At 48.3% G+C, this 57671-nt stretch carries 51 protein-coding genes and 1 other RNA gene (1 of these 52 only partly in view); 33 read left to right on the forward strand and 19 right to left on the reverse strand.

The window, feature by feature from the left end; translation table 11 throughout:
- Positions 1-162: 162 nt before the first annotated feature.
- Genes IC229_RS12865 through IC229_RS12875 form a run of 3 tightly spaced genes read left to right on the forward strand, consistent with a single transcriptional unit; the run spans position 163 to position 3964 of the window.
- The gene (locus IC229_RS12865; RefSeq protein WP_190887390.1) at positions 163-717 is read left to right on the forward strand and encodes a (2Fe-2S)-binding protein; all 555 of its coding nucleotides are present in this window, start codon (positions 163-165) and stop codon (positions 715-717) included.
- Positions 714-1721, forward strand: a complete 1008-nt coding sequence (locus IC229_RS12870) for an FAD binding domain-containing protein (RefSeq protein WP_190887391.1) — start codon at positions 714-716, stop codon at positions 1719-1721. The genes IC229_RS12865 and IC229_RS12870 overlap by 4 nt, the downstream gene beginning before the upstream one ends.
- Positions 1718-3964 carry a xanthine dehydrogenase family protein molybdopterin-binding subunit gene (locus IC229_RS12875; RefSeq protein WP_190887392.1) on the forward strand — a complete coding sequence of 749 codons (2247 nt, stop codon included), beginning with the start codon at positions 1718-1720 and terminating at the stop codon, positions 3962-3964. The genes IC229_RS12870 and IC229_RS12875 overlap by 4 nt, the downstream gene beginning before the upstream one ends.
- A gap of 52 nt (positions 3965-4016) precedes the next feature.
- On the opposite strand, the gene IC229_RS12880 is transcribed toward IC229_RS12875, so the two are convergent.
- The 11 genes from IC229_RS12880 to IC229_RS12930 all read right to left on the reverse strand — a co-directional run bounded on the left by IC229_RS12880 (position 4017) and on the right by IC229_RS12930 (position 15888).
- Positions 4017-4580, reverse strand: a complete 564-nt coding sequence (locus tag IC229_RS12880; RefSeq protein WP_190887393.1) for a DUF4256 domain-containing protein — start codon at positions 4578-4580, stop codon at positions 4017-4019.
- A gap of 12 nt (positions 4581-4592) precedes the next feature.
- Entirely contained in the window at positions 4593-4982 is a 390-nt protein-coding gene (locus IC229_RS12885; protein WP_190887394.1) for a DoxX family protein, read from the reverse strand.
- On the reverse strand, positions 4966-5448 hold the full coding sequence (locus IC229_RS12890; RefSeq protein WP_190887395.1) for an SRPBCC domain-containing protein: 483 nt from the start codon (positions 5446-5448) through the stop codon (positions 4966-4968). Before IC229_RS12890 ends, IC229_RS12885 begins: the two co-directional genes overlap by 17 nt.
- Before the next feature lie 6 nt (positions 5449-5454).
- Positions 5455-5778 (reverse strand): ArsR/SmtB family transcription factor, encoded by a 324-nt coding sequence (locus tag IC229_RS12895; RefSeq protein WP_190887396.1) that lies wholly within the window; start codon positions 5776-5778, stop codon positions 5455-5457.
- Positions 5779-5912: 134 nt separating this feature from the next.
- Positions 5913-7499: a serine hydrolase domain-containing protein gene (locus tag IC229_RS12900; RefSeq protein ID WP_190887397.1), complete on the reverse strand. Its 1587-nt coding sequence runs from the start codon at positions 7497-7499 to the stop codon at positions 5913-5915.
- A gap of 101 nt (positions 7500-7600) precedes the next feature.
- Positions 7601-8608 (reverse strand): phosphotransferase family protein, encoded by a 1008-nt coding sequence (locus tag IC229_RS12905; RefSeq protein WP_190887398.1) that lies wholly within the window; start codon positions 8606-8608, stop codon positions 7601-7603.
- 245 nt (positions 8609-8853) lie between these two features.
- On the reverse strand, positions 8854-9822 hold the full coding sequence (locus IC229_RS12910; protein WP_190887399.1) for a sugar phosphate isomerase/epimerase family protein: 969 nt from the start codon (positions 9820-9822) through the stop codon (positions 8854-8856).
- Positions 9823-9915: 93 nt separating this feature from the next.
- Complete coding sequence (locus IC229_RS12915) at positions 9916-12870, reverse strand: PQQ-dependent sugar dehydrogenase (RefSeq protein ID WP_190887400.1); 2955 nt, start codon at positions 12868-12870, stop codon at positions 9916-9918.
- Positions 12871-13147: 277 nt separating this feature from the next.
- The gene (locus IC229_RS12920; protein ID WP_190887401.1) at positions 13148-14314 is read right to left on the reverse strand and encodes a serine hydrolase domain-containing protein; all 1167 of its coding nucleotides are present in this window, start codon (positions 14312-14314) and stop codon (positions 13148-13150) included.
- Positions 14315-14512: 198 nt separating this feature from the next.
- Complete coding sequence (locus tag IC229_RS12925; RefSeq protein WP_190887402.1) at positions 14513-15055, reverse strand: DUF6580 family putative transport protein; 543 nt, start codon at positions 15053-15055, stop codon at positions 14513-14515.
- A gap of 191 nt (positions 15056-15246) precedes the next feature.
- Positions 15247-15888 carry a hypothetical protein gene (locus tag IC229_RS12930; RefSeq protein WP_190887403.1) on the reverse strand — a complete coding sequence of 214 codons (642 nt, stop codon included), beginning with the start codon at positions 15886-15888 and terminating at the stop codon, positions 15247-15249.
- 164 nt (positions 15889-16052) lie between these two features.
- Between IC229_RS12930 and ssrA the strand changes: the two genes are divergently transcribed.
- Positions 16053-16426: a transfer-messenger RNA gene (gene ssrA / locus IC229_RS12935) on the forward strand.
- Positions 16427-16701: 275 nt separating this feature from the next.
- Here the strand turns inward: ssrA and IC229_RS12940 are convergent.
- Positions 16702-18363, reverse strand: coding sequence for a carboxylesterase/lipase family protein (locus tag IC229_RS12940; protein ID WP_190887404.1), 1662 nt, complete (start codon positions 18361-18363; stop codon positions 16702-16704).
- Between the two features lie 254 nt (positions 18364-18617).
- On the opposite strand from IC229_RS12940, the gene IC229_RS12945 reads away from it, so the two are divergent.
- From IC229_RS12945 to IC229_RS12965, 5 genes are all read left to right on the forward strand, one after another.
- Positions 18618-19751 (forward strand): XdhC family protein, encoded by a 1134-nt coding sequence (locus tag IC229_RS12945; protein ID WP_190887405.1) that lies wholly within the window; start codon positions 18618-18620, stop codon positions 19749-19751.
- A gap of 60 nt (positions 19752-19811) precedes the next feature.
- Positions 19812-20291, forward strand: coding sequence for a (2Fe-2S)-binding protein (locus IC229_RS12950; protein ID WP_317171563.1), 480 nt, complete (start codon positions 19812-19814; stop codon positions 20289-20291).
- 9 nt (positions 20292-20300) lie between these two features.
- Positions 20301-22553 (forward strand): xanthine dehydrogenase family protein molybdopterin-binding subunit, encoded by a 2253-nt coding sequence (locus IC229_RS12955; RefSeq protein ID WP_190887406.1) that lies wholly within the window; start codon positions 20301-20303, stop codon positions 22551-22553.
- A 72-nt stretch (positions 22554-22625) separates the two neighbouring features.
- Positions 22626-24221 carry a carboxylesterase/lipase family protein gene (locus IC229_RS12960; protein WP_317171564.1) on the forward strand — a complete coding sequence of 532 codons (1596 nt, stop codon included), beginning with the start codon at positions 22626-22628 and terminating at the stop codon, positions 24219-24221.
- A 78-nt stretch (positions 24222-24299) separates the two neighbouring features.
- Positions 24300-25568 carry a PQQ-dependent sugar dehydrogenase gene (locus IC229_RS12965; protein WP_190887407.1) on the forward strand — a complete coding sequence of 423 codons (1269 nt, stop codon included), beginning with the start codon at positions 24300-24302 and terminating at the stop codon, positions 25566-25568.
- 77 nt (positions 25569-25645) lie between these two features.
- On the opposite strand, the gene IC229_RS12970 is transcribed toward IC229_RS12965, so the two are convergent.
- Entirely contained in the window at positions 25646-26548 is a 903-nt protein-coding gene (locus tag IC229_RS12970; protein ID WP_190887408.1) for a helix-turn-helix domain-containing protein, read from the reverse strand.
- 155 nt (positions 26549-26703) lie between these two features.
- Here IC229_RS12970 and IC229_RS12975 point away from each other — a divergent pair, with 155 nt between their 5' ends.
- The 19 genes from IC229_RS12975 (at position 26704) to IC229_RS13065 (ending at position 45679) form a co-directional block, all read left to right on the forward strand.
- Entirely contained in the window at positions 26704-27549 is an 846-nt protein-coding gene (locus IC229_RS12975) for an aldo/keto reductase (protein ID WP_190887409.1), read from the forward strand.
- 58 nt (positions 27550-27607) lie between these two features.
- Entirely contained in the window at positions 27608-28075 is a 468-nt protein-coding gene (locus tag IC229_RS12980; protein WP_190887410.1) for a nuclear transport factor 2 family protein, read from the forward strand.
- Between the two features lie 69 nt (positions 28076-28144).
- The gene (locus tag IC229_RS12985; protein WP_190887411.1) at positions 28145-28627 is read left to right on the forward strand and encodes a nuclear transport factor 2 family protein; all 483 of its coding nucleotides are present in this window, start codon (positions 28145-28147) and stop codon (positions 28625-28627) included.
- A 222-nt stretch (positions 28628-28849) separates the two neighbouring features.
- Positions 28850-29473, forward strand: a complete 624-nt coding sequence (locus IC229_RS12990; protein ID WP_190887412.1) for a flavodoxin — start codon at positions 28850-28852, stop codon at positions 29471-29473.
- A 176-nt stretch (positions 29474-29649) separates the two neighbouring features.
- Positions 29650-30129, forward strand: a complete 480-nt coding sequence (locus IC229_RS12995; protein WP_223833975.1) for a (2Fe-2S)-binding protein — start codon at positions 29650-29652, stop codon at positions 30127-30129.
- A gap of 53 nt (positions 30130-30182) precedes the next feature.
- Positions 30183-30827 carry a hypothetical protein gene (locus tag IC229_RS13000; protein ID WP_190887413.1) on the forward strand — a complete coding sequence of 215 codons (645 nt, stop codon included), beginning with the start codon at positions 30183-30185 and terminating at the stop codon, positions 30825-30827.
- A gap of 4 nt (positions 30828-30831) precedes the next feature.
- Positions 30832-32988: a xanthine dehydrogenase family protein molybdopterin-binding subunit gene (locus IC229_RS13005; protein WP_190887414.1), complete on the forward strand. Its 2157-nt coding sequence runs from the start codon at positions 30832-30834 to the stop codon at positions 32986-32988.
- 45 nt (positions 32989-33033) lie between these two features.
- Positions 33034-34122, forward strand: coding sequence for an alpha/beta hydrolase (locus IC229_RS13010; protein ID WP_190887415.1), 1089 nt, complete (start codon positions 33034-33036; stop codon positions 34120-34122).
- A 22-nt stretch (positions 34123-34144) separates the two neighbouring features.
- Positions 34145-34870: a carboxymuconolactone decarboxylase family protein gene (locus IC229_RS13015; protein WP_190887416.1), complete on the forward strand. Its 726-nt coding sequence runs from the start codon at positions 34145-34147 to the stop codon at positions 34868-34870.
- A 42-nt stretch (positions 34871-34912) separates the two neighbouring features.
- On the forward strand, positions 34913-35410 hold the full coding sequence (locus IC229_RS13020; RefSeq protein ID WP_190887417.1) for a cupin domain-containing protein: 498 nt from the start codon (positions 34913-34915) through the stop codon (positions 35408-35410).
- A gap of 334 nt (positions 35411-35744) precedes the next feature.
- Positions 35745-36314, forward strand: a complete 570-nt coding sequence (locus IC229_RS13025) for a cold shock domain-containing protein (RefSeq protein ID WP_317171565.1) — start codon at positions 35745-35747, stop codon at positions 36312-36314.
- A gap of 423 nt (positions 36315-36737) precedes the next feature.
- Positions 36738-36908, forward strand: coding sequence for a hypothetical protein (locus tag IC229_RS13030; RefSeq protein WP_190887418.1), 171 nt, complete (start codon positions 36738-36740; stop codon positions 36906-36908).
- Positions 36909-37058: 150 nt separating this feature from the next.
- Complete coding sequence (locus tag IC229_RS13035) at positions 37059-37433, forward strand: hypothetical protein (RefSeq protein WP_190887419.1); 375 nt, start codon at positions 37059-37061, stop codon at positions 37431-37433.
- A gap of 99 nt (positions 37434-37532) precedes the next feature.
- Positions 37533-38570, forward strand: a complete 1038-nt coding sequence (locus tag IC229_RS13040; protein ID WP_190887420.1) for a fatty acid desaturase — start codon at positions 37533-37535, stop codon at positions 38568-38570.
- A 436-nt stretch (positions 38571-39006) separates the two neighbouring features.
- Positions 39007-42996, forward strand: coding sequence for a hybrid sensor histidine kinase/response regulator transcription factor (locus tag IC229_RS13045; protein ID WP_190887421.1), 3990 nt, complete (start codon positions 39007-39009; stop codon positions 42994-42996).
- A 127-nt stretch (positions 42997-43123) separates the two neighbouring features.
- Entirely contained in the window at positions 43124-43429 is a 306-nt protein-coding gene (locus IC229_RS13050; RefSeq protein WP_190887422.1) for an antibiotic biosynthesis monooxygenase family protein, read from the forward strand.
- Between the two features lie 12 nt (positions 43430-43441).
- On the forward strand, positions 43442-44095 hold the full coding sequence (locus IC229_RS13055; protein ID WP_190887423.1) for a hypothetical protein: 654 nt from the start codon (positions 43442-43444) through the stop codon (positions 44093-44095).
- A gap of 65 nt (positions 44096-44160) precedes the next feature.
- The gene (locus IC229_RS13060; protein ID WP_317171568.1) at positions 44161-45510 is read left to right on the forward strand and encodes a right-handed parallel beta-helix repeat-containing protein; all 1350 of its coding nucleotides are present in this window, start codon (positions 44161-44163) and stop codon (positions 45508-45510) included.
- 7 nt (positions 45511-45517) lie between these two features.
- Entirely contained in the window at positions 45518-45679 is a 162-nt protein-coding gene (locus IC229_RS13065; protein ID WP_190887425.1) for a hypothetical protein, read from the forward strand.
- 130 nt (positions 45680-45809) lie between these two features.
- On the opposite strand, the gene IC229_RS13070 is transcribed toward IC229_RS13065, so the two are convergent.
- Positions 45810-46388, reverse strand: coding sequence for a DUF4142 domain-containing protein (locus IC229_RS13070; protein ID WP_190887426.1), 579 nt, complete (start codon positions 46386-46388; stop codon positions 45810-45812).
- A 127-nt stretch (positions 46389-46515) separates the two neighbouring features.
- Between IC229_RS13070 and parS the strand changes: the two genes are divergently transcribed.
- The 4 genes from parS to IC229_RS13090 all read left to right on the forward strand — a co-directional run bounded on the left by parS (position 46516) and on the right by IC229_RS13090 (position 51804).
- Positions 46516-46899 carry a type II RES/Xre toxin-antitoxin system antitoxin gene (parS, locus tag IC229_RS13075; protein WP_190887427.1) on the forward strand — a complete coding sequence of 128 codons (384 nt, stop codon included), beginning with the start codon at positions 46516-46518 and terminating at the stop codon, positions 46897-46899.
- Between the two features lie 60 nt (positions 46900-46959).
- Positions 46960-47406, forward strand: a complete 447-nt coding sequence (locus IC229_RS13080) for an RES family NAD+ phosphorylase (protein ID WP_190887428.1) — start codon at positions 46960-46962, stop codon at positions 47404-47406.
- 282 nt (positions 47407-47688) lie between these two features.
- Positions 47689-50208 (forward strand): DNA gyrase subunit A, encoded by a 2520-nt coding sequence (gene gyrA / locus IC229_RS13085; RefSeq protein ID WP_190887429.1) that lies wholly within the window; start codon positions 47689-47691, stop codon positions 50206-50208.
- A 153-nt stretch (positions 50209-50361) separates the two neighbouring features.
- A complete protein-coding gene (locus IC229_RS13090) occupies positions 50362-51804 on the forward strand; it encodes a tetratricopeptide repeat protein (RefSeq protein ID WP_190887430.1) in 1443 nt (480 codons plus the stop codon).
- 476 nt (positions 51805-52280) lie between these two features.
- Here IC229_RS13090 and IC229_RS13095 read toward each other — a convergent pair whose 3' ends face one another.
- Positions 52281-52808 carry a helix-turn-helix transcriptional regulator gene (locus tag IC229_RS13095; protein WP_190887431.1) on the reverse strand — a complete coding sequence of 176 codons (528 nt, stop codon included), beginning with the start codon at positions 52806-52808 and terminating at the stop codon, positions 52281-52283.
- A gap of 267 nt (positions 52809-53075) precedes the next feature.
- Positions 53076-53891 carry a 2,3,4,5-tetrahydropyridine-2,6-dicarboxylate N-succinyltransferase gene (locus IC229_RS13100; RefSeq protein WP_190887432.1) on the reverse strand — a complete coding sequence of 272 codons (816 nt, stop codon included), beginning with the start codon at positions 53889-53891 and terminating at the stop codon, positions 53076-53078.
- A 1325-nt stretch (positions 53892-55216) separates the two neighbouring features.
- Here IC229_RS13100 and gap point away from each other — a divergent pair.
- Positions 55217-56209: a type I glyceraldehyde-3-phosphate dehydrogenase gene (gene gap, locus IC229_RS13105; RefSeq protein WP_190887433.1), complete on the forward strand. Its 993-nt coding sequence runs from the start codon at positions 55217-55219 to the stop codon at positions 56207-56209.
- A gap of 81 nt (positions 56210-56290) precedes the next feature.
- Here gap and trmB read toward each other — a convergent pair whose 3' ends face one another.
- The 3 genes from trmB to IC229_RS13120 form a co-directional block, all read right to left on the reverse strand.
- Positions 56291-56953 carry a tRNA (guanosine(46)-N7)-methyltransferase TrmB gene (gene trmB / locus IC229_RS13110; RefSeq protein ID WP_190887434.1) on the reverse strand — a complete coding sequence of 221 codons (663 nt, stop codon included), beginning with the start codon at positions 56951-56953 and terminating at the stop codon, positions 56291-56293.
- 126 nt (positions 56954-57079) lie between these two features.
- Complete coding sequence (locus tag IC229_RS13115; protein ID WP_190887435.1) at positions 57080-57589, reverse strand: DUF4142 domain-containing protein; 510 nt, start codon at positions 57587-57589, stop codon at positions 57080-57082.
- 52 nt (positions 57590-57641) lie between these two features.
- Positions 57642-57671 carry the final stretch of a hypothetical protein gene (locus IC229_RS13120; protein WP_190887436.1) on the reverse strand. It continues 390 nt past the right edge of the window, so 30 of the gene's 420 nt are visible here — the last part of the coding sequence; the start codon falls outside the window, past its right edge — the gene reads right to left on this strand; the stop codon is at positions 57642-57644.

Below are 57671 nucleotides of genomic sequence, written 5' to 3' on the forward strand. Positions count from 1 at the left end.
TGAGATAACTACGTTGAGGAAAACTTGTTACTGCCTGGGGTTGATAGAGCCCATTCTGGTACCTAAAAAGTGAGATAAGTTCCACTGGTTTACTTTTCTGAACAATACGCGTGGGAACCAGTTCGGACAGTATAAAGATGCAATAGACTTATTCCGAACGTTATGAACCTTACTACGGAAGCCCCTCTTATATCCAAAAAAACGCCGTTGTTACCCGCAACCCACTCCGTCAGGTTGACCGTCAACGGGAGCGAACGAGAACTGCAACTGGCCCCCTGGACCTCGCTGCTCGACGCGCTACGTGAATACATGCATCTGACCGGAACCAAAAAAGGTTGCGATCACGGCCAGTGTGGAGCCTGCACAGTTCTGGTCGACGGTAAACGTATCAACTCCTGCCTGACGCTGGCCATTATGCAGGAAGGAAAATCGATTACAACTATCGAAGGAATCGTGCAGTCAGAAGGGGGTGCTACGTCGGAACGTAGTGATCTGCATCCGATGCAGCAGGCCTTTATCGAGCACGATGCTTTTCAGTGCGGGTACTGTACGCCAGGGCAAATTTGTTCGGCTATCGGAATGATGCACGAAGGACACGCGAAAACAGCGGATGATGTTCGTGAACTGATGAGCGGAAATATCTGTCGCTGTGGGGCTTACCCAAATATTGTTACGGCCATTCAGTCTGTTATGCACCCGCAACCTGATACGTTATGAACCCATTTGCTTACACAAGAGCCGAGGGCGTCAGCAATGCCGTACGCGAACGCGCTTCGGAACATACTGCCAAATTCATTGCTGGCGGAACGAACATCATTGACCTGATGAAGGAAAATGTGGAGCGCCCTTCGCGCCTGATCGATATAACGCACTTACCGCTGGCTACCGTCGACGAAATGGAAAATGGTGGTATCCGGTTGGGCGCCCTCATGACCAATGCCGACACGGCTTATCACCCCAAAATAGCCGAACGCTACCCGTTGCTGTCAAAGGCGATTCTGGCAGGGGCGTCGCCCCAACTGCGGAATATGGCGACCGATGGTGGCAATCTGATGCAACGGACTCGCTGCTATTATTTCTACGACGTAGCAACGCCCTGTAACAAGCGGGAACCTGGCTCCGGCTGCTCGGCCATTGAGGGATACAACCGGATTCACGCCATTTTAGGGACTCGGGATACTAATCAGGATATTCACTGCATCGCTACGCATCCGTCGGATATGTGCGTGGCACTGGCTGCGCTTGAAGCCGTTGTGAACGTAACAGGGCCTTACGGGGAACGTAGCATTCCGTTTGCCGAATTTCACCGTTTGCCGGGCAATACACCCCATATTGATAATACCCTTCAGGATGATGAACTCATAACGGCCATTGACTTACCCGCGCGTGGTTTCCCCGACCATTACGCATATATCAAACTGCGCGATCGCACTTCCTACGCGTTTGCGCTGGTGTCGGTTGCGGCAGCGCTGGAACTGGAAAATGGACGTATCGCTGAAGCCCGAATTACCCTGGGTGGTGTGGCACATAAGCCCTGGCGACGGCTAGACGTAGAAGCTATACTGATCGATAAAGTACCTTCTAAGGGAGTTTTTCAGCAGGCAGCCGACGCCATGCTGGAAGGGGCTCAAGGTTTCGGGCACAATACGTTTAAAATAGAACTGGCTAAACGGGCTATCGTGAGAGCACTGACGGAGGCCACAAATCTTAATTCGTTATGACGCAGTACGTTGGAAAACCCCTGAGCCGCGTCGACGGCTACGATAAAGTGACCGGAAAAGCTAAATACGCAGCCGAGTTCGACGTACCGGATCTGCTTTATGGCTACGTAGTGAATAGTGCCATCACGAAAGGGAAAATCAAACGTATCGACACGCAGGCTGCCCTGAACCTGCCCGGCGTTGTAAAAGTATTTACGCACGAGAACCGGCCTAAAATCGCCTGGTTCGACATGAAGTATAAAGACCAGGATGCGCCCCCAGGTTCGCCATTCCGACCGTTACGTGATGCAAATATTGTGTATAACGCACAACCCATTGCACTGGTCGTTGCCGATACGTTCGAAATGGCCCGCTACGCGGCTTCACTGGTAGAAATTGAGTATGAGGAAGATAAACATGAAACCGCAGTAGAGACGAATCGACATAAGGCGCGTAAACCTTCCGTGGGTCTTACTACGTTGTTTAAGCCTGGTCCGCCAAAACCACGTGGTAATTTCGAAGAATCCTTCAGTGCATCTCCGGTGCAGATGACTGGCGAATACATGCATAGTATGGAGCATCATAACCCGATGGAAATGTTCGCCAGTACGGTGGTGTATGAAAAAGGGCGGCATAAATCGGGCGGGCGCTACACGATCTACGACAAAACTCAGGGCGTAACGAACAGTATTCTGTACGTATCGCAGGTGTTCGATATTCCGTTTAAAGACATTCGTGTAATTTCCCCCTATGTTGGTGGTGCCTTTGGGTCTGGATTACGCCCTCAGTATCAGTTGTTTATGGCCGTGATGGCCGCTCGCGAACTGAAACGTTCAGTGCGGGTTACGCTGACACGCCAGCAAATGTTTTCGTTAGGATATCGGCCGGCTAACGTGCAGACGGTGGCGCTGGGCGCATCGGCCGATGGAAAAATGACGGCTCTCTATCACGGTGTCGTTTCTGAAACGTCTCAGTATGAGGATTATACTGAAGTGATCGCCAATTGGGGAGCGATGCTATATCCGGTTGAAAATTACAAACTTGACCACAAATTGGTGCATCTGGACGTAGCAACGCCCATGGACATGCGGGCGCCGGGTGGCGTTACGGGCGTCTCTGTGCTCGAATGTGCCGTTGACGAGCTGGCATTTAATGCAGGTATTGATCCGGTTGAATTCCGACTGATGAACTATACCGAGCGCGATCAGATTGCCGATCTGCCCTACTCCAGTAAAGAATTGCGGGAGTGTTTTCGGCAGGGGGCCGAACGATTTGGTTGGGTAAAGAGGAAGCCGGAACCCCGCTCCATGCGCCGGGGAGGTACGCTCATTGGCTGGGGAATGGCTACCGGAATCTGGGACGCATTTCACATGCCAGCTCGTGCCGAAGCCGTGCTGATGGTGAATGGAAAACTGCGCGTAAGCAGCGCCACCGCCGATATTGGGACCGGTACGTACACCATCATGACGCAGATTGCCGCCGACACGCTCGGAATGCCAATTGAAGACGTACTATTTAAACTCGGTGATAGTGATATGCCAGCCGCGCCCATCGAAGGAGGCTCCTGGACAGCCGCTACGGTTGGAACGGCGGTGAAAACGGTTTGCGATGATTTGGCTAAAAAACTCTTCAAAATCGCCCGTAAAATGCCCAATTCGCCCTTTGCCAAAGCCACGTTTACTGACGTAGTATTTGCTGATAAAGCGATTCAGTTGAAAAACGATACGTCGGTTTCCGTTTCCTTACAGGCTGTTGTCGATGCCAACGGTGGGGCGGCTGTGCGGGAAACGTCGTCGGCATTACCAAATCTGTTCAAGCAGCGAAAATACGCCCGTGCGACTCATTCAGCGGCCTTTGCGGAGGTAGAAGTTGATGAAGATTTTGGTACGGTTCGCGTAACGCGATTGGTAAGTGCCATTGCCGCCGGGAAGATTCTGAATCCAAAAACGGCACGTAGCCAGATCATTGGTGGCATGGTGTGGGGGATCAGCAAGGCGCTGGAAGAAGAAAGCGTAATGGATCACCAATTCGGCCGAATCATGAATCACAACCTGGCCGAATACCACGTAGCAGTCAACGCCGACATTCAGGATCTCGATGTGATTTTCGTGGAAGAGAACGACGACATCGTGAATCCATTGGGCGTGAAAGGAGTAGGGGAGATCGGGCTGGTAGCGGTACCGGCGGCCATTGCCAACGCCGTTTTTCACGCCACCGGCAAACGGATCAGGACGTTGCCTATTACGCTGGATAAACTGCTGTAAATGAAAAGTGTCGGCCCCGACAGGCAGAGTCTGTCGGGGCCGACTAGACAATTTAAACTCTAAGTGAGCCACGGAACCCCCTGACACCGTAGTACGATTCGGCCCCGTTGTGATACAGAAAAATAGTGTCGTAGCGATAATCGCAGTAGAGCGCACCGCCAAGTTTTCGAATTGCCGAAGGCGTTTGTATCCAGCTCGACGTTTTCGCGTCGAACTTTCCAAGTTTCTGTAACTCACGATATTCTTCTTCCGTCAACAGCTCAATACCCATATCGGTTGCCATCCCAACGGCGCTGTTTCCCGGTTTATTTTCTTTCCTCGATTCCAGCGCTTCGCGGTCGTAACAAATGCTCCGGCGGCCTTTAGGTGTTTCCGGTGAACAATCGTAAAAAATGTATTCGCCCGTCCTGGTATCCTGACCTACTACGTCTGGTTCACCACCCGTATTTTCCATTTCGTTAAGCGACCATAGTTTACCTGGATTTGCTTCCAGTTTTGCCTGAACTTCAGCCCAGTCAAGACCGGAATGACGGTTCATGTTTTTGTCAAAACGAGCTTTCAATACGTTGAGAAGTTCTTTCTGTTGTTCGCTCGATAATTGATTTTCAGTATTCATTTTATTTGTTGTTTAATTAAGGAAAACTAGTTTTCTAGTATCGGGGCGGAAATACCAGGATACGATGGTAAGCGCCAGTAGAAGCAAGGCAGGCAGGATTTCAGGGATTGGGTCACCCGATGCGATATGTGAAAATATCGCTCCAGACATCATAAAGAAGAAACCGGCATACGCCCATTCTTTTAGTAAAGGAAATTTAGGAATGAGCACGGCTACCACGCCCAGAATTTTGCAGATGCCCAGCAAGTTTAGCAAATACGCTGGATAACCCGCATGCGTGAGCATATCGAGGCCGCCCTGACCCTCCTTCATGGTCAATAACTGGACTACGCCGGTCGACAGCATCCCCAAAGAAAGCCAAAGGGTAGCTACCCAATAGATGATTTTATTGCGCTTTGTCATGATACGTTAGGATGTTTACTACGTCCTGCAATCGATTGTGGGCCATGTTGATACCTTTCGCAAAGGGCAATTGCATTACCTGGTCTCTGAGCGCGGCTGATTTATAGACGATATGCATGGTAAGTTTGCTGGTATCGTCGGTGAGCGACTCAAACTCCAGAAACTCAAGCTGGACGCCAAAGGGCGTATTTTCCATTTCAAATGTCCGCGTGATTTTCTGATTCGGGACAAACTCATGGATTGTTCCATTGAACCCGTGTTTATTCCCCCTGGGATCGGTTGTTTCAAATTGATAACCGCCGTGCTTTTTATTTTCCAGCTTCAGCACTTTCGTTCCCATCCATTGCTCCACAATGTCAGGTTCAATGTACGCTTTAAAGAGCAGGCCTAAGGGCAAGTCGAACTCCCTGGTTATCAGCAATTCCTGCTTGCCATTTTCAGCATGGACTTTTGTTTTTTGTTCCATGATGTTTTATTGTTTGGATTGATAGTTTTTCATGATGGCTTCCAGTTTATTGAATCGGTCGTCCCACATCTGGCGAAATGGCTCAATGAAATCGGCGACTTCTTTCATTTTTAGGGCATTGATGTGATAGTACATTTCCCTACCGTTTTGCTCCTGTTTCAGCAACTCGCACTCGGTGAGTATTTGTAAATGCTTTGAAACCGTTGGCCGGGCGGTGTCGAAGTTGGCCGCGATGGCACCGGCAGTCATCGCTTGCGTAGCAACCAGCAGCAGGATAGCTCGCCTTGTGGGGTCGGCTATGGCCTGGAATACGTCTCGTCGTAAGTTCATTGTGTAGTCATTTGACTACAAACATACGTGTAGTTATTTGACTACGCAAATTTTTAGTTGCAAAAAATGGCCTGTGAAGTACTTCGGTTAAAAAGTATTTCACAGGCCATTTAAACGACTTGGTAAGGCTTACGCTACGCCATTACTTTCCCAGTCAATACAGGTCGCTGGTCTTTGGCTGTGCTTATTTTGGTCAGGCTTTTCTGGAATTCTACCTGCACACTGTTGCCGTCGAATTTGCACGTAACAGTATCATAATGAGCGGTTTCAATAAATCGCCACATCATCACGAACGTATTGGCGTCCTGCCACGTGCCGCTTCCCGCCACCGTAGTGTTGTTTTCGCCGGGGATCAACGTATTGGTTATGCGGAGGGGGAGGGTGGGGAACGTAGTACTGCCCTCGGTCCAGCGGTTGATGCCGCAGGTCACCTGATGGTCGCCCCGATTGTCACGCAGTTTGAAAATACAGCCGTCTTTGCCAAAAGTTAACGTAACGGATTTGGCCTGTAAGCTGTTGTCAGCGAGGTTAAATGTTTTTCCACTAATCTGGGCGGCCATCGGCGAGGTCGATCCCATGGCAGGAGGAGCGAAGGCCAACGTAGTGAGTTTCTTCGTCAGTGCAGCTTGTGTGCCCTTATCACCCGTACCACGTAGCGCGGGCAGAATATGTTTCCAGACGGCATCCAGAATCGCACCCATATCGGCGGTTTCAGAGGTCATCGCAATAACGGCGTCTTCTTTGGGAAGCACGATACAGTATTGGCCGAAAGCCCCATCACCCCGGTAAGCATCGTTGCGGCACCGCCAGAACTGGTAGCCGTAGCCCTGTTGCCAGTCGTTATTTTCTTTGGGTCGATTTCCGCCACCACCCGACTGTACTTCAAAGCGGGTAGCGTCGTTGATCCAGGCTTCATCAATCAGCCGTTTTCCGTTCCAGACGCCTTTTTGCAGGTAAAGCTGCCCAAATTTGGCGATGTCTTCCGTGCGAACCCGCAGGCCCCAGCCACCCGTATTGATACCTTGTGGCGATACTTCCCAATCTTCGCCTTCGATGCCCAGCGGCCCGAACAGACGCGGTTTTAAGTACGAAAGAATCGGCTGCCCCGTCAGTTTCTGCACAATGGCCGACAACATATACGTAGCACCGCTGTTGTAAATGAAATGTGTACCCGGCTCATGGTCAACAGGTTGCGCCAGGAATGTTTTTACCCAACTGGTATCGGTCGCATCTCGGAGAGCTGGTGTCGTGTCCTTATCATGGCCGGTCGACATGGTTAATAAATCTTTCACGCGCATGGCCGCCAGATTTGCGCTGATGGTAGCCGGTACGTCGTTCGGGAAAAATTTCACCACCTTATCTTCCACCGTCAATCGTTTTTCCGCAACTGCCATCCCGACCGCCGTTGACGTAAAACTTTTGCTGAGCGAGTACAATGTATGTTTGAACTGGGGCGCGTAGGGAGCCCACCAGCCTTCGGCCACCACCTGCCCATGCCGAACGACCATCAGACTGTGGACATTAAGTTTACTCGATTCGACGGTATTCACAAAATCGAGCAGTCCTCCTGGCATAACACCCTGTGTTTCAGGGAGGTTACGGGGCAGTTTTCCAGTTTTGTACGGGAGCATAATGCCCGTAGCTGGCAGTGACGAGGCAACGATAAGACCAGCCGCGCCGAAGCCCAATTGCTGGAGGAAATTTCTACGATTTAGTTGCATAGGGTTCGGGATGGAATCAATTGAGGTTTTGCTGAAAAGCCGGAAATCGAGATGCTCTACTATTCGATGCGGGTAGCCGATACTATTACTTAGGCTAGAATTCAGTTTGCCAGGCTTGACTGAGAAAGGACAGCAAGTGATTCATCAAAACGCTTCGACTGTACGTTACGTAGAAATTGCTGTAGATGCACCCAGGCATATTGACGTTTCGCTTCACTGCTCTCCAGACTGATTTCGCAATTCCACAGTTGATCATGAAAGTCTCTGAAATCAAGCTTTTCCATCTCCTCTACGGTCTTTTCTGAAATTGATTTACCTCCAGTGCTTAAGAGTACACATAGCGCAAAACAGAACACGTGGACGATCTGGCTCATGAACAAGAACCTGGCTCGTTGATAATCAGTGGCCTCTTGGCCAAAATAGCTTCTCAGAAAATCAGTTTCATCCTGTTCGCTACGGACGATAAAATTGCCCATAGCAGCCAGATCAACGTAGCGATCATTCAAAAAGGCCGCTTCCCAATCGACAAGCCAGGGGCGATCACCATCGAAAATAATGTTGTCGGGCTTCAGGTCATTGTGGCACGAGACGAAATTTTCCGAATCGTTACGTGGGTAAACTTTTATGATACGTTCGTAGGAAGCCAGAAGCTCGTTTATCAAGCTTTCCGGAAGAATACCGGTTGCCTGTAATCGTTGCAGAAACGTATCGACGACGTCAACGTAGTTAACCCGATGCGAGAATTTAGGTAATTCATGCACCTGCCGAATTATATCGGCCATCTTGGGAATGGCTTCGGTAAAAGAAAACGGTTTTTCTACGATAAAATCAGTAATGGAAACTCCATCATCACTACTCAAATAGTGGATAGCCGGCGCGATGCCTGCCTCAGCAGCCGCCTGCATTGAACCAAAATAGTGGATTGGCTTATCCCGGGTATCGTCCCGAACGACAACCCGTAGCAGATAAGGATTACTACGTATTACGAGCTTAAAAACCAGTGCTTCGGAAAGCCCTTTCGTCATTTGCTGAATGCTATCCCATTCGGTTACCCCAAAAGCAGTTTGCAGTGCTTTACTTACGGCTGAATGTTTGTTTTCCGGAATCATAAAAGGCGATCATTAGAACGTAACATCGCCAAATGTATCAATGGTTTTTGTACAAAAATCACGTAGGAAAATATATTTTCGCATTGACCTTTTTTGCATACTAACTGAATTTTCGCTACGTTAACCAATTAGATACCAGCTACTTGAGGGGCATTATTCTGAAAGGCTTCTTGCTGAAAAGAAAAAAGGGCTGAATACGGAAGTAGCCCCATATTCAGCCCTTTGCTACGTAGTAAAGTACTACGTTAAACCAGAATTTTGCTCAGGTTCTGGTAGCTCGTCTGCACGCTGTCGATGGATGGAGCCATGTCCTGTTCGACGAAGAAATACTTCATCCCGGCAATGTCGGCAGCTGCGAATGCCTTTTTAAAATCGACCACGCCGTTGCCCACTTCGGTAAGCGTTTTCAGGTCCTGCTTAATGTCTTTCGTATGCCAGAGCGGGAACCGACCAGGGTGTTCCTTGAACAGTGCAACCGGATCTTTACCCGCTTTGGTAGCCCAGGCCAAGTCTAACTCCATCTTCACCAGCTCTTTATCGGTTTGCGATAGTATCAATTCATACGGCGTTTTACCGCCTTCGACAGGATCGAATTCGGTAGCATGATTGTGATAAGCAAACCCGACTTTTGCTTTTTTGCAGGCTTCGCCCGTTTTCTGAAATACCTCGATGGATTTGTTGATTTCGTCTACCGTGGCCACGGGCGTGCTGGCGCAGACCAGATACGTAAGCCCACCTTCGGCGGCATCATCCACCAATTGCTGGTAGTTATCGCGTAGGCTCATCATCGGCGGCATTTTCGAAAAATCCATACTCGGCCGCTGGGCACCGGCTGGTGCTTGCCCCGGATTGGCGCTGCCCGGTTGGGCGGCCGGAGGGGTAGGACGGGGGCGGAAAGGCGCTCCCATCGCATGGTGTGCACGCCAATGCATGCCCAAATCCTCGACCAATTGTTTAAACTCTTTTGGCTTATAGCCATAATAGCCGCCCCGTGTGCTGAACGCCGATTCAATTTCCTTGTAGCCGATAGCAGCCACTTTTTCCAGCCTAGCTTTCGGGTCTTCGTTCATCTGCCGGAAAAGCGTAAATAACTGAAGGCCAATAGGGCGCGTAGCCGTTGGTACCCACAGATTTTCGGCGGAGGCATAGGAAGCAATAGTTAAGCCACCAATTGCTAGCCCTGATTTTTTGAGAAAGTCTCTTCGTGATGTCATGTTCTTGTTTATTGCAGAGGGCGTGGGGGTAAGGGCAAAGGACTATGCGTGAATGACCAGCCCCGTGCCCTTACCCCTTTACCCTCTGCTACTTTATTTCTTCACATCATTGAACGTAATGGTCGACAGCGAGAGCAGGGGCTCGATGTCGCGGGCCTTATTATTTTTGAAGACAAAGTACACATCATGAACGCCATTCACTGCTTTCAGATCGGCCTTGAGCGGAGTTGGGCCACGGAATGTGAAACCACCGCCAGCCGGTGCTGCAGCCGTAGTTTGGCTGGCTGGCGCCGACGTAGTACTGGCCGCTGGTGTAGCTGGTGGCGTTGGGGTAGACGTATTACTTGCTACGGTCGACGTAGAGGTCGGAGACGTAGTTACGCCCCCCGCGTTCTGAATGGCAGTTGCTGTGGCCGGAGCACCACCCATGCGACGTTCAGTAACCGCTACGTTGGTTTCGCCGATCAAGTCACCCGTAGGCGAATCCAGCCGGATTTCGATGGTGCCGCCTACGCTGCCTTCCCGCTTCTGCGCCTGTGCCGCCAGCTCCAATTGCTTGATTCCGGTGAGGTCGATTTGCTTAAAGGCGATGTAATCGTTGGTACGTGGTATTACGTTGATCCCCCGACCCATGCCCTGACCTTTCAATTCGGCACCCTTCACGATGCTTGCCTCAGAAGCGTTCAGTTGAGGACTACGTAGCACAATGGTCTTCTCGGTCGTTTGTGTTGGAATATTTTTCACCGCACTGCCCGAATTACCCCGATCGGTGTAGGCCGCCCGGATGATGACCGAACCGCGACCATTATCGCCCTCCGGAATTTTCGGAGTGAAGGTTCCTTCAGTGGGCAACGTACTGAATGTTTTATCCGTTACGTGCAGGATGTAATTGATGATCGTGCCCGCGTCGGCAACCGACATGGCGGGGTGAGCAGGCATTGCTACGTCGCCCCAGACACCGACGCCACCGTTACGTACTTTTTTAATGAGTTTATCAGAAATCCCGCCATCGCCTTTGTATTTACCCGCAATGTCGACAAACGACGGCCCGACTGATTTGGTCGAAACCTGATGGCACACTTTACAGTCGCTTTGCGTGATCAACGCCTGCGCTACAGCATATTGGGTTGACGCATCGACGCTTCGTTGCCCCTGCGTTACTTCGGCCAGATCGAAACCTTCCGACGTATAATCGATACTCATCGCTACGCGGGCGGGAGCAATTTTTCCCGACGAGAGGCTTCCATCTTCCTTATCAGCTACCTGAACAGCGTATTGAATCGGCTGGTTGGGGAAGAAGAACGTTTTATTACTTGCCAGGTTGATATCCACTTTAGGGGGCTCATTACCAGCTACGATACGTATCGATTTACTGTTGCTGGCACCCTGCGGGTCAGTTACGGTCAACGTAGCGGTATAAACACCGGCCCTGGCAAACGGTACGTTCGGATTGGCGGTGTTGAACACGCGGGGAGCCACACCAGCCGACGAGATTTTCCATTGGTATTTCAGCGCATCGCCGTCATAATCCTTCGTGCCATCGGCCGACAACGTAGCCTGGAACGGCACCGTACCACCCGTCGTGCTGGCTGACGCCTGAACGTTAGGTTTACGATTACCGCCGTTGTACTCGATACGTACCAGTCTGGAGTTGTCGCTTTTGCGGAACCAGTTACTGCCGTATTCCAATACGTACATATCGCCGTCGGGACCAAATTTCATGTCGATTGGCTCGACAGGGTGATAACTTGGCAAAACGCGCTCCATCGATACGTAATCGCCCTGCTCGTTCATAGTGATGGCCATGATCCAACCGCGCGAAAAATCGGTGGCAATCCACTTGTTCTCGTAATACGCCGGCCAGGGACGCTTTGCGTTTTTAAAATCCGACTGGTGGTAAATTGGTCCACCCGTTGCGCTACGTGCCCCCGAACCCACCAACGGGAATTTTTCAGAAATACCGTAGGGATAATAAATGAACGAGGGAGCTACCGGCGGCAACTCGGTCAGACCCGTATTATTGGGCGACAAATTGATGGTTTTCTTCGGGTCCTTTTTCTCCAGTGGTTTGTTGTTCCCATAGTCAAAAACCGGGAAAGCCTGATCGTTGCCAACAAACCACGGCCAGCCGAAGTTACCCGGTTTGCGGGCCTGATTCATTTCGTCGTAGCCACGAGGGCCAATTTCAGAATCTTCGCTGGCGTCGGGGCCAACTTCGCCCCAATAGATGTAGCCCGTTTTGCTATCGATGGAAATGCGCCAGGGGTTACGGTGCCCCATGCTGTAAATTTCAGGACGAGTTTTTGCAGTGCCTTTCGGGAACAGGTTTCCATCGGGAACGGTATACGTACCATCGGCTTCGGGGTGGATACGTAGTATCTTACCACGTAGGTCGTTGGTGTTCCCGGCGTGTCCCTGATCGTCCCAACTGCTACGTCCGGGGCGTTCGTCGGTCTGGGCCGCCTGCTGATTACCGGTGTTGTTACCGACGGTCAGGTAAAGATTACCCGCCCGATCCCAGGTCATACCTCCGCCTGTGTGGCAGCATACCTCACGCTGAGTGCCTACTTCCAGCATCACTTTTTCGGAACCCTGCACCAACTTATCATTCTGCAATACCCAGCGGGTCAGCAGGTGTTTCTTTTCTGTGGGGTGCGCGTAATACAAGTAAACCCAGTGGTTCTTATCGAAGTTAGGGTCCAGCGAGAGTCCCATTAAACCTTCCTCAGCTTCCCGGGATACACCTTCCGCACTGACGTATTTGGTATTGACCGGAATGTTGGCGATCAGATCAGTCGTTTTGGTGACAGGGTCATATTTTCGAAAAGCACCTTTCCGCTCGGCGATATAAACAGTACCATCTTTCAGTACCTCAAAAGCCATCGGCTCGTCCAAATCGTCGGCAACGACTACCGGCGTAAAGCGGCTTTCGTCGGGTTTGGGTGGCTCGTCCTGGCCGATAAATGCCGTTAAGCCAACAGCCAGTCCGGCGCGGAATACGTAACGGAGGGGGCGCGAAAGCCACGCGTACGAATTTCGGGTAATCATAGGTGTAACAAGGGGTAAAAATCAGATAGATTGGTCAGACGTTGAAGCCAACAGAATAAATATTTTACTGTAAAAGTCTAGTATTTACTATTGTAGCGAAGTGATACAATAGTAGATGTATTCTCTGAAAGCGCCAAATATTATCGACCAAATGGGGGAAAACGTCGACGTTTACAAATTCTATTCGCTAAACGGGGAAACAGTTTATCTGTCGATTAAACGAATGAAGAATGGATGGTAATCAACAAAGTGTAACGTATGTTATTACTATTCAGTACTAGCCAATAAGTAATGGATTCAGAACAGTTGCAAATTCAGGGTGGAAAATGACTTTGCCGCCATTATCGCCATTGGTCAGCACTACAAAACCCGATTGCCGGTTCACCGATCCCATTGTCAGGGAGCGAAAACCCGACTGGCCGCCGGAGTGTAGAATAACAGCGCCGGTTTTTCGCTGTTGGATGGCCCAGCCTAACGCCCAGGCATCGGCACCATCTATCTTCTCGTCTGCCTTCAGTTTAATTTGCGGACGTAGCATTTCGTCGTGATACGTCTTCGTGAGCCGGAACGTATCGCTCGGTTTGGGAGCAAGGACTTCGAGCAAAAAATGGGCGTAATCCGAACAGGTAGTGAGTAGCCCACCCATCGATCCATAGCGTGCTACGTCGGGTTTTATTGGCCTTGTTTTGGGTAGTAGTTTTCCTGTAATATCATGAGGATGAGCCAGATTCTTTGTTAACGTATCGTTCCAGAGATAACTGCTGGATTTCATGCCAAACGGTTGCAGAACGCCCCGCTTCATAAACGTATCAAAATCTGTGGCGCAGACTTTAAGGCCAGCTTCATACTGAGAACAGTTCGTCCTGTCTTCCCTGCCCATCAAATGTGCTATTACCGATTGCAGGTAATAATAGCCTTCCCCCGAATAAAGAAATTGTGTTCCCGGTTTGAAATGGATTTTTAGCGGCTCATCCTCCGTCCGGATATTTTGCAAACCCGTCGTATGGGACAGCACATGCCGGGCAGAAATTAATTTCAGTTGTAGATCGCCTGTCACAAACGGTTTCGGAGCGTACTGGGAGAGTGGCGTATCGAGCTTTATAACCCCCTTTTCGCAAAGTTTCAGAACCGCATACGCAAAAACTGTTTTGCTGACCGAAGCGGCCTCAAAGACTGTATCGGGCGTAACCGGCTCTTTCGAACGGGCATTTCTAACCCCAAAACCCTGCTGCCAGCGCAATTCTCCGTCCTCGACGAGCGCAATCGACAGACCAGGAACGATGGTTTCCCGCATGAGTCGGGGAATGAGCTTTTTTAAATCGGCAATCATCGAATCCGTGCTGGTTCTGGATTTGTAGTCAAACGGACTCGCCTTCAGCCAACCAGCCAGTGGAATCAGGCCAGCCGCCCGACTACTTTCGATCAGAAATTTTCGCCGACGCATGGAAACAGATGGTTATAGGGTTGTAAAGTTGCAGGGTTGTAGAATTGTAAAGTTATAAAGTTAGCTGACGCCAGGACACTGTCTGTGAGGTAATTAACTCTATAATCTTACAACTTTACAACCCTATAACGCTTCAACTGAAAATAAGAAAGCACAACCGGTCTGATTGTGCTTTCTTATTGTGAGAAACTATTGGTTTCAGGCGTGTACGGGACGTAGCACCGTGAAGCGTTGCTGAAGCAGGTAATAGCAGCCAAATAATAAACCGCTGAAAAACAGGTCGCCCAGAATTCCATTCAGGAAAAAGGACGTACCATTGTAAAACGCCATTCCGGCAACGTAGCAGCCCATCAGACCAGCAAGCGTTTGCGGATAGTAAGCGCTACCGTACCAGACGGCGAAATTAGTAATCAGAAAGAATAGGAGGGAAGACGTCAGCGAAGCGGCTGCTACTTTCCATACCGTAGGCCGACGTAGCGCCCAAAGCCCAAGTAGCCACGTAACAACAAAACTGATGTATACGGCCTCCATATTGCCGTGGAAGCCAATCACTACGTCGCTCAGGAACATGGCTACCAGCGGAGCCACCAGCCCCAGCCACTTCCGTTCGAACGTAGCAGCACCAAACAGGGCTAAAGCGGCCACAGGTGTAAAATTGTACCAGTGCGGCAAAATGCGAAACAAAGCCGTTGTCAACACCAAAAGTGTCAGCGTGGTCAGGCGAATATGAAGTGGTTTCATGAATGCAATAATAGGTATCAACCAGTCAATGGAAACAGATCGACCACAAGAAAATGGTGATTTGTCGTTGTTTCCTGCTGCAAAGATAGTCCCGGAAATAGAGACCGCAAAGCCAATATTAACTATGAAGTAGGATGTATGGAATATGATACAGGATGTGCTGCCCTACATCATCCTTCATATAGACAAGCTCAATTTGCGGAGTAGTGATAAAGGTAAGCGATGAGCCGCTCGAAATACACCTGTTCGTAGGGGTTTTGCGTCTGGCGGATCAGGAGATGACGATAACTATCGACCAGCCCGTCGAAATGGGCGTTGTGATTCAGGCGGGCGGTAATCAGACCTTTGTAGCAACGATGGGTTTGATTGTATACGTACTGGCATGGCTGGCCCGGCTGCTCATTCAGTAATCGGTCGAGGATAGGTAAAGAACAGGATTCGGTTAAAAAATTGAAACCAGAAGCCTGAAAAAACTCCTCGATATGCCGACAATTCGCGCGTAGTTCTTCGTCTGAATGAATGCAGTAACGGACGTACTGAAATCCGTTGAATTTACCAATAGAGACAAGCAACGTGTTGGCATCGGCGCGCAGGTCGATCAGGTTATTGAGAAATTGCTGGGCAATCTGCTCAACCTGTTCATTCCGGCAGCCTACGTGCACATCCAGAACGGTTTCGTTTCCGTGAAAGACCGGAGATAACAGTACGTTCTGGAAACCGATATCGGTCTGGCGTCGATACTGTTTTTTTTCGGGCAGCCAGGTAAACTGATGCGCTTCAAAGAACGGCGTCAGATGCTGGTATAGGTTTATTTCAAAAGGTGTAAAGGTCATGGCCAGACATAAAGAGGATTTATGCTCGGATAACTAATTCTGCTCCAATAAGTTTACGGAATTGGCTTCCACTAAAAAATCGTATACTACGTTCTCATTGAACCAAAACGTATCAATTGGAGTTAACAGGGGACACGCCCACTCATACGGATACGTGTCAACCTGGGGACGACCGGAATTGACAGCTTGTTGAGGTCGCGTGTAAGCATGTCGGGAGTTGACGGAATTTCCCGCCCTAACAAATCGTCAAAACAATAACTGGCGAATATAATTACGCCATGGCTGCCTAATCCGGAGGATTAAGCAATAGCCATTGTCTCCCCGGCCTACGTGCTGCTGGCTGGATCAGGAGGCATCGACTCGCAGCGCTGGCTCGGTTTATGGTGTTAACGGCCGAGTGAGAAACAAGCACCTACGGATGAAGCTTGGTCTGGTACACACCGGGCCGATTCCCGACAACCCTAAGCGTACCTAAGCATGTAGAAAGCACGACGGTTTCCTGGACTGGACGAGGGTTCAAATCCCTCCGTCTCCACAAAAAAAAGCAAAAACCCCGAAAACAGGTCGTTTTCGGGGTTTTTTGTAAGGTACAGTTGTACCCTCATTGTAATTGAAAGGGTAAATGAAAGCAGCACGATTCACAGATTGGGCGCGAGTAACTTGAGATGACTAATGCTTAGTTTCGCCGTCTCCACAAATGAGTATAAATTAAGTGTAGGATTTACACTCAGTATTACACACAAAAGCGGAGGACACGTAACGTATTTTCCGCTTTTGTGCTTTAGATAGGCCCTGTTAACATGCCGACAGTTATTACAGCTTGCCGAGTGACCGCCACATGGCTAACTCGTCATTGAACCGATTGTTAATTACCTCACAGGTGGTGTCGATCCGCATCGTTGGTCGGGTTTTCAGGTTGTAGGCAGGCCATGCTGGTACGTCTTTGGCGGCTGGCTTGCCAGTGCGTGCGAAAGTGGTCCATAGTTCAGCAAAATGATGTGAAGCCGCAAATCGTTCAGGTCGATTGCCGCCAAAGAAACTCTCTTTAGGAGCAGAGCCGTCGCGGGGTGGAATTTCGTTGTTGAACTTGAACGAAATATCCATTGCGTGGGGCGTTCCCATCGCATAATCCGTACCGGGAATCTTCTTTTCGGATTTATAGCCGAAGTTGTAAAGGTATACCGATGCACCTCCCTGTTTTGCTTTTTTCTCGGCAATGTCCACTGAACCCAGGCCCATCATGGTAATGGACGAAACCGCAATAAATATATCCGGAGCCGAGGATTTAGGATTGGCTTTCCGGTAGGTGTCGACAATCTTGGCAGCATCTGTTCCGTACGGCGGCTCAAGTTTTTTCTGAAGCCCCTCGAAGTCCAATTTAGTGAATTCCGTGTCTTTTCGTTCCCAGGCAAAAAAAGTGTATTCGTCTTCATTCCAGCCAACCAGAAGGGGTTTGTTGAGTGAAATAGCTGGTGCGCCTGGATCGAAAGGATGATGAGGAAGCACTACGTCATCAACCACCGGCCCAAACCCACCGTAATTACGACGCATTGTACCCTGATTCCGATTTTTTTCCTGAAAGGGTGGTACAAATGGTAATTTTCCCTGAATGGTTAACAGATCAACTGCCGGTACGTCCAGCAATTTTCGCCAGTCTTTGGGGGCAATGTTTAACTCTTTCAGGAGCATAGCCGTCGTTTCGGCTGCTACGTCCCTGGGCGTCATCCGAACACCTGGTCCGCTCTCGATTGATGCCTTATTGAAGTATGGAGCCGCTTCGGGCATGGCATACAGGCAGGAGGTTTTAGCCCCGCCCCCCGATTCACCCCAAATCATTACGTTAGTCGGGTCGCCCCCAAATTGAGCAATGTTGTCGTGAACCCATTTCAGGCCAGCCGTAATATCCAGCATGCCCATATTGCCTGATCCGGCGTAGTCGCTACCGGCAATCTCATCCAGATAAAGAAAGCCCAGTAACCCGAGTCGGTGGTTGGTCTCCACAACCACCACATCGAAATTTCGGGCCAGGCTTGATCCATCCTGACTCGCTGAAGCACCAGAACCGATCACGAACCCACCGCCGTGGCTATAGAACATTACGGGGCGTTTGCGATTGTCGGTGGCTGGGGTCCAGACGTTCAGAAACAGACAGTCTTCGGCAGGGGCTGGTTCGTTACGTCGGGGAGCCTGAATGGCCGGTGGGCCAACCTGTAACGCATCCCGAACGCCGGTCCAGGACTCGAGCGGGGCCGGTCGGCGAAAACGCCGATCACCGGATACCCGACCACTGTAAGGTATTCCTTTGAATATGCTCACTCCATCATTTCGCATGCCTTTGAGCCGCCCATAAGCGGTATCAACCTCAACAAAATCAGCGGCTTGACCATCCGATGAAAACCCATATCGGGGTACGTAAATGGCAGCCGTTGCCAGTGATAATTGCCCTAAAAATGTTCTCCGGTCGATTGGGTTCATACGCCTGATTGGTTAAGGAAAAGATTTTCGATGCGAAGCAATCAAGTAGGGTAGTGATTGAGGTAAAATAAGCCGTAGGGGCCACAACAAAACTACATCCTGCTTTTAAAAATTTGGCTATTTCCACTGCTCTCAAAAATAGCCTCTCCGAACATGGAATTACTGGACGATCCGGCTAAATCAGTAAAAATGGTAGTAACATCTGTAATCTGTATACCAGCTACCACTAATATAGACAAGATCTTTGTGAGGTTATGAAAGAACTCAATCGTATACTGGCCGTTTATGATCAGATTGACTTTAGCCAGCGCCGGGTGGCGTTGGCTACGGTTGTGTACGTGGAAGGGTCGGCATATCGACGTCCAGGAGCCCGAATGCTGGTCACCGACGATGGACGCTGGGAAGGTGCCATCAGTGGCGGTTGTCTGGAAGGTGACGCCCTTCGAAAAGCTCGTCAGGTAATGCTGGATGGTAGACCGATGGTGGTACGTTATGATACGATGGACGATGATGCCAACAGCCTGGGCGTAGGACTCGGCTGCAACGGCATTATCGATGTGTTTATCGAGCCGATTGATCCAGCTAATCCATTTAATCCCATTGCCTTGTTGCGTGAGTTTAGTCAGCACCGGGATCGCCGGGTAATCGCAACCGTTTGCCGTAAAACGCACACTGTCGATTTACTAGAAGGCCGTCGTTTTGTCCTGACTGGCCATGCAACAGACGTCATTCCAAACTGGCTTCGGCACGATATGGAGCTAGTCATGCAAGTCGGAAAGCCTTTGACAACAATGATACCCTTGGCTTTTGGTGGCGTTGAGGTTTTTATCGAGCGTATGGACCCAGGTATCGAACTGGTGATTTTTGGCGCTGGCTATGATACGATTCCACTCACCCAGCTAGCCACAGAAATCGGCTGGTCTGTAACGGTGACCGAAGATTGTATCGCTCACCTGGCCCCTAAACGATTTCCGGCGGCTACCTGTTTGCTCTACGCCGATGCCGAAGCTGTAACGGAGAAATTGTCATTCACCGATCGAACAGCAGCCGTTTTGATGTCTCATAATTACAACTATGACTTAGCTGTATTAACAAGCCTTCTGCAAACGGAGGTACCCTACATCGGTGTGCTTGGCCCGCGAAAGCGCTACGAAAAGATGAAAATCCACTGGGATCGAACAGGCGAGTCATTTACCCCGGCATCGCTCAAACGGGTGCATTCCCCAATTGGCCTGGACCTGGGCGCAGAAACACCGGATGAGATAGCGCTTTCTATTCTAAGCGAAATCAAAGCCTTTTTTAGTCGACGGCCAGCCGGTTTTCTGACTGACAGACCTGGCCCCATTCATGAGCGCTTAACTATCGCCGATGAGGTTGTTTTGTATTGATCATGAGTCTATATTGACTTGTAATTAAGTATTTTACGTAACGAAATAAACCCTATAACTGTGGCTATTTATAATCTAAAAATCAACGGAAAAATCAAGCAGGTAAACGTCGATCCGTCGACGCCTATGCTTTGGGTATTACGCGATCATCTGGACCTGCCCGGCACCAAGTATGGCTGTGGTATTGCCCAGTGCGGGGCCTGCAAGGTGCATTTAAACGGCGTAGCAGTACCTTCCTGCCAGCTACCTGTTTCAGCCGTTGGCAAGCAGGCTGTAACGACGATTGAAGGACTGTCGGCCAAGGGCGATCACCCCGTACAGAAGGCCTGGCTGGAGCACGACGTAGCACAGTGCGGCTACTGCCAGGCCGGGCAAATCATGACAGCGGCCTCACTACTAAAGGAAAATCCCAAGCCCACTGACGCCGACATCGATGCGTATATGAGTGGCAACATCTGTCGCTGTGGTACGTACCTACGTATTAAAGAAGCCATCAAATCGGCGGCTAAAGAAGCTAATACGTCGTCCACTCGTAAATAAACCCTGACCATGGATACTAACAAAACGACTTATAATCGGCGTTCTTTCTTAAAGGCTTCGCTACTTTCAGGTGGCGGTATGATGCTTAGCGTGAGCTGGTTATCAAGCTTTAAAGCGGCTGACAAATTAGAAGCACTGAACTTGCCTCCGCAATGGTCACAACTCAATGCTTACATTCAAATCACCGCAGACAACGTAGTAAAACTGCTGTGCCCAAATCCCGAATTTGGTCAGAACGTAATGACGTCGCTGCCGATGATTCTGGCCGAGGAATTAGACGTCGACTGGAAAAACGTGGTTGTTGAAATGGGCCATCACGACAATACGAAGTTAGGGCCTCAGTTTACGGGTGGAAGCAATTCAGTTCGAATGTATTGGAAGCCATTACGAGAAGCTGGAGCGGCCGCCCGCCAAATGCTTCGGGAAGCAGCCGCTCAAACGTGGAGTGTGCCCGTTGATGACGTAACGACCAAAGCTGGCATGTTACAGCACTCGAGCGGAAAATCGGCGAAATATGGCGAAATGGCAACTAAAGCTGCTACTCTCGCTGTGCCGAAAGGCATGAAATTAAAGGCTCCAAAGGATTTTTCGATTGTCCGGAAATCGAAGAAAAATGTGGAAGGACAAAAAATAGTCACCGGCAAACCACTGTTCGGGTTGGATTATCGCCAGGAAGGTATGCTTATCGCTATGATTCAGCACCCGCCTGCCTTCGGCATGAAACTGAAATCGTTTGATGCTTCACAAACCCTCAAAATGCCGGGTATTAAGGATGTCTTCAGCCTCAAATTGTACGAAGATAGTTTCGAGCAGGGCGGTTTTGATACCCGTACATTCAACGATTTGTTGGTCGTCGTGGGCAAAACGACCTGGGAAGTGATGAATGCCCGCAAAAAGTTAAAAGTGGAATGGGAACCTGCCGGCGATACCAAAGACACCATGATGGGCAGAGGAGGAAAACGGGAAGTTACTGTTCCGGGCGGACTCGAAAGTACTAGTGCCCAGCTTGACAAAATGGCCGAATACGCCAAAAAATCGGCTCAGCAATTGAGGAAAGACGGCGATCCTGAAACCGCTTTCAAAAATGCGGCTCAGATTATCGAACGTACCTATAACGCACCGTTTCTGGCTCATAACTGCATGGAGCCGATGAATTTCTTCGCCCATGTTACGGAAGAAAAAGCGCTGTTGGTAGGCCCGTTGCAGGCACCGGGTTGGACAGAACCGACACTATCAAAAATTTTAAAGCTTCCGGCCGACAAGATTGAGATTCAGATGACCCGGATGGGTGGGGGTTTCGGCCGTCGAGCTTATGGCCATTATCTGACCGAAGCGGCTCTGATCTCGAAAAAAGCCAAAGCGCCGATCAAACTGATTTATACCCGGGAGGATGACATGACTTACGGCATCTATCGTCCGATGTATACCGCTACGTATCGGGCGGCTTTAGATGCGAACAAAAACCTGATTGCGTTTCATGTAAAAGGGGGTGGCATACCTGAGCATGCGATCCACGCCAACCGGTTTCCGGCTGGAGCCGTCGATAATTACCTGGCCGAAGGCTGGGAGATTCCGTCCAACATCACGATTGGAGCCTTCCGCGCCCCACGCTCCAATTTCAACGCAGCCGCTGAGCAATCATTTCTGGATGAAGTGGCCGAAGCAATGGGCAAAGACCCCATCGAATTTAGACTGGAACTCTTAAAACGAGCTAAGGAGTCCCCGGTCGGTAAAAATAATGAGTATGATCCCGACCGATATGCAGGTGTCCTGAAACTGGTAAAAGACAAGTCAGGCTGGAACAAACCAGGTAATGAAAAGTACCATCGTGGGGTTGCCGCTTACTTCTGTCATAACTCGTACGCAGCTCACGTAGTGGATATGGTAACTCGTGATGGTCAACCCTATGTGGAGCGGGTATTGAGTGCGATGGATTGTGGTATTGTGATAAATCCCGATGCGGCAACCAATATGGTGCAGGGAGCGGTGGTCGACGGGATCGGTAATGCATTTTATGGTGCTCTGACGCATAAGGCTGGGGCTGCTGAACAATCGAACTTCCACAACTACCGCATGATACGTCATAACGAAGCACCTAAGCAGATTGAGGTTCACTTTGTCGAAAATGACCTTGATCCAACCGGGTTAGGAGAGCCTCCTTTCCCTCCGGTATTTGGTGCTGTGGCCAATGCGTTGTATAAAACTACGGGCAAACGGCACTATAATCAACCGTTTAAACCTGTTTTGGATAAGCGCATATAACCCTGGTCAGAATGGGGTGTCACACCTGATACGCAGACAAAACACAACGGTCATATTCTAAACTAAAGCATCGTGAAAAAAATAATCCTGGGATTTGCCTTTCTGATGACCCACCACGTACAGGCGCAGCTACCATTGCTTACGGTACGTACTGCCTCTGGAGTCGTGCGCGGTGCAATCGAAGGAGACGTTTCCAGCTTCAAGGGTATTCCTTATGCAGCACCACCCGTCGGTGCCAATCGCTGGCGACCACCTCAACCAGTAATTGCCTGGCAGGGAGATCGCGATGCCACTAAGTTTTGTGCGGATTGCCCACAGGCTGGCTGGCCGCGTGGCTCGGGTATGTCGAAAAATTCATCCGAGGATTGTCTGTTTCTGAATGTGTGGCGACCGGCCAATACCACTGAGAAATCAAAACTGCCAGTAATGGTATGGATTCATGGTGGAGCGTTTGTTTTCGGAAGTGGTGGTGGCCATGATTTTTCGGGCGATGCCTTTGCCAAACAGGGCATTATGCTGGTATCCATCAACTATCGGTTGGGGAGGCTCGGTTTTTTTGCTTTCCCTGCCCTGAGTCAGGAAAATTCGGCTGAACCCAAAGGCAACTATGCTTATCTGGATCAGATCGCTGCCCTGCAATGGGTACAGAAGAACATCGCTGCATTTGGTGGTGATCCTGCCAATGTGACTATCTTCGGGGAGTCGGCGGGTGGCGTCTCTGTACAGTCTCTCTTAACCATACCGGCTGCAAAAGGCCTTTTCCACAAAGCGCTCATCGAGTCGGGTGGCGGTCGGGATGGCGTGCTCACCGGGCGGCCAATCAGCAAGGAAAATGCAGATTTGAACTATCCTGTATCAGCTCAAACTATCGGTGTAAACTTCGCCAAACGATACAATATCGAGGGTGCCGATGCGGCTGCACTGGCCAAACTTCGTGCGCTCAGTGCCGCCGAAATTGTAGATGACGGACAGGAAACGGCCGGTCAGGGTGGTCCGCCAACTTATTCAGGGCCGATTCTGGATGGGAATCTGGTGGTAGAAACAGCCGAGAGTGCCTACAAAGCCGGTAAGGCACCACGCGTTCCGTTAATTATTGGAACAAACAGTGCTGAAGTACCGGCTGGTTTTATCAATGCCCGGTCAAAGGAAGAACTGCTCACCTTATTCCCCGACGTCAAGGAAGAGTTGACCACAGCCTATGCTTCAGCCAGCAATGATGATTTCGCCAAAATGCTCACCCTGGTTAACACGGACAAGGTGTGGGCGGAGCCAGCGCGTTTCACGGCACGAGCCTTTGTCGCCAAGGGTGCGCCCGCTTACGTTTATCTTTTTTCCTATGTTTCGCCCTCTATGCAACAGCGGATGAAATATGGCGCGGCACACGCATCTGAAATTCCGTATGTGTTCGATAATCTGAGAGAACGTAACGGCGTCACCGTTGCTCCGAAAGACAAAGAAGTTGCTCAGTTGATGAATACCTATTGGGCCAATTTTGCCAGGACGGGTGATCCCAATGGCAAAGGAATGCCCCCATGGCCCGTTTACGATCCGAAAAAGAGTGAGGTCTTCGAGTTCCGAGCCGATGGATCAGCCGCCAATACACCCGATGACCGAAAAGCCAGACTGGACGTAATGGAGAAGGCTGCTACGTCAGCAAAGTCGAATTAATAGGATTCCTGCACGTCAAAAAAGTCGGATTCGCGAATCCGACTTTTTTTGACGTTATACCAAAACAATCAACGTACTATGAAAAATCGAATGCTGCTCATTACGGCTACTGCCAGTTCCTTTTTTGCATTTGCTTCGTGTAAATCGGACGTAGCAGACAACCCAAACCCACCCTCAACGGGAACCACACCTCCCAGTACTGGAACAACGACAACCAGTACGTCGCCGGTTGAAACGAATCCGCCCAATTCAACCTACAGGCCAGCCTTTACGGGACAGACCCGAGTAGCCGGGGTGCGCACCACCATCAGCTACGCAAGTACAGTACTAACGACAGCACTTACCAGTCCATGGGGCATTGCCAGCCTGCCGGATGGTAGACTACTTATCACCCAAAAAACAGGTGCCATGCGCATTGCTACGTCCACAGGTCAACTTGGTGCACCAATTACCGGTATTCCAACTGTCAATCCGGCGGGCCAGGGGGGACTTTTGGGTGTGCGGATCGATCCCGCTTTTGTCACAAATCGGACTGTCTACTGGGTATTTTCTGAATCAACGGCAGATGGTAACCTGACGGCGGTTGCCAAAGGTCTGTTGTCACAGGATGAGACCCGATTTGAAGGCGTAACGGTCATTTACCGCGCTTTGCCGGCCTATAGAGGAACGGCGCATTATGGAGGTCGAATCGTCATCGATCCGGCTGGCAACCTGCTCGTCAGCACGGGGGAGCGGGCTGACAACGTTACCCGGCTTCAAGCCCAATCGCTGAATTCTGGACTGGGGAAAATTATTCGTATAACTAAAGACGGTACCCCCACTGCTGGCAATCCATTGGCCACACAAGCAGGTGCCCGCCCCGAATTATATACGTATGGGCATCGGAATCCTCAGGGGCTTGCTATCCATCCGACAACGGGTGATTTGTGGCAAAGTGAACATGGGCCACGGGGAGGAGACGAGCTAAATCGTATTCAGGCGGGTGCAAATTATGGCTGGCCAACCATTACGTATGGCCTCGAATACAGCGGTAGCCGGGTAGGAGATGGTATTCAACAACGGGAAGGGCTGGAACAGCCCGTTTATTATTGGGATCCAGTAGTTTCGCCCAGTGGCATGACGTTCTACGCCAGTAATCGCATCCCAGAGTGGCAAAACAACCTGTTTATTGGGTCGTTGAGTGGTATGCACATTGTGCGACTGGTGATCGAAAATAACCGGGTTGTCGGTGAAGAACGGTTGCTGGCTAGTGAGGGGCAGCGTTTCCGGGATATAACCCAGGGTACAGACGGAGCCTTATATGCCATTACTGACGGGGGAAGACTGTATCGCATTGATAAACAATAAGGGTAACGGAATACGCTGGCATTTTAACGTAAATCGGTCCAGTAAGCAAAACGACAGCTCCACTGGACCGATTTACGTTAATTGTTATGAACGATTCGGTACTCATTGGGCGATTGACCAACCCGTTGTTTAAACAAACGTATAAAATGCTGGGGATACTTAAAGCCTAAATCATAGGCTATTTGACTAATCGATTTGTTATGATCAAATATTCGTTCCTTAGCTACATCAATGACTTTAGCCTGGATATATTCCTGTGCAGTTTTACCGGTCTCTTTTTTGATAAGGTCGCCAAAATAGTTAGCTGACAAATTCAATTCCCCCGCACAATAAGTTACAGACGGCAGGCCAATAATCTGAGGTTTGTCGGTCTGAAAAAACTCATTCAACAAATGTTCAAACCGCTCTATAATACTAACATGCACATGATTACGGGTTATGAACTGGCGATCATAGAAGCGGACACAGTAATTCAAAAACAACTCAATATTGCTCACAATCAGTCGCTTACTATGCTTGTCAATGGCGTGCTCCAATTCGTAGTCAATTTTAGAAAAGCAGTCCAGCACAATGTCCCGTTCTCGCTTTGACAAATGCAGGGCTTCGTAGAATTGGTAGCCGAAGAACGTGTAGTCCTGTATGTGCCGGCCCAGTGAAGTACCGTGAATGAGATCTGGATGAAAGACCAGCGCATACCCTTTTGGTTGATACGTTTCTCCATTGCTATTTATACCGGCCACCTGACCTGGTGCCAAGAAAACCAATGTGCCTTCCTGGTAATCATAGGTATGCCGCCCATAGACCAGATCACCACATTTGACATCCTTTAAAAAAACGGTGTAAAAGCCAAAATACATGCGGGAGCCTTGCCGTGGATCAGCTTTGGATAGATCGACGACACTGACCAGTGGGTGTAGCGTTTCGTTATTGTTAAAGTCGTTGTACTCATTTATTGTCTCAAATCGGCGCAAGGTATCCATAGCACGGTTATTTATCTAGTCCAAAATTACCGCTTTCCTGCTACCCTTCCTGATGCGTAAATAATAATCAGGAATAATGGTAGTAATCCCCGTAATCTGTATACCATTTGGGCGAAGAAATGAGGAGACCTTTGCCCTGTAAATGTAAAATGCCAATGCAACAAGTAGTTTTAAACAATGGGGTTGAAATGCCCATTTTGGGATTTGGCGTATTCCAGGTACCTGATCCGGCCGAATGTGAACGTAGCGTTCTGGATGCCATTGCTACCGGATACCGCCTGATTGATACCGCAGCTTCCTATGGTAACGAAGAAGCAGTAGGGAAGGCCATCAAAAAAAGTGGTGTACCCAGAAAAGACTTATTTATCACCACCAAGCTCTGGATTCAGTCTGATGGCTACGAGGGTACAAAGAAAGCCTTCGAGAATTCCCTCAGAAAGTTGCAACTCGACTACCTTGATTTATACCTGATTCACCAGCCTTTCGGAGATGTGTACGGCGAGTGGCGAGCCATGCAGGAGCTATACAAAGAAGGAAAGATTCGTGCCATTGGCGTCAGCAATTTCCTGCCCGACCGGCTCATTGACCTGATTATTCATAACGAAATCGTTCCAGCGGTCAATCAGATTGAGACCCATCCGTTTCATCAGCAAGTTGATACGCAGCAATTTCTGATCGATAATAATGTGCAAATTGAGTCTTGGGGACCCTTTGCCGAGGGGAAAAACGATCTTTTCCAGAATGAACTGCTACGTTCAATTGGTGAAAAATACAATAAATCCATTGCTCAGGTTGTCCTGCGCTGGCTGACTCAAAGGAACGTAGTGGCCATTCCTAAATCTGTTCGCAAAGAACGAATGGAGGAAAACGTCAACAGCCTCGATTTTGAGTTAAGCGCTGACGATATGGAAGCGATCAAAACCCTGGATACAAATGCAAGTCTCTTTTTCGATCATCGTGATCCGGCCATGGTAAAATGGTTGGGCGAACGAACAACTTAACCAGTAAATCACGGGAATAATGAACACAACAAACCAGTATAAACGGATAAAAACCAGCATGAAAGCATCAATTCTTAGTCTGTGTTTCTTCAGCATGGGCCTGCTATCGGCCTTTGCCCAAACGAATCCTCCGGCAACCAATTCCACAAGTGCTGAGCAGGAAATTATTACGCTCTCGAAGGATAAATGGCAGTGGATGGCCGACAAGAATGTGGACAAGCTAACCGCCTTATTTGATGAAAAATCGATGTTCGTTCACATGGGCGGCAGTTGGGGCAAGAGCCGGGAACTAGAGGTTATTAAAAGCGGAAACATCTGGTACAAGAAAGCGAGCGTCTATGCAACAACCTTCAACATGATTGGCAATACGGCCATCCTGTTGAGTGACATTGATCTGGTGGCCGTCGTGGGCGGCAACGAAGTCACCAATCCATTTATGGTGACGGAGGTATACGTAAAAGAAAACGGCAAATGGACGATGGGCCAACTCTCATTTTCCAGGCTAATGAGGCCCGTTAAAAACTAGTTGCATTACTAAACCAGGAATCGTCGTAAACACGACAAAGTAGCGTTAACCCTTTAAATCATTCGCTAAATGAAAGCATCAATTCTCGGCCTGTGTTTACTGCTGATGGGTACGCAGGCATCCTTCGCCCAAACGGCCTCAACCAACTCTTCGGCAACCGCCCCCACCAGGGCCCAACAGGAAATCATAGATCTCTCCAGGCAAAAGTGGCAGTGGATGGCCGACAAGAATGTTGACAAACTGGCTGTACTCTTCGATGACAAGTCAAAATTTGTCCATATGAGTGGAACCTGGAAAAAGGACGAAGAACTCGACATTATTAAAACCGGAAGCATTTGGTACAAGAACGCGGATGTACACGATGTAGCGGTCGAGCTATTTGACAACACGGCCATCATCTGGAGCCGCATTACGCTGGTGGCCATGGTTCGGGGCAGTGAGGCAAAAACGGAGTTTACCGTTACGGAAGTCTATAAAAAACAGGCGAGTGACTGGAAAATGTTAGCCTTAACATTTTCCAGTGTTCGGGACACCCATGTTATTAAGCATTAATCAGGGATTTCGTTTTTTGTCTCACCGACGATAAAAAAAACGGAACGTTAGTATAGTTTACGGCCGCTGAACGCAAGTAATTCAATACGGAATTGACAAAGATCGAGCTGAAGGACGAGTGTCTGCCGGAGGTGATGCTTGTTTTTCCCAGAGTTGAAGCACCGATAAAGAAGTAAACCTGTACCTCGTTTATTAACCAGGACGAGTTGAAATCGGAACGAAATGAAAATGATAATGCATAGCCTGCTGGCATTTCTTCTGTTGATCGGGGCTTGTTCTTCTCAAACGGAGAGTGTTACGTCTACCGTTGATGCTACGTTAGTTCCCCGCAACGTATTGATCGTGTATTTGTCGCGAACAAGCAATACCAGGGCGATAGCGGACATCATTCACCAGCATGTAGGCGGAAAATTAGTGGCCCTCGAGCTGGAAAATCCCTATCCCGAAAACTATCGGGCTACGGTAGAACAGGTAGCCAGGGAAAATGAAACCGGTTTCCTGCCTCCGTTAAAAACAAAAATTGACAACATCCAGCAATACGACGTAGTGTTCGTCGGCTTCCCCACCTGGGGTATGCAGTTGCCTCCGCCGATGAAAAGCTTTTTGCGTCAATATGAGTTAAAAGGCAAAACGGTCATTCCGTTCAATACCAATGGCGGCTATGGCATTGGCACTACGTTCCAGACCGTAAAGGAACTGTGTCCCAATAGCAACGTAGTAGACGGTTTTACGATGCGGGGCGGCTCGGAACGGGATGGTCAATTGCTGGTTATTCAAGGAGAAAAGGCAAAAGAAGCCGAAACGGACGTAGTGAAATGGTTACGGGAAATTAACGTACTGAAATAAAGTCTTTTGCTATTTCAAATAGAAAACACGATCACGTTGAATCCGAACGAGGACACATCTGGCCCAAAGTCGATCCTGTAGGAACATTGACAATCAATAGGATAAACATGCCGTAAGTATAAACTGTTGTTAAGCTAACAACAGCCAACTGGATGGCTTTACAACGCATTAACGCTATGGCAATTATTAAGCTGACGATCAACGGCAACGAGCAATCGATTGATGTCGATCCGCAGATGCCCCTGCTGTGGGCTATCCGGGACGTAGTGGGACTAAAAGGGACCAAGTACGGCTGTGGCGTTGCCCAGTGTGGTGCCTGTACCCTCCATCTGAACGGGGAGGCCGTACGTTCGTGTGTCACTAAAGTGAGCCGGGCCGCTGGCCAGAAGGTGGTCACCATTGAAGGACTCTCCCAGAATAATGACCACCCCCTGCAACAAGCCTGGCAGCAAATCGACGTACCACAGTGTGGCTATTGTCACTCCGGGCAGATTATGTCGGCCGCTGTACTGCTGCGGGAGAATCCCAATCCGACCGACGCGGATATCGACGTGGCTATGGCAGGTAATATTTGCCGATGTGGTACGTATCCCCGCATTCGCAAAGCGATTCACTTAGCCGCCGGCGCCGAACAGAAGGTTGGCAAAAACGAATAACCAACCGATACGTAAGGAAATTGAACGTATTGAAAAACGAACGCTATCCATCTATGTCGGTAAAAACAGTCTATCTCCTGGCCATTCTGCTGTCGATGACGGCTATTATGGCTGCTACGTTCATCCCTGATACAGAACGATCTGACACGACGCTGACACGTATTGAAACAGCCGCTGCTCCTATCAGGAAAGATAGTGTGGCATCGGTCAAAGCCTTTGCCAGCGTTTATAAAGTACTGATGAGTCCGCGCTGTATGAACTGTCATCCCTCGGGCGACATACCCTTACAAGGCGATGATAACCATCTGCACACGATGGCTCCACGTCGGGGGAGCGATGGCAAGGGGCTGTATGCCATGAAATGTGCCAATTGCCATCAGCCGACCAATTCGCCGGGTCTGCATACGCCACCCGGAAATCCAGACTGGCATTTGCCCCCTGCGACGATGCGTATGGTTTTTCAGGGTCGTACTCCCCACCAACTGGCCAAACAACTGGTTGATCCCAAACAGAATGGGAACAAGACTATGGAAAAGCTACTGGAACACGCCGACGATGGCCTGGTGCTGGCAGGCTGGAATCCCGGAGAAGGACGTTCGCTTCCTCCATTGAGCCACGATGAATTTAAAAAAGCCTGGACGACCTGGATCAAAACAGGCGCCTATGCCCCCCTAAACGGTAAACTACTTCAGCATTAAAACTATGAACACGCCAACCGTATCCAGACGAAATTTCCTGAAAGCCTCAAGCCTGACCGGGCTGGCGCTGTCGCTGGGGATTTATATTCCTACAAATGCAGAAGAAGCCGAAATCATAAACGCGGCTGAAGCCGATAGTTTTGGTGTTGAAATGAATGCCTGGATCCATATCGAACCATCGGGCAAGGTAACTATCTTCTCGCATCGGGCCGAAATGGGACAGGGTGTTTATCAGGCCATTCCCCAGATGGTTGCCGAAGAACTTGAGGTCGATCTGGACAAGGTGAACATCGTCTTTGCCAAAGGGGACAATAAAAAATACGGCAATCAGGTCACCGGGGGAAGTTCAACGGTACGTGGTTCGTATAAGAATTTATTGACACTTGGCGCTACCGCCCGCCAACTGTTGATCCAGGCTGCCGCGACTAAATGGAACGTACCATCCTCAGACTGTTATGCCGAAGCAGGGCAGGTTATTCACCGGCCAACGGCTAAACGACTCCATTACGGGGAATTGGTAGCGGATGCCATGAAGCTGGAGACGCCTAAAAACGTTACGTTGAAAAAACGATCTGACTACAAGCTCGTTGGCAAGCCACTACTACGTCAGGATACTAAACTAAAAACCAATGGCACTGCTACGTTTGGACTGGACAAAGAGATTCCGGGTATGCTCTACGCTACTGTGGAACGCAACCCCCGCCTGCGTGGTAAAGTTAAGAATTTCGACGACAGCGCCACCCGGAAAATACCCGGCGTCAAACACGTGTTTAAGACCAAAATGTTGGTTTTCAATACGTATCGTGAAGGTGTTGCGGTAGTGGCCACTTCGACCTGGGCCGCCTTGCAGGGCAAGAAAGCGCTGAAAGTGGAATGGGACGATAGTGGATTTGAGCACCTAAGCACTGACGAGATTTTTAAAAGGCAACAACAAGCACTTCAAACACAGGAGGGACTATCGTTCAAACAGCAGGGCGATGCATCAGCCGTTATTTCCCAGGCGACTAAAAAGCTTGACGTTGTCTACGAGACGCCTTACCAATACCACGCCTGCATGGAACCGTTGAATTGCATAGCGCACTATCAGGATGATAAACTCGAAATCTGGGGACCTATACAGGCGCCCGAGTGGGTGCAGGATGCCATCAGCAAAGAAATGGGACTAGACCGTGAAAAAGTAATTGTCCACATGACCTTTCTGGGCGGGGGATTTGGCCGTAAAGCATTTATGGATTATCCGCATGAAGCTGCGGTAATCTCAAAAGAAATAAAGGCACCGGTTCAGGTGGTCTGGACTCGGGAGGATGACGCGACTCAAGGCCCGTATCGACCCGGTATCTCGTACCGCTGCGAAGGTGTCGTCGAAAACGGTAAAATAAATGCCTTCAAGCTGCGCATGGCCGGGCAAAACAATGACCATTGGCGCGGAGGTCCGAAAGACAAAGCTAACCGTAGTACTTCGGAAGGCTTCCTGAAACCCTATGCGGATGGCATCAAAAACCTGAGTATTGCCGACGTACCGTTTGAAACTCCTATCCCGACAATGTGGTGGCGGTCGGTGTATGCGTCTACTAACGGCTTTGCTTACGAAAGTTTCATGGATGAACTGGCTCATGAAGCGGGGAAGGACCCAATGACCTTTCGTCGGGAGCACCTACCGGACGAGCGGTTGCACCGTCAACTCGATAAACTGGCCGACGTATCAGGCTGGAAGACTCGCAAACCGGGTGAAGGCTACGGCATGGCGATTACCGAATGTTTTGCCAGTACCGTCGGGCACGTAGTAAAAGTATCAAAAGGCCAGGATGGGAAACTAAAAATCGATCATGTCTGGGCTGTTATGGATTGCGGCTGGTACGTCAATCCGGATACCATCAAAGCGCAGGTGGAAGGATCAATCGTTATGGCGTTAGGGGCGGCTACACAGCATCAGGTGACGTTCAAGGATGGCGTGCCCGTCGATAAAAATTTCTACTCGTATCAACTTCCCCGCATCAACGATATTCCGCCCATTGATGTGTATGTCATGGACAATGACGAACCGGCCGGTGGTGTTGGCGAACCGGGTCTGCCAGCGTTTGCTCCAGCTCTGGCTAATGCCATATTCGATCTGACAGGCAAACGCATTCGTAAGCTGCCGTTCAATCTGGCTACGGTATAGGTGGGATTACAGGTAGTGTGATGATTTATTGATTCAACTGACTGCATGAAACTGAAAAAATATGCCGTTCTGCTGGTAGTCGTACTAACGCTATTCATGTCGGCTTGTGCCAGGAACACCGCAAACCAGAGAACGAGTTTATTGACCATTCAACAGCAGGGCAGTTTCATGGTTGGTGGGACGACTATTTCTGAGCCCGGAAAATTTAATCTGACGAATGCGTTAAAACCCCAGGGGCAAACCCTTCATGGCGATCATGCCTATGTATTTTATCAGATTCCACCCAAAGCCCGTAAATATCCACTGGTTTTCCTGCACGGAGCCGCCGAGTCCAAAAAAACATGGGAATCAACTCCAGATGGGCGGGAAGGCTTTCAGACGATCTTTCTCCGCCGTGGGTTTGGGGTTTATTTGCTTGATCAGCCCAGGCGTGGCGAAGCGGGCAAAAGTACGGTCGCTTCATCGCTTGCGCCCACGCCCGATGAACAGTTCTGGTTTACTCAGTTCAGGATTGGTAATTATCCGGATTATTTTGACGGTAGTCAGTTTCCCAGGGACACCGCTGCACTAGAGCAGTTTTTCAGGCAGATGACACCCAACACGGGGAATTTTGACGTGAATCTTATCGCAACGGCCTGCTCCCAATTATTTGATCGAATTGGAGATGGTATCTTGATAACTCATTCTCAGGGCGGAGGTCCGGGCTGGTTTACGGCGATAAAAAACGAAAAGGTAAAAGCAGTCGTCGCCTACGAACCATTCAGTAGTTTCGTTTTCCCTGTGGGTGAATTACCTAAACCCATCCAATCAGCAAGCCTTTTTGGCGAATTGAAAGGCGTTGAGGTACCCTTGTCAGATTTCGAAAAGCTCACCCGTATTCCGATCATGATTTACTATGGTGATAACATTGCCAAAGAGCCAACCATTGTGTGGAATAAAGATCACTGGCGTGCCGGACTGGAGATGGCAAAAATATGGGCTGCGACGATCAACAAACACGGTGGTAAGGCTACAGTAGTTCACCTACCTGAAACAGGCATAAAAGGCAATACTCACTTTCCTTTTTCCGACCTCAATAATCTTCAGATTGCAGCCTTGTTGAGTGATTTTTTAAAGGAGAAAAAGCTGGACTGAACTAATGTGTTTAACCAAATGTATGCGAGCTATTTTCAGTGTTATGATAGTCGGTTGTTTTATTACGTTCAACCAACTCAATGCGCAAAACCGGATGAGTCAACCAGGCCCTTTATCGCCAAAGCAGCAAAATATCGTTGTCATTTCCTCCCTCGCTGCTACAGGAAATCTTCAAAAACTGATGCCAGCATTGAACGCGGGTCTTGATGCGGGATTAACCGTTAACGAAATCAAGGAAGTGTTAGTCCATTTATATGCCTATTGTGGATTTCCAAGAAGTATTCGTGGGTTACAGACGTTTATGACGGTACTGGACGAGCGAAAGAAAAAAGGCATTACTGATAAAATGGGTAAGGATGCCTCGTCGATTACTACTAGCGAACCTAAATATGAGCGCGGCAAAAAAGTACTCGAACAACTCACCGGACAGCCAGAAACCGGGCCGAAGCGCGGGTATTCGGCCTTCAGCCCTGAGATTGACGTTTTTCTGAAAGAGCATCTTTTTGCCGATTTATTTGAGCGTGACGTGTTCAGCTATACTGATCGGGAACTGACCACCATTTCTGTGCTAACTAGTATAGGGGGTGTCGAACCCATGCTGCAAAGTCACCTGAGCATCTGTCTACACCTTGGCCTGACTGAAGAGCAACTGAAGCAAGCACTCTCCCTAATCGAAACTGCTGTCGGTAAAGCGGAGGCCGAAGCTGGACGAACGGTCTTGGTGCAGGCTATATCGTCAAGGCGGTGAGAAAATTGAGGGGAAAAGACCGAAACCTACTAAGTCAACCCAATGAAAAACGAAGCAATAGTAGCAAGCCTTTTTGCCATCCTGCTGATTAGTTTAGCCTCTTTTAAGACAAAAGCCCAAACCCTTGGGAAAAGCGTAAGGGATACAAGTGCTATTTTCCCTAAAGGACAGCGAGCTCCAGCTAGTAATTTTACAGGAATTGTCTGGGTACAGCAGTTAATTGAGCCTGACAGTGACTTCAATATCCCAGTTGGCTACGTGACCTTCGAGCCGGGGGCACGCTCCCACTGGCATAGCCACGCGGGTGGTCAGGTGCTGCTAGCGATGGGTGGCATTGGTTACTATCAGGAGCGGGGGAAGCCTATCCAAATCTTGAGAAAGGGCGATGCGGTGAAATGCCCCTCGAACGTACCGCATTGGCATGGTGCATCACCAACAGTCGGGTTTATGCAGGTTGCCATTACGCCTAACACTGCAACAGGGCGAGTGACTTGGTTGCAGCCAGTGAGTAACAAAGAATATAATGCCCTGAAACCATAGCCCTAATAAGTCAAGTCCATATTATATTAATCGATAATCCGCCCCCCTGAATCAAGTATTGTCAAATTCATCCTACTGCTAAATAGTTGGTGTATGGAACACCTTTAAAGCAGATTGTTATCCAGCACGTGTTGATTCATAAATCGGAACGACCTAAACCATTGGTACAGACCCTAAGCAGATTAGTAAAGTCAATCCCAATGACAACTTAAGGGCACACCCGGTACGTATAGGGCGTTTAGGGCGTTCAAACAGCTCCTTTGACTAATCCCTATTGATTAGTAATTAAACCAGGCACGCAACTTATTCAGTAGCTCAGGGGTTATACTTGCAAATGTGGGCTGAATCAATCGAAACAGGTATCCAGGTTTCGACTGTTTCAGCCCACATCGTTTTTGCCCTAGCCTTTAGTGGGAAAAATTACGCTAATCGTTTACTAAACCTTATATCAATGGGTAGATCGCAAGAAACATTTTCTAAAAAAGAGAAGGAAAAAGCCAGAGATAAAAAAAGAAAAGATAAAGAGAAGAAGAAAGAAGAGCGTAAAGCCAATCCAACCAAAGGGCAGAGCCTGGCTACCATGCTGGCCTATGTTGATGAGAATGGCAACCTGACCCATACGCCCCCTGACCTGCAGCGCAAGAAAGAAGTATCCATTGATGAGATCGCGATCAGTGTGAGCAGACAAGAGAAGGTTGCTGAACGGACTACCCGAGAAGGTGTTATCAACTCGTATACCGAATCAAAAGGATACGGCTTTATCAAAGATGCTCATTCCCAGCAGGCTATATTTTTCCATAAAAGTGGACTTATCGATAAGGTTCACCTGGATGATAAAGTTAGTTTCCAAGTTGAAAACACCCCAAAGGGACTAAGCGCTTTTGACATTCGAAAGCTTAGTTAATTGTTTATCAGCAGGTAAGTTTATCAACTATCAATAGCCAAGCAATAGTTGACCTCTACCTACGTTAACTTACTAGATCACCAGGGTTTTACTTTCACCCGGATACGCTCTCCATTTAGACAAACTGGCGGTTGTATTCACTGAACCGTCATCCATGTCGCTCTATTCATCAGCTCAACAAGTAAGTAATGTCTGTAGGTAGCTCATTCTCATGCAGTGGGCTTGCTTATAAAACCGACTGGTATTACTTACTCAATCCAATAGTGTGTACTAACACATCAAGTAGTATTTTTACACGACATTGATTAACTGTGGCGGTAAAAAATCGACACAATTCACAGTACGAGCGATTGTAGGCATGTATCATCCTTATTCGCTAGTCAAAATGCTACTGGTAACACGTTCTCCCATTCTATTCATTCGATGCAAAAACTAACAGCAAAAGATCGTCAACGAATTGCCCACCAAGTTATAGAAGCAGGTAAAAAACCATATTTGGTTCGCAATATGCCTAAAACCGTGCTGTACCTGACCTACGAGCAAGCAGCAAAACGAACAGATTTGATTCCTCAGTTTACGGCTACCGATTGTTGACCAGGCTAATCGGTAAGCATCCATTACGTCCTCACACTCCAAACCTGTCAATCATTTTGACTAGCTGGTTCTGAGGGCGATTACGAGCGGAGAACAAGCTTAACGAAGGCGTTAAGCTCCAATGATAGACTAATTTATTTTGTCGGTTCTATGAGCAAACAGGCCTATATTCAGAACGTAATTGACTGGGTTAGACTAAGGGGTTATTCAGCTATTAAAGCCAATGCCGCTGACTATACAATGCCGGCTAGCTATGGACGACAATTGGATGGGCAGTCATTTGTCCCCGATGTAACCGGGCAACAGGGTGACCAAAAATCCTATTTTGAAATCGTTCTTAAAACAAAGGACACGGATTATCTAACCGTTAAACTGAAACTACTTCATCAATTAGCTCAATTGAGTGGTGGGCAATTATTTTTGATGACCCCTAAAGGACACTCCCTATTTGCTAAAGCCATCGCTGATGCCAACCGGATAACAGCCGAAATCATCATATTACCTGACATCAAGAAGATGGGCTGAACCGTGCCTTAACCTGGCCTGGCCAGGGGTTACAATCACTGCGTATTGCACCTGCTTAAACCTAATTTTCTACTTAGTTTCCTACTTACAGCTTCTATAATGGCATTTATTGACAAAGTTCTTCAACAACCTTCTTATGGATGGAGTAATCAACAGGGCGAGTTAATTGTCCCAACGACTAAAGAACTCTATAAAGAGGCATTTTCCCGGATCAATGTCTTTAAATCCAAAAAGAACTGGGTTTCCGCCCTGAGTTGGCTGATGGCGGTTTGCCTGCTTCCTTTCGCCCTGCTGGCTTTCTTCAAGTACTTTACAATTCAATTATTTACGATTGGCTTTCTCTATGGTATCCTGATTATGAGTACCCATGCCACTATTTGGTTTCATCGGTACAGCACTCATAAAGCCTATACGTTCAGTCATCCGATCTGGCGATTCATCACCCAAAATCTGGTGCTGCGAACCTTTCCTGAAGAGATTTACGTAGTATCACACCACGTACACCATTCAAAATCAGATCAACCCGGCGATCCTTACAATGCGAGAGGTGGCCTGATGTACTGTATGTTATCGGATGTCAATCATCAGAGTATTGCCAAAGATCTGAATGAAGAGGAATTTGCCAAGGCTTCTGGTTTCCTAAAGCATACGGGCATTCGGATAAATAATTATGCGAAGTATCTGAACTGGGGTTCAGTTGCCTGTCCGTATTACACGGTTGGCCTATGGGTACTGAATTGGTCGTTCTGGTACGCAATGTTTTTTCTGATAGGTGGTCATGGTTTAGCCTGCTCTATGTTTACGGGAGCCATGTTCTGGTTCGTTCTGGTTCGCGCATTTAATTATACAGGGCATGGAAAAGGCGAAGTCAAACACGTAGAAGGTGTCGATTTCGACCGCCGGAATCTATCTATAAACCAGAGTCGACCAGGCTTTTTTTCGGGTGAATGGCACAATAATCACCACCTGTATCCAAGTAGTGCCCGGGCAGGTTTTCTTCCGCTTCAGATAGACTTTGCCTGGATGTACATCTACAGTTTGTACAAGCTTGGGGCTGTTTCCTCTTATCGGGACAATAAAGCAGACTTCTTGAAAAAGTATGTAAATCAACGGCAATATGAAAATGCTCAGCCTTAGTTTCCCAACATGAATAAGCTAGCCCAGTGGCAGTCTTTGAGGTGCGGCAACCATACGTAGTCATTACTTCACAAAATGCCCCTGTACTTACGCGCTACTGATTCTCAACAAATGATCAGGATGACAAAAATCCCCAATATGACACTTAAAAACGATACAGCTCTACACTAAAATCCTCCCCACTAAATGTAGGGAGACAAGTAAGCCAGCTTTTTTAGTCGTGATACTTTTGGTTTTGTTTTTAGAAAAAAGGTAAACTCATGTAACTGCGATATGGAATCTGGATCTTTGAAACATACCGTAAAAGAGTAAAACTTAAAAATCAATATAGCGTCTACCGTATGTGTCTGATTGGTTCCTATATTGTGTAGCATAGCTGCTACGTTCTTCAGCCTCTTTTATAGCTTAATAGCTATCAGGTGAAATTTTCACCCATATGATGACCCGCGCGATTGGCCGTTTTGTGCTCTTGTTGACTTTGATGGCTCAGTCGATACACGCTCAGGTCTCTCCGTTTTCTCAATCCGAACTCATTACTGACCGTCAGGGACTACCCCAGGCTTTTGTATCGGGCATCGTACAGGATCGGCAGGGGTTTATCTGGGTGGCTACCCGCGATGGACTATGTCGCTACGATGGTCAGCAATTTAAAGTGTTCCAGCCTGACCCGAATGGCCGCCCATCGCTCTCTTTTGCGGGCGTCAATGACCTGACGCTGGATCATTGGGGACGTATCTGGATCACCTGCGATGACAACAGTATCGATATCGTCGACCCAAAAACCGAACGATTTACGCACTTTTCGCGTCAGCCTGCTTACAAAAAATGGCTGGGCAATCAGAAACCCACTCATTTCCACATCGACCGCCGGAACCGCCTGTGGATGGTATTGCCGCAACCAGCCGGCCTTATCTGCATCAACCTGACGACTAAACAGGCACAGCGTTATGAACATTCGCCTGGTTCTTCCGGCGTCATAAGTGGTACGTTGGTGACCAGCATTGCCGAATCCACCGACGGGGCCATCTGGGTCGGTACAGACCGTGGACTGGATCGCTTTGATGAAACAACCCGTCGATTTCAGCCCTATCGAAATGGGGCAAACCTGTCGAGTGCATTACCGGAAGGCAGAGTTTACGACATTGGGGCCATGCCTACGGGCGAACTGCTGGTGGCTACCCATCAGGCCCTGACCTGCATTCAAAAAACGGGGCAGCGTCATGTTTATCCCATGCCAGCCGTTCAGGAATACAAGTGGCATGGTCTTCATTTTGTTGCCGACAGTCGGGGAACGATCTATTTCGAACTGGCAACCAAGCTTTGTCGCTTCACCAAAACGGAAGGCGTACAAATTCTGACGAAGCAGGAACCGGATGTGAACCTACGGCAAAAAGAGGGATTAAGTCTGTGGGTCGACCGCTCCGACGTACTGTGGGAAGGTACCAACGGTTCTGGAATCCGCAAATATGATTTACGCCCCAATCCGTTTCTGGCGGCCCCTTACCATCATTCCTTTCATGTCGATTTACTGACACCGCACTGGCTAGGTGGGCTCTATGGACAGTTTCCACCCCAAAGCGTTTTGCAGAATCTGAGCAGTTACCTGTTTCGGTACACGCTGGATAAACAGCAGAACCTATGGTGGAATGCGGGTAGTTCGGACGTCTATCGACTCAATCGGCAAACCCGAACAACCGACCGGCTCCGGCTTCCCGTTACGTTCTCGACTAAAGACACCGAGGGGATTCCCTGTCCGTTAGCCACCGATCCGCAGGGGCAGGTGTGGGCCGTGTATGATTCCTTAGTCTGGCAATACAGTGATTCACAGGCAAACTGGCAGTTGTCGCCGTTCCGCATTCCGGTCCGGCAGACAGGCCAGGTCATGTTGGTCGTCGTCGACGACGCAGCTTTCTGGCTGGCTACGTATCGAACGGGTCTCTGGCGGCTCGACCGGCGAACCGGGCAACTTCGGCATTATGCCAACCAGCCTGGCAATGTCCGTTCGATGAGCAGCAACGTACTGTATTCAATGGCTCCTGACCCACAGCACCCGAACCGGCTCTGGATTGGTACGTTTGGTAGCGGTCTGTGCGCATTTGATAAACGAACGGGCGAAAGCCGTCGGTTTACGGTTACGGAGGGTTTGCCCAACAATGTCATTTATTCGGTCCTTCCGGTTGGGAAAGATGCGTTGTGGCTGGGTACGAACAAAGGCATCTGTCGATTTAACACACGCACGTTTACAACCCGGAATTTCACACGTGATGACGGGATACTGGCCGATGAATTTAATCGGTATCACTACATTCAACTTCCGGATAATCGCATCGTGATGGGCGGGCTGGAAGGGATTACGGCCTTCAATCCGAACCGAATCGATCAGGATACGTTTGCGCCACCTGTTGAACTGACCGATCTGCAAATTAACAACGAACCCGCTTCTGCTACGTTGCTGGATTCGCTGCCTATACAGGCTGTTACGCAGATTACCCTGCCTTACAATCAGAACTTTATTACGGCCCGATTCGCTGCCTTACAGTTCAACCGACGTAACAAAAATCGCTACCGTTACCGGCTGGAAGGTCTGGAAGAAACCTGGAAAATCACCGACCAGCCGCTGGCGACCTACACCAATCTTCCGTCCGATCACTACGTATTACTGCTGAATGCCTCGAACACATCGGGGCGCTGGAGTCACTACGTTCGTCGGCTGGACATCACGATACGTCCCCCGCTTTGGGCAACCTGGTGGGCTTACGTACTGTATTCAATCGCCATTTTCGGCCTGATTTATGGCTTACTGAGGTTGTGGGTGAACCGGATCAAACTTCAGCAATCGGTTCGGCTGAATCAGCAGGAAGCCGAACAACTGCGGGAAACAAATGCCATGAAAACCCGTTTCTTTGCGAACATCACCCACGAATTTCGAACACCACTGACGCTGATTCTGGCGCCTACCGAACAGCTCGTGAGCGAAAATTCTGAACCTCGTACGCGTCGTCGGTTACTGACAATTGAACAGAATGCGCATCAGTTACTACGTTTGATCAATCAACTGCTGGATTTATCGCGGCTGGAAGCGAACGTAATGCCCCTGCACGAGTCAGCTGGGGAATTGACCGAATGCATTGCCAACTGGCTATTTCCGCTCACGGAAGCCGCTACGACACAGGGAATTACGCTCACGTTTGACTCGAACGTAGCGGGGAGTCATTGGTTCGATGCTGCCAAGCTCGAACGTATCGTGTATAATTTAACGGCGAATGCGCTCAAGTTTACCCATACGGGCAGTATTAGCGTTACGTTAACCGAACTGGATAAGGGTGTAGAACTGCGCGTTGCCGACACCGGAATCGGTATTCCCGCCAATCAGCTTCCGCACATCTTCGACCGCTTTTATCAGGGGCGGTCTGGGTCAGCCCAAGCCGGAATGGCCGCCCAATCGAAGGAGAGCGAAAATCCAGGGACGGGTATCGGACTGGCGCTGGTAAAGGAACTTGTTCTTCTTCAGCAGGGTACAATTCGTGTTGAAAGCCGGGAGCAGGAAGGAACTACATTTTTTGTAACCCTGCCTTATCGGAAAGCCGAAATGCAAACTCCGCCATCTGAACCAGATTTCGTTCATCAAACTGAAGTCAGTGACGTAGCCATTAACGTATTGGTGGTGGAAGACAATGACGAACTGGCGCGGGTCATTACCCAGAGTCTACCCGCCACTTACTACGTCCGACGGGCCGTTGACGGGCAGGATGGTCTGGAACAGGCGCTGGAACATGGCCCCGATCTGATCATTTCGGACGTAATGATGCCTGTCCAGTCCGGTCCACAGATGGATGGTTTTGAACTCTGTCGCCAGCTGAAAACCGACGTTCGCACCAGTCACATTCCCGTGATGCTGCTGACAGCCAAAGTAAGCCTCGAAAATCGGCTGGAAGGGCTGGCGCAGGGGGCCGACGATTACCTCACGAAACCGTTCTACGTAGCGGAATTACAGTTGCGGGTGCATAACCTTCTGGAGCAGCGTCGGCGGCAGCGCGATTGGCTCCGGCAGCAGTTAACGCAGGCCGAGCCGTCTGAAGCAACGCAACCCGCTCCACTGCCCGACCCTTTTCTGACGCAGCTCTATGCTACGTTGCAGGCCAACCTGGGCAATCCATTATTTACCATCGAACAACTGGCCGATCAGGTGGCCATCAGCCGGGGCCATCTCCACCGAAAAGTGAAAGCCCTTACCGGCCTGTCGCCTATCGAACTGGTCCGTAATTACCGGCTCAAAACAGCTACGAACCTGTTACGTCAGGGCCTGACCAGTTTAGAAACCGCCGATCGGGTAGGCTTCGAAAGCGGCTCTTATTTCGCCAGGTGCTTCCGGGATCTTTACGGAATTACCCCCACCGAATTTGCCCGCACGCAGCGTTCAGCCTGAGCAAACCGCCATTTTTTTGTCATTTTTTCGGTCGATGCGACATGTGTAGCCACATTGGCGACATTTGAGCTCACACGCTACGTCCTTTCTCCGCCACTTTTGCTTCCAGACTTTTCGCTTCTAATCCATGTACGTGCGAACGCTGGAAGGACAGCTTGGCAAGGCTGATCGGCAGGAAGCCATCAACTACGTCCGCGAATCAATTGCCCCGGCCCTGCGCCGACAACCAGGCTTTGTGAGTGCCCGACTCTGGAGTAATCCGGCCAGTGGACATTCTCAACTGGCGCTGGTCTGGGAGTCGGAGCAGGACCGTCAGCGGGCCGATGCCGATGGCTTTCTGCAAACGCTGTTGTCGCATCTGGCTCAGTACTACGTAGCACCGCCCGTCTGTCAGCACTACGAAATCAATGTACAAATCGTATCACTACGTTAAACCAGCTAACCCATGTACTCAGCTTTACGCTTTCTGACTTTTGGTCTGCTCTTCCTGATGAGCCAACTTAGTCAGGCACAGATTATCTACGTAACACCTGCGGGAGCGGGTAACCAGAGCGGCTCGTCGTGGGCCAATGCGCTGCCCGGTACGTCGCTGCAAAGCCGTTTAGCTACGGCCACGAGTGGTACGTTTCTGGTCGGTGCCGGTGAATATACGCCTGCCGCTGTCAGCGACCCGACGAAAAGTTTTTTCATTCCCAGTGGCGTGCAGGTGTATGGCGGCTACGTAGCGGGCACTACCAACCGCATCACTACGCCTTCCGGTACTACGTTCTCGGGCGACATTGGATCGCCAGGGCTTGTCTCCGACAATAGCTACCACGTTGTGATGTTCCGCAACGCCAGTGCCAATACCCGGCTCGAAGGGGTGGTTATCACGGGAGGATTTGCCGAGGCCGCGGCTCCGAACGGTCAGGGGGGCGGCATCTATAACGACGGCAGTGGCAGTGGTAATCAAAGTAATCCCAATCTTGCCAACGTACTCCTTCATGCGAACACATCAACCAACGGAGTCGTTTTTGGCAACAATGGCGCCAATACGTTCTATACGCCCTCGGGTAGTACGTTGACGGTACGCGTTACTCCCTGCTGGAAACGGGTGTAACAGGCTACACCGATGGCGGCAACACGCTGACTACAACTACCACGCCCTTTGTCAGCACGACCAATCTGCAGCTCCGTCTTCCAAGCCCAGCTATTAACGGTGGGGGTAATGCCGCTTATACAGGAATTGGCGGGCCATCTACGGATCTGGCTGGCGGGCCACGTATTATGTACGAACGTATCGATATGGGGGCGTTTGAATACCAGATGGCAGGCTTCTGCAACAAAGTGGTTTACGTAACCCCTGGAGGAGCCGGTATGCAGGATGGCAGCAGTTGGGCCAATGCGTTATCGAGCTCATTCCTGCAAGAGATGATTAGTACGGCCTGTAGCAGTGTTACGTTCCTGCTGGGAGCGGGTCTCTACAAACCAACCATTGGTGCTGACCGCAGTCGAAGTTTTTTCATTCCGAGTGGGGTACAGATCTATGGTGGCTACGTGGCCGGAACGACTACATGTACTACGTTTCCTTCCAGTACTACGTTATCAGGTGAAATCGCGGATTTGAGTACCAATTGGGACAACAGCAATTACGTAGTCAAATTTAAGAATGCCAGTTCGCAGACACGCCTGGATGGCGTAGTTATTACGGGAGGAAGTGACAAGTTATTAGATACGTCTGGTGGTATTCAGAACGATGGCAGTGGTAGCGGGAACAGCAGCAGTCCCTCACTGACCAATATCATCCTGATCCGAAATGATGGATTTTACGGAGGAGGCCTGTATAATATGGGGCGGAATGGCGGCAACGCTAGCCCTATGCTGACCAATGTTCTTTTTATCAATAACGCGGGCGGTGGTATCTACAATGATGGCTACGCCGGTACGAGTAGCCCTGTGCTGACCAACGTTCGAATTGAGGCTAATTATGGTACTGGTATGCACAATGATGGCACGGAGGGAGGTACGAGTAATCCTGTGCTGACCAATGTTTGTTTTCAGGGAAATGAACACCGCGCAATACGTAATATTGGCACAAATGGTACCTGTAGTCCGCTCCTGACTAATGTTACGATCTTGAATAATACCTATCATTCTCCGGGTGTAGCCGTCTACAGCACTGCATCAACTCCCCGTTTAATTAACTGTGTGGTCTTTAGAAATAAAGGCTCCCAAACATTTTATTCTAGCAATAGTACCTTAACCGTGGAATACTCGCTGCTGGAGCCTGGCCTGACTGACTATACCGATGGAGGAAATAACATAACAACTACTATTTCTCCTTTTGTGAGCGATAATGATCCACAACTCAATGCCTGTTCACCAGCCATCGACGCGGGAAATAATAGCCTGAATACGACCCTAACGGATCTGGCCGGTAACCCCCGTCGGCAACGTACCATTGACATGGGCGCTTTCGAGTTTCAGGGAACGACTATGGGCATGGTAACCATCCCAGACGGGTTCCTGGGATGACCCCAGTGTGTGGTCCTGCGGTCGCGTACCGGTAAGCAGTGATGCCGTTCGACTTAGTCATACCGTTACGTTACCCGCGAATTATTCAGCCCAGGCCAAACGGTTGATTTTCATCGCCGGTCAGTTGCTTCGGTATCAGGCAGGTAGTCGGCTCCGGCTTGGTTTATAGCAACGTAGTGAATCATGGCGAGCAGCGCTGCTACGTAGCTGTCCTAAACGTATCAACCCGCGTTCAGACAACTGGCGCGGGTTGATACGTTCTGAAATAATTGGTATTACGTTCCTGTAATCGCTGCGGATTACTGCATGGCTTTATCAATGGCGTTGATGCGGTCCATATGAGCTTGCAGCGTGGGTAAGGTTTTGCGGGCAAACTCTTTAACGGCCGGATTCGTATCGTCATCGTCAGCCGCTTTTTTGAATAAGTCAATGTCTTTTTTGTGGTCGTTGACCATCATGCTGACGTATTTCTTATCAAACTCAGCGCCCGATAATTTAGCCATTTCATTGACGTGTTCCTGTTCTTCGGTACCCAGCGTAGAAGGTAGCGTGATGTTGTGTGTGGCGGCAATGGATTTGAATTCCTCATTGGCTTTCGAGTGGTCTTTCACCATCATCGCACCGAAATCTTTTACATCCTGACTAGCCGCTTTTTCCTGAGCAAGCCGACCCAGTTCTACTTCCAGCATCCCGCCGTTGGCGGCTTTTACGGCAAATTCATTCGTGTCGTCACCCTGACCGGTACCGGCTTCTTCTTTCGCTTCATTCGTCGAATCCGCGTTTTCTACGCTGTCGGCACTTTCCTGTTTTTTGTCGTTGCAGGCCTGGAAACTCAAGGTGCTGACGGCCAGCAGCAGCATTATACTTACCTTTTTCATAACGTATTGAAATTAGTTGATCTATACCTACAACCAATAATACCTATTTAGGTTTGAGGAAGATAGGAAACGGTGAACCGTTGGACAAAATTCTGTGTTTGTCAGACAAAATTCCTATGTTTGTCGTATGATACCATCGAACCGCACAGCCCTTGTCTTTCTGGCCCTGAAAGGAATTCCGGCGACCCGTTTTTTCGAGATTGCCGAGTTAACAGGTTACAAGCGCGAGCAACTCGCTGAGGTATTCGATACGTCCCTCAAAACATTCCAGCGGTACGAACGCGAGAAAAAGAAACTCAATCCACAGGACAGCGAAAAAGTGCTTAAAATCATGGCGCTGTTTCAACTAGGCGAGTCGGTTTTCGGATCGGCATCCGCCTTTCGTCGCTGGATGGACAAACCCGCCTACGGATTAGGTAATCAAATTCCATTTGACCTGCTCCACACATCCGGCGGCATCGACCTCATTTTCGACGAACTGATACGTATCGAATACGGCGACCTGGCCTAAGGTGTTCCCCCAATATAACGTAGCACGCCCTTATTCCCTGTGCCCCGAGTCCCTTGCCCCATGCTCGTCTACCGGATTACCAAAACCCAGTATGCCAACCGTCTGGTTGCTTCAGGAGGAGCCGCCCGCTGGAATGAGCGTGGGCAAATGGTTATTTATACGGCTGCGACGCGGGCATTGGCTTGTCTGGAGAACGTAGTACACCGAAGCGGGGAGGGGCTTCTGGCCGATTTTCGAGTGATGGTCATCGACGTAACGGATGAACTGGATATAGAAACCATCACAACCGACAGTCTGCCTGCCGACTGGTTTGAGTTCCGGCAGTACGATACCTGCCAGCGGATAGGAGGGGAGTGGCTCCAAAACGGCCGAACTGCCGTGCTGAAAGTGCCGTCGGCCATTATCCCAAACGAATGGAATTACCTGCTCAATCCCGCTCATCCCGATTTTTCGCAAATCCAGTTGCTACGTACCGAACCGTTCGTGTTTGATCCGAGATTAAAGTAGAGACAAGGCATGCCTTGTCTCTACAACAACCCTATAACCTTACAACTTTCCTACATTTTCGTTGAAATAGAATTGTATTTCACTTAGATGATAGGTAGATGGATGTAACCACATTCTTCGGGGGTAGAAATGATAATTTAATGCCTGTTTTTACCTATTTTCTTGCCTGTTTGCGGGATTATTTCTGTTTTGTCCCGAAAAATTTGTATATTTGTCTATAAGGTGTGCCAGGCAAATGCCAGGCGTTTGAATAGTAATTTTTTGCGAAACTCCTTCTAACAAATGGCGGAAGAAACTCCCGACCTCGAATCTCCCAGTAACATTATTCCCATAAACATTGAGGACGAAATGCGCGGTGCCTACATCGATTATTCGATGTCAGTTATCATCTCGCGGGCGTTACCCGATGTACGCGACGGTCTGAAGCCGGTCCATCGCCGGGTGCTGTTCGGTATGGCCGAACTGGGCGTTAGTTATAATAAACCTCACAAGAAATCGGCTCGTATTGTGGGGGAAGTGCTGGGTAAATATCACCCGCATGGCGATGCCTCGGTATACGATACGATGGTACGTATGGCGCAGGATTGGTCGCTGCGGTACCCACTGGTTGATGGCCAGGGTAACTTTGGTTCGATCGACGGTGATTCACCAGCTGCGATGCGGTATACGGAAGCGCGTCTGAAACGTATCGCTGAAGAACTGCTGAACGATATCTATAAAGAAACCGTCGATTTTCAGCCCAACTTCGATGATTCGCTGGAAGAACCGACGGTTATGCCGGCCAAACTTCCCAACCTGCTCCTAAACGGGTCGTCGGGAATTGCCGTGGGGATGGCCACCAATATGGCTCCTCATAACCTGACCGAAGTAGTCGATGGTATCATTGCCTATCTGGATAACAACGACATCACCGTAGAAGAGTTGATGCAGTACGTGAAAGCGCCGGATTTTCCGACCGGAGCAACCATCTACGGCATGGAAGGGGTGAAGTCGGCCTTTATGACGGGGCGCGGGCGCGTCGTGATGCGGGCCAATGCCACCATCGAAGAAAATAAGGGCAAAACCCAGATCATCGTAACGGATGTGCCGTACATGGTGAACAAAGCGGTGATGCTCGAAAAGACGGCCGATCTCATCAACGAAAAACGAATCGAAGGTATTACCGCCTTTCGCGATGAATCGGACCGCGACGGACTGCGTGTGGTATATGACCTGCGTAAGGATGCGATTCCGAACGTAGTACTCAACAACCTGTATAAGCATACGGCCCTGCAATCGTCCTTTAGCATCAACAACGTAGCGCTCGTGAAAGGACGCCCGATGGTGCTGAATCTGAAGGATATGATGAAGTACTACGTCGAACACCGCTTCGACGTAGTGACCCGCCGGACGCAGTACGAACTGCGGGAGGCCGAAAAACGGGCGCATATCCTGGAAGGTCTGTTGATTGCGCTCGATAACATCGACGCGGTGATCAACCTAATACGTTCCTCGCGTGATGCGGAGATTGCCCGGACGGGTCTGATGAGCCAATTCTCGTTGAGTGACCTGCAAGCCAAAGCCATTCTGGAAATGCGTCTGCAACGGCTCACCGGTCTGGAACGCGATAAGCTACAGGCCGAGTACGACGAGCTGATGCGTGAAATCAACGAACTTCGCGCCATTCTGGCGAGTGAGGAGCGCAAACGACAGGTCATCAAAGAAGAACTGATCGACATCCGCGCGCGCTATGGCGACGAACGTCGGACGGCCATCAACGCCCTGGGCGACGGTAACATCAGCGATCTTTCTCTGATTGCCGATGAGGATATGGTTATCACCATCTCGCACGAAGGCTACGTCAAACGCACGCCAACAACCGAATACCGGTCGCAGAGCAGGGGAGGAGTAGGGGCTAAAGCAGCGGCTTCCAAAGAAGAAGATTTTACGGAGCATCTGTTCACGGCCACCATGCACAATACGTTGCTGGTGTTTACCCAGCGTGGTCGGCTGTACTGGTTACCCGTACACCAATTGCCCGAAGGATCACGTACTGCCAAAGGTCGTCCGCTGGCGAATTTCATCAATATCGAATCGGGCGATAAGGTACGGGCGGTCATTAACGTAACGGATCTTAAAAACGAGGACTACATCAACAATAATTACATTGTGATGTGTACGCGGCAGGGAACTATCAAAAAGACCATGCTGGAAGCCTTCTCACGCCCCCGTCAGAACGGGATCATCGCCATCACCATCGATGAAGACGACCAACTCATTGGTGTCTGCATGACCAACGGCAACAACGAAATCGTGATTGCCTCCAGTGCTGGTAAGGCCGTTCGCTTCCACGAAAGCCGGGTGCGCCCGATGGGACGTACCGCAGCGGGTGTTCGCGGGATTTCGCTCGATGATGAGGATAAGACCGACCACGTAGTAGGGATGGTGTGTATCGACTCGTCCGAAGCTCAGTTGCTGGTCGTGTCGGAGAAAGGCTACGGCAAACGCTCCGAAATTGAAGGATATAGAATTACCAACCGGGGCGCAAAAGGCGTTGGTACGTTGAAGGTGACCGAAAAAGTGGGCAGACTGGTGGCTGTACTGGACGTAGCAGACAATGATGACCTGATGATTATCAATAAATCAGGAATTGCCATTCGGACGCCAGTGAACAAAATCAGCGTGATTGGACGTAACACACAGGGTGTTCGACTCATCACCCTACGTGAGGATGACGAGATCTCTTCGGTAACGAAAATTCGTCAGGAAGAAGAAGGGGAGGAGGGCAAACCTGCTGAACCTGAAGTAGCACAAGAAGAATAGTAGGTATAAACACTTATAAATAAGCCAGTTGAGCCATTCGGCCTGATGTAAAAATCAAGCGAATGGCTCAAACATTTTTAGGCTTAGCATGCTTATACAGACAGATTCCGTAATTTCGTTTCTAATTAAGGAAAACACAACCCCATTTTACACATGAAACCAGTTTTTTTGATTCTCGTCGCGTGTTGTCTGTCGGCAGGTGTGCAGGCGCAGCAAAGTGGTGCGCCTGCAGTTGATCAGGCTGCTCAGGACGCTATTAAGAAGGAAAAAGAAAAGAGTGATAAGGATATTACGGACGCCAAATCCAGTGCTAAGGCCGCTACCTGGATGGCCCGTGCCAAAACGTATGAAGGTATTGCCGCCGGTGGCAATATTAAGCTGGATTCGGCAGCTGCTACAACTGCTTACGATGCTTACAAGAAAGTAGTCGAGTTAGATAAAGATAAGAAAGGTGCTCCCGGCAAGCTAGCCAAAGAAGCGGAAGATGCCTTGAAAAGCCCGACGCTTTATAATGCTTTTATGCAGCAGGGGGTAGCTAAATTTCAGAGCAAGAATTATGGTGATGCGCTGAAATCTTTGTCGATGGCAGGAGAGATTAACCCTAAAGATACGCTGGCACCGTTGTATAGCGCCATTGCTGCTCAGCAGGTGAAAGACAATGCTACGGCGAAGGCACAATTAGAAAAGTACGTAGCCAGCGGTGGGAAAGACGCAACCATCTATGGCTCGCTGGCGACACTCTATCGCTCGGATAATGAAATCGACAAAGCTCTGGCTACGCTGGATAAAGGTATTGCCCTGGCGCCAACGAATAAGGATTTGTCGAACGAAAAGATTAACATCTGGCTATCGGCTAACCGGATGGATGACGCCATTGCGGGGATGAAGCAGATGGTGGAGAAGGATCCGAACAACGTACAGAATCTGGTAAACCTGTCGATTATTTATAATAACATGGCGAGCAAATCGTCGGAAGAGCTTCGCAAACTGGAAGGCGATTCCAAGAAAGGAAGTTCGGTAAACAAACAACTTACCGACGCCAAAGCATTAGCCGAAACCTATAACAGTGAAGTAACCCGGTTGTCGGCGGCAATTAAGAAACAGCCTAAAAATGCGGAGCTCAAACGTCAGTTAGCCGATGTACAGAAGAAGAGCACGGAGCAAAAAGCAGCTATAGCGCAACTTGAAACGGATGCTAAGGCGGCAGCTTCCAATTCAACGGCTTCAGCGGATGCCTCGCAAAAAATTGGGCCGCTTAAACAAAAGATAGCCGAAGACAAGAAGCAGGAGAAAGTCTATCTGGATAAAGCGATTGCTGTTGATCCGAACAATTACGATGCTAATTATCAATTAGGTGTTTTCTACTATAATGAAGGTGCTGAACTGAATAAGGAACTGGCGGCTATGGATATGAAAGATTACCAGGCTAAAGGAAAAGAGGTTGAAGGTAGGATATGTGGCAAATTCAAACAGGCACTACCTTATTTCACGAAAGCTAAATCCATTAAAGAAGAAGCTGAGGTAACCGAGAATTTGACCAACCTGCAGAATATCCTCAAGCAGTATGAGGAGAAGAAAGTAGTTTGTGCAGAATAGAGAAAGGTAGGGCTGGCCGATGCTGGCCCTATTCTTTAAAAACTTTACTTAACATAATATAAATTATACAACAATTTAAGTAAGTCTGAAATCCACTTAACGTACTAGTTTAAGCGGGACATATAAACAGTATTATCCACACTTTATCCACGTGGAACAGTAAAGTATTGCTTTACAGAGAGTTAGGTAATTTGACGTCAAAAAATGCCTTAATTATAGTAAGAGAGGCATTTTTACGTGTTATCGAAAGTCTTTATTGAATAAATAAACAAACATTATAGACGGTTTAGTCGACGCGCAGAAATGTACTAACTCATTATAAATTAGCCGTAACGAATCCTGCTAATTAGCGGATAAATGAATTTGAATCAATTGTTCACTAAAGCGATACATTCTAATCGAAACCAGATCCTCGTTAAGCTAAATCAAGTCCCTTAGAAAAATTTTCAGGAAATTTTTTACGTAGAAAACAGAGTTCAGGTTGTGGGCATATATTCCCGAAATGAACCGTCTGTATAGAAGATTAAGATACGTTCGACTTTCTTCTCCTGAGCATTTGAATTTATAACTGGTTCTGACGTGTTGGTCGATTCGCTGGCTGGTTCAATATATTGTACAGGTGGACTAACGGGCGTTGTTGCGGGAGGAATTTCGTTACGTTGCGTACGAACGCCTGACGGTTGATTTACATACGAAAACGGTAACTGACTAGTTGCTGCGTACGGATCTCTCCGATCTGTTGCTGGTCGATTGTTATTGGGACGGTTTCCATAACCTGATGAAGGTATCTGATTAGATTGTATGTTGTCCTCTTCCATAATCCAATCATATCCCAACTCGGGGAAACGCCGGATTATTTTTTGAATAATATCAAAGCTAGGTCTGTTACGTCCTGATAAAATGTGTGAGATACTGGAACGCTGTACACCAATCTCATCAGCAAAATAAGATGGTGTGAGGTTTTTATCGATCAGGATTTGTTTAATCTTGTCATTAATAGTCATCGCGTCAGAAGTTAAATCGATCATCACAAATATAAATACAAATCGATTCTGTAAATTATAAAAATTGTGAATGCACGTTTGTATAAAGCTATTGGATGAACAAAGCATACTGTATACAAAAGAAAAGTGGTCAATGTTATAGTTCAACATTGACCACTTTTCTTTTGTATACAGTACGTTCTTGCATTATTGACATTTCACAAAGTGCTACGATTGAATATACTGTCAATAGTATGACTAATGTATCGGTAATTTGTCAATTTACAACTACACTGATACGTTGTTTTCACGTAGCGCATCATTAAGCGACGTTTTCAAATCGGTTGACGTTTTACGTTGCCCAATGATAATAGCGCATGGCACGTGAAATTCTCCGGCAGGGAATTGTTTAGCATAGCTTCCTGGTATGACTACGGAATTAGCAGGAACGTGTCCTTTATATTCGACTGCATTAGCACTCGTCACGTCAATTATTTTAGTAGAGCCGGTAATAGTAACCCCTGCTCCTAACACAGCTCGTTTGCCAATGTGAGCACCCTCCACTACAATGCAGCGAGAACCAATAAAGGCGCCGTCTTCAATAATGACGGGCGCGGCCTGGGGTGGCTCTAGTACTCCCCCTATACCTACCCCACCGCTGAGGTGAACATCCTTGCCAATTTGGGCGCAGCTTCCTACCGTGGCCCATGTATCTACCATAGTCCGCTCGTCAACGTAAGCCCCAATGTTTACATACGATGGCATGAGAATAACACCGGGTGCCTGATAAGATCCATAGCGCGCAACAGCCGGTGGAACAGCCCGAACCTTGGCTTCGGCAAAATTGGTCTTCAGCGGAATTTTATCATTGAATGTAAAAATACCTACCTCCTCTGTCCGCATCTGCTGACTGACGAAATAAAGGAGGATAGCTTTTTTTATCCACTCATTAACAGTCCAGGAACCACCTTCTTCACCAGGTGGTGTAGCTACTCGAAGCTCCCCCCTATCTAATTTTTTTATTATGCCCTGAATAAGCTGAGTCGATTCCGGGTTGGCTAACAATTCACGGTTAGCCCATAAATGTTCAATTTCTTGGGTCATTTAATTAAAGTAAAGGTTTATATAAAATGCTGTAAACTCCTGATAAGACCATAGTTATAAAATTGACCAAATTTTATATTGCTGTACATCAATATTATATAGCCTTATTATCCTTCGTTTTCAAAGGTAAGCAGAAGACATGTATAGTTAAAACATAACCATCTTAAAATATTAATTAGAAGAGGAATGAGCGGTCTCTGTCAAGTCATGAATTCAAATGCAAGCTAGATGTGTGACCTCCTATTTCAAAGTATCTTTCGTAGAATATAAAGCAAAAAATATGCCGTTGTGCATTTTTGGGCATACACAGAATAAACCAAGTTCTGGTCCGCTTGGATGATATCGCCTGCCCAGCTAAAGCCAATCAGGTAGGCAGAATTCCAGTGTACTAGAAATTGTTAGAATAATTAGGGATCAAAGTCGGTACATGGATTCGGGAAATAGGTAGATGAAAACGATAAGGAGTCGTTATTGAAACCCTACTGATATGACCTCGTACCCGCTGTACAATGCTTTTATTGAAATCGGAAATTCATTTAAGAAAATTGTTAGGTATAGACACACCTATAAGAAGTAATAGCAATATATGATTTATGGCTTAAATCTTACCGTTTCAATAAGCTAAAAAAGTAAGCTATAAAGGATGTTTAGCCCAGTGTAATAAAGAATTTATACTAATCACTATTGCAGGCTTATCCAGAGAAACTGGGGAAAATTTTCAACTTAACGTGTGGAATTTCTTTACTAATCTATTTCAAGACGTATGAATACCGATTACGCTAAAAGAATGATAATTAATAGAATCGAAAGGAAGAGCGCTAAAAATAGCTTTTATAGCTATCTAAACAGGGGGGACACTCATTTATGTTAAAAACGAATAGTGAATGCCTATTTGGATGTTATATCGAGCTGCTAATGTACCAATAAAGGAATAAACCTAAAAATATTATACTGGGAAAGATAGAGAATCCTAATAGTATTTAATAGCTAATAAGGACAGTTCGAAACGGTTAATTAACTTTAAGAATATACCTCCTACCCTAGTGATTGCTAATAAAAATGAATACCATAAAATTAGTATTATAATACATTTCAGGATGGAATTAGTATAATACTTAGTATTTACTAAACATAATTAGTATTATTTACTAATTTAGCTAATATAATTTAGTATTTATCTTGTATTATGCTAAAAAACTGCCTTATATATCCATTTGCTAAACATCCATTCCTTTAAATACTAAAGGAATGATTACTAATACGAATGTGTTATAGGCTTATAAATCTTTATATTTGGCCCCGAAAACAAATCATTTTCTCTGTTCATGAAAAAAATACGCGTTGCTATTAATGGCTTCGGCCGTATCGGACGCCTGTCGTTCCGACGATTACTGGAAAAAGAAAACATTGACATAATCGCCATTAACGACCTTACTGATAATGCGACTCTTGCGCACTTATTGAAATATGATTCCGTACATGGAAAATTTACTGGTGAGATTTCTTCAGACAGCGAGAGTTTAACAGTGAATGGAAATCGGATTCACGCTTATGCAGAACGGGATCCTAAAAATCTTCCATGGAAACAATTAGAAATCGACGTAGTACTTGAATCTACGGGGCGATTTGTAGATGAAGCTGGTGCTGGTATGCATTTACAGGCTGGTGCAAAGAAGGTAGTTATCTCAGCACCGGCGAAGGGAAACATTCCAACGGTCGTATTAGGCGTTAACGAAGACACACTGACGGGCGATGAGACGATTATCTCAAACGCTTCCTGTACGACGAATTGCCTGGCTCCGATGGCCAAGGTTCTTGATGATGTGTTTGGTATTGAGAAGGGCTACATGACCACGATTCACGCCTACACTGCCGACCAGAATTTACAGGATGCTCCGCACTCCGATTTACGTCGGGCACGTGCGGCTGCGTTATCGATTGTACCAACTTCCACAGGAGCTGCTAAAGCTGTTGGTTTAGTGTTGCCTCAATTAAAAGGTAAATTGGATGGTAATGCGCTCCGCGTTCCTACTCCCGATGGCTCTTTGACGGATTTAACCGTTATCTTGAAAAAATCAGCATCTGTTGAGGAGATAAACAATGCAATTAAAGAAGCCTCTCAAACTTCACTAAAAGGCATTCTGGAGTACAACACGGATGAAATCGTTTCAATTGATATTGTTGGCAATCCTCACTCCTGCATTTTCGATTCAAAACTAACCGCTGTAAACGGGAATCTAGCTAAAGTTGTTGGCTGGTATGACAACGAATATGGCTACTCGAGCCGGGCGGCTGACCTGATTGCAAGCCTATTCTAGAAGACTCCATCTGCCTTTCTTTAAAATGTCAGATGTAAATTAATTACATAAGTAAATAACCATTAAATGGGCGCGATAAAGTTAAATCGCGCCCATTTTGCATTGTAAATAGTTAATTGTAAATCCTTTATCAAAAAACAATTGTTCGTATTTAGTTTTTATACCGATGTGAATTGTATTTAAATGTGAATTATACAAGTCGGTTGTAAATTGTAAATGATGTATTTTTTCTGCTTTTAATTGTTGTAAACTATAATTAAATAATTCAGGATTGTCAGTTTTCAAATGTAACGTACCACTGGCCTTCAAAACCTGTTTGTACAAAGTTAAAAAGCGGGGATGTGTTAAACGATGCTTTTCCTGTTTAGGCCGAGGCATAGGATCAGGGAACGTAATCCAGATTTCGTCTACCTCCTGCTCAGCAAAAAACTCGAGTAGAAAATTAATGTCGGTACGTAGAAACGCTACGTTCGTTAAACCAAACTGTTGGGCCGCTTTCGATCCCCTCGCTATCCGGTCGCCTTTGATATCGACACCAATAAAATTCGTATTCGGAAAGGCCTGCCCCAACCCTACTGTATATTCACCTTTGCCACAGGCTAACTCAAGCACAATTGGATTCTCGTTTTTAAAATAATCGGTGCGCCAGCGACCACGAATTGCTTTATACAGTGGTTTACCAACTTCAATAACATTCGGGCTTTCCGCATTTTGCAGAAAACGATGGGTTTTTCGTCTTGTCACGGTTGTAAATTAATACGTCAACCGGAGTGGTTGACGTAGTGCAGGGGTTGATTTAATAAAGCGATATTAACTTACTGATAATCAGCTTATTTGTCTGGATTAATGCAAGTAAATAAGCTGAAGTAACTAATTCGGCTGGGAAGTTTTCAGGTTTTCCGCCATTTTTAAGTGATGCGCTACTACTGGAATCATTTTGGCCAGCCATTTCTTATACGCCTTGTTTTTGGCATCATCATGAGCTTTCTGGAACAACTTGACGGCAAGCCCATGATCAGCAATCATCGTGTCGATGTACTTCGCATCAAATGGATTTCCTTGTAAAGCGGCCAGATCACGTACCATTCGCTGGTTATCTTCATTCATTTCGTCGGGCACTTCCACTTGCAGGCGCTGGGCTAATTCCAGAAATTCAGTATTTATCTCGGTATGCTCTTTAACCATTTGATCGCCATAGTGTCGTACATCTGGGCGAACACCCCGTTGCTGGGCTAATTTACCCATTTCAACTTCCATGATTCCCGCACTACCGGCAAGACTCATAAACTTCTTATCGTCCTCGGAAAGCTCCCCATCCCGGCAAGAACCTAAAAGCACACTAACGACAAAAAGGATTACATAAACAGATAGCGTTTTCATGAGCAGAAATAGTTAAGTATCAACGTTTAAGAATTGTACCTCATCTAGTCAACTAAGGCAGTTTTGCTTCAGGGTACATTTT

The sequence above is a fragment of the Spirosoma profusum genome, from assembly GCF_014699005.1.
GTDB classification, from domain to species: Bacteria; Bacteroidota; Bacteroidia; order Cytophagales; family Spirosomataceae; genus Spirosoma; species Spirosoma profusum.

What these genes read in the sequence shown, in the direction of transcription:
- IC229_RS12865 (WP_190887390.1), top strand. Translation starts at nt 163, where the DNA reads ATGAACCTTACTACGGAAGCCCCTCTTATATCCAAAAAAACGCCGTTG.
- IC229_RS12870 (WP_190887391.1), top strand. Translation starts at nt 714, where the DNA reads ATGAACCCATTTGCTTACACAAGAGCCGAGGGCGTCAGCAATGCCGTA.
- IC229_RS12875 (WP_190887392.1), top strand. Translation starts at nt 1,718, where the DNA reads ATGACGCAGTACGTTGGAAAACCCCTGAGCCGCGTCGACGGCTACGAT.
- IC229_RS12880 (WP_190887393.1), bottom strand. Translation starts at nt 4,580, where the DNA reads ATGAATACTGAAAATCAATTATCGAGCGAACAACAGAAAGAACTTCTC.
- IC229_RS12885 (WP_190887394.1), bottom strand. Translation starts at nt 4,982, where the DNA reads ATGACAAAGCGCAATAAAATCATCTATTGGGTAGCTACCCTTTGGCTT.
- IC229_RS12890 (WP_190887395.1), bottom strand. Translation starts at nt 5,448, where the DNA reads ATGGAACAAAAAACAAAAGTCCATGCTGAAAATGGCAAGCAGGAATTG.
- IC229_RS12895 (WP_190887396.1), bottom strand. Translation starts at nt 5,778, where the DNA reads ATGAACTTACGACGAGACGTATTCCAGGCCATAGCCGACCCCACAAGG.
- IC229_RS12900 (WP_190887397.1), bottom strand. Translation starts at nt 7,499, where the DNA reads ATGCAACTAAATCGTAGAAATTTCCTCCAGCAATTGGGCTTCGGCGCG.
- IC229_RS12905 (WP_190887398.1), bottom strand. Translation starts at nt 8,608, where the DNA reads ATGATTCCGGAAAACAAACATTCAGCCGTAAGTAAAGCACTGCAAACT.
- IC229_RS12910 (WP_190887399.1), bottom strand. Translation starts at nt 9,822, where the DNA reads ATGACATCACGAAGAGACTTTCTCAAAAAATCAGGGCTAGCAATTGGT.
- IC229_RS12915 (WP_190887400.1), bottom strand. Translation starts at nt 12,870, where the DNA reads ATGATTACCCGAAATTCGTACGCGTGGCTTTCGCGCCCCCTCCGTTAC.
- IC229_RS12920 (WP_190887401.1), bottom strand. Translation starts at nt 14,314, where the DNA reads ATGCGTCGGCGAAAATTTCTGATCGAAAGTAGTCGGGCGGCTGGCCTG.
- IC229_RS12925 (WP_190887402.1), bottom strand. Translation starts at nt 15,055, where the DNA reads ATGAAACCACTTCATATTCGCCTGACCACGCTGACACTTTTGGTGTTG.
- IC229_RS12930 (WP_190887403.1), bottom strand. Translation starts at nt 15,888, where the DNA reads ATGACCTTTACACCTTTTGAAATAAACCTATACCAGCATCTGACGCCG.
- IC229_RS12940 (WP_190887404.1), bottom strand. Translation starts at nt 18,363, where the DNA reads ATGAACCCAATCGACCGGAGAACATTTTTAGGGCAATTATCACTGGCA.
- IC229_RS12945 (WP_190887405.1), top strand. Translation starts at nt 18,618, where the DNA reads ATGAAAGAACTCAATCGTATACTGGCCGTTTATGATCAGATTGACTTT.
- IC229_RS12955 (WP_190887406.1), top strand. Translation starts at nt 20,301, where the DNA reads ATGGATACTAACAAAACGACTTATAATCGGCGTTCTTTCTTAAAGGCT.
- IC229_RS12965 (WP_190887407.1), top strand. Translation starts at nt 24,300, where the DNA reads ATGAAAAATCGAATGCTGCTCATTACGGCTACTGCCAGTTCCTTTTTT.
- IC229_RS12970 (WP_190887408.1), bottom strand. Translation starts at nt 26,548, where the DNA reads ATGGATACCTTGCGCCGATTTGAGACAATAAATGAGTACAACGACTTT.
- IC229_RS12975 (WP_190887409.1), top strand. Translation starts at nt 26,704, where the DNA reads ATGCAACAAGTAGTTTTAAACAATGGGGTTGAAATGCCCATTTTGGGA.
- IC229_RS12980 (WP_190887410.1), top strand. Translation starts at nt 27,608, where the DNA reads ATGAAAGCATCAATTCTTAGTCTGTGTTTCTTCAGCATGGGCCTGCTA.
- IC229_RS12985 (WP_190887411.1), top strand. Translation starts at nt 28,145, where the DNA reads ATGAAAGCATCAATTCTCGGCCTGTGTTTACTGCTGATGGGTACGCAG.
- IC229_RS12990 (WP_190887412.1), top strand. Translation starts at nt 28,850, where the DNA reads ATGAAAATGATAATGCATAGCCTGCTGGCATTTCTTCTGTTGATCGGG.
- IC229_RS12995 (WP_223833975.1), top strand. Translation starts at nt 29,650, where the DNA reads ATGGCAATTATTAAGCTGACGATCAACGGCAACGAGCAATCGATTGAT.
- IC229_RS13000 (WP_190887413.1), top strand. Translation starts at nt 30,183, where the DNA reads ATGTCGGTAAAAACAGTCTATCTCCTGGCCATTCTGCTGTCGATGACG.
- IC229_RS13005 (WP_190887414.1), top strand. Translation starts at nt 30,832, where the DNA reads ATGAACACGCCAACCGTATCCAGACGAAATTTCCTGAAAGCCTCAAGC.
- IC229_RS13010 (WP_190887415.1), top strand. Translation starts at nt 33,034, where the DNA reads ATGAAACTGAAAAAATATGCCGTTCTGCTGGTAGTCGTACTAACGCTA.
- IC229_RS13015 (WP_190887416.1), top strand. Translation starts at nt 34,145, where the DNA reads ATGCGAGCTATTTTCAGTGTTATGATAGTCGGTTGTTTTATTACGTTC.
- IC229_RS13020 (WP_190887417.1), top strand. Translation starts at nt 34,913, where the DNA reads ATGAAAAACGAAGCAATAGTAGCAAGCCTTTTTGCCATCCTGCTGATT.
- IC229_RS13025 (WP_317171565.1), top strand. Translation starts at nt 35,745, where the DNA reads ATGTGGGCTGAATCAATCGAAACAGGTATCCAGGTTTCGACTGTTTCA.
- IC229_RS13030 (WP_190887418.1), top strand. Translation starts at nt 36,738, where the DNA reads ATGCAAAAACTAACAGCAAAAGATCGTCAACGAATTGCCCACCAAGTT.
- IC229_RS13035 (WP_190887419.1), top strand. Translation starts at nt 37,059, where the DNA reads ATGAGCAAACAGGCCTATATTCAGAACGTAATTGACTGGGTTAGACTA.
- IC229_RS13040 (WP_190887420.1), top strand. Translation starts at nt 37,533, where the DNA reads ATGGCATTTATTGACAAAGTTCTTCAACAACCTTCTTATGGATGGAGT.
- IC229_RS13045 (WP_190887421.1), top strand. Translation starts at nt 39,007, where the DNA reads ATGATGACCCGCGCGATTGGCCGTTTTGTGCTCTTGTTGACTTTGATG.
- IC229_RS13050 (WP_190887422.1), top strand. Translation starts at nt 43,124, where the DNA reads ATGTACGTGCGAACGCTGGAAGGACAGCTTGGCAAGGCTGATCGGCAG.
- IC229_RS13055 (WP_190887423.1), top strand. Translation starts at nt 43,442, where the DNA reads ATGTACTCAGCTTTACGCTTTCTGACTTTTGGTCTGCTCTTCCTGATG.
- IC229_RS13070 (WP_190887426.1), bottom strand. Translation starts at nt 46,388, where the DNA reads ATGAAAAAGGTAAGTATAATGCTGCTGCTGGCCGTCAGCACCTTGAGT.
- parS (WP_190887427.1), top strand. Translation starts at nt 46,516, where the DNA reads ATGATACCATCGAACCGCACAGCCCTTGTCTTTCTGGCCCTGAAAGGA.
- IC229_RS13080 (WP_190887428.1), top strand. Translation starts at nt 46,960, where the DNA reads ATGCTCGTCTACCGGATTACCAAAACCCAGTATGCCAACCGTCTGGTT.
- gyrA (WP_190887429.1), top strand. Translation starts at nt 47,689, where the DNA reads ATGGCGGAAGAAACTCCCGACCTCGAATCTCCCAGTAACATTATTCCC.
- IC229_RS13090 (WP_190887430.1), top strand. Translation starts at nt 50,362, where the DNA reads ATGAAACCAGTTTTTTTGATTCTCGTCGCGTGTTGTCTGTCGGCAGGT.
- IC229_RS13095 (WP_190887431.1), bottom strand. Translation starts at nt 52,808, where the DNA reads ATGACTATTAATGACAAGATTAAACAAATCCTGATCGATAAAAACCTC.
- IC229_RS13100 (WP_190887432.1), bottom strand. Translation starts at nt 53,891, where the DNA reads ATGACCCAAGAAATTGAACATTTATGGGCTAACCGTGAATTGTTAGCC.
- gap (WP_190887433.1), top strand. Translation starts at nt 55,217, where the DNA reads ATGAAAAAAATACGCGTTGCTATTAATGGCTTCGGCCGTATCGGACGC.
- IC229_RS13115 (WP_190887435.1), bottom strand. Translation starts at nt 57,589, where the DNA reads ATGAAAACGCTATCTGTTTATGTAATCCTTTTTGTCGTTAGTGTGCTT.